Annotated in this window: 40 protein-coding genes and 2 pseudogenes; 15 read left to right on the top strand and 27 right to left on the bottom strand. The window is 67.3% G+C overall.

Annotation, left to right across the window (positions count from 1 at the left end):
• A pseudogene (locus HMPREF3115_RS12430) lies at positions 1-419 on the top strand (hypothetical protein); the annotation flags it as partial.
• Positions 420-480: 61 nt separating this feature from the next.
• Here HMPREF3115_RS12430 and ahpF read toward each other — a convergent pair.
• Entirely contained in the window at positions 481-2,079 is a 1,599-nt protein-coding gene (gene ahpF, locus HMPREF3115_RS12425) for an alkyl hydroperoxide reductase subunit F (RefSeq protein ID WP_070554584.1), read from the bottom strand.
• Between the two features lie 118 nt (positions 2,080-2,197).
• Complete coding sequence (ahpC, locus tag HMPREF3115_RS12420; protein ID WP_006399806.1) at positions 2,198-2,761, bottom strand: alkyl hydroperoxide reductase subunit C; 564 nt, start codon at positions 2,759-2,761, stop codon at positions 2,198-2,200.
• Positions 2,762-3,010: 249 nt separating this feature from the next.
• On the opposite strand from ahpC, the gene HMPREF3115_RS31910 reads away from it, so the two are divergent.
• Together HMPREF3115_RS31910 and HMPREF3115_RS33060 are read left to right on the top strand one after the other, a co-directional pair.
• On the top strand, positions 3,011-3,169 hold the full coding sequence (locus tag HMPREF3115_RS31910) for a hypothetical protein (protein ID WP_200053153.1): 159 nt from the start codon (positions 3,011-3,013) through the stop codon (positions 3,167-3,169).
• Positions 3,124-3,273: a GNAT family N-acetyltransferase gene (locus tag HMPREF3115_RS33060; protein ID WP_353738900.1), complete on the top strand. Its 150-nt coding sequence runs from the start codon at positions 3,124-3,126 to the stop codon at positions 3,271-3,273. Before HMPREF3115_RS31910 ends, HMPREF3115_RS33060 begins: the two co-directional genes overlap by 46 nt.
• On the opposite strand, the gene HMPREF3115_RS31905 is transcribed toward HMPREF3115_RS33060, so the two are convergent.
• The 4 genes from HMPREF3115_RS31905 to HMPREF3115_RS12405 all read right to left on the bottom strand — a co-directional run bounded on the left by HMPREF3115_RS31905 (position 3,208) and on the right by HMPREF3115_RS12405 (position 5,067).
• A complete protein-coding gene (locus HMPREF3115_RS31905) occupies positions 3,208-3,396 on the bottom strand; it encodes a hypothetical protein (protein ID WP_200053152.1) in 189 nt (62 codons plus the stop codon). The genes HMPREF3115_RS33060 and HMPREF3115_RS31905 overlap by 66 nt on opposite strands.
• Positions 3,397-3,491: 95 nt before the next feature.
• Positions 3,492-3,857 (bottom strand): type II toxin-antitoxin system VapC family toxin, encoded by a 366-nt coding sequence (locus HMPREF3115_RS12415; protein ID WP_053298683.1) that lies wholly within the window; start codon positions 3,855-3,857, stop codon positions 3,492-3,494.
• Complete coding sequence (locus tag HMPREF3115_RS12410; RefSeq protein ID WP_035956044.1) at positions 3,851-4,069, bottom strand: ribbon-helix-helix protein, CopG family; 219 nt, start codon at positions 4,067-4,069, stop codon at positions 3,851-3,853. The genes HMPREF3115_RS12415 and HMPREF3115_RS12410 overlap by 7 nt, the downstream gene beginning before the upstream one ends.
• A gap of 101 nt (positions 4,070-4,170) precedes the next feature.
• Positions 4,171-5,067 carry a LysR substrate-binding domain-containing protein gene (locus HMPREF3115_RS12405; RefSeq protein WP_070554582.1) on the bottom strand — a complete coding sequence of 299 codons (897 nt, stop codon included), beginning with the start codon at positions 5,065-5,067 and terminating at the stop codon, positions 4,171-4,173.
• Between the two features lie 175 nt (positions 5,068-5,242).
• Here HMPREF3115_RS12405 and HMPREF3115_RS12400 point away from each other — a divergent pair, with 175 nt between their 5' ends.
• The 3 genes from HMPREF3115_RS12400 (at position 5,243) to HMPREF3115_RS12390 (ending at position 8,332) form a co-directional block, all read left to right on the top strand.
• Positions 5,243-6,409, top strand: coding sequence for a branched-chain amino acid ABC transporter substrate-binding protein (locus HMPREF3115_RS12400; protein WP_006403832.1), 1,167 nt, complete (start codon positions 5,243-5,245; stop codon positions 6,407-6,409).
• 119 nt (positions 6,410-6,528) lie between these two features.
• Positions 6,529-7,068 carry an L-2-amino-thiazoline-4-carboxylic acid hydrolase gene (locus HMPREF3115_RS12395; protein WP_053298682.1) on the top strand — a complete coding sequence of 180 codons (540 nt, stop codon included), beginning with the start codon at positions 6,529-6,531 and terminating at the stop codon, positions 7,066-7,068.
• Positions 7,061-8,332, top strand: coding sequence for a Zn-dependent hydrolase (locus HMPREF3115_RS12390; protein WP_059936593.1), 1,272 nt, complete (start codon positions 7,061-7,063; stop codon positions 8,330-8,332). The genes HMPREF3115_RS12395 and HMPREF3115_RS12390 overlap by 8 nt, the downstream gene beginning before the upstream one ends.
• A 14-nt stretch (positions 8,333-8,346) precedes the next feature.
• Here HMPREF3115_RS12390 and HMPREF3115_RS12385 read toward each other — a convergent pair whose 3' ends face one another.
• From HMPREF3115_RS12385 to HMPREF3115_RS12345, 9 genes are all read right to left on the bottom strand, one after another.
• Positions 8,347-9,189: a cytochrome c gene (locus tag HMPREF3115_RS12385; protein ID WP_070554580.1), complete on the bottom strand. Its 843-nt coding sequence runs from the start codon at positions 9,187-9,189 to the stop codon at positions 8,347-8,349.
• Positions 9,190-9,670: 481 nt separating this feature from the next.
• Positions 9,671-10,969: a hypothetical protein gene (locus HMPREF3115_RS12380; RefSeq protein WP_070554579.1), complete on the bottom strand. Its 1,299-nt coding sequence runs from the start codon at positions 10,967-10,969 to the stop codon at positions 9,671-9,673.
• Positions 10,966-12,789, bottom strand: coding sequence for a glutamine--fructose-6-phosphate transaminase (isomerizing) (glmS, locus tag HMPREF3115_RS12375; protein WP_039218536.1), 1,824 nt, complete (start codon positions 12,787-12,789; stop codon positions 10,966-10,968). The genes HMPREF3115_RS12380 and glmS overlap by 4 nt, the downstream gene beginning before the upstream one ends.
• A gap of 90 nt (positions 12,790-12,879) precedes the next feature.
• Positions 12,880-13,401 carry a hypothetical protein gene (locus HMPREF3115_RS12370; RefSeq protein WP_035954594.1) on the bottom strand — a complete coding sequence of 174 codons (522 nt, stop codon included), beginning with the start codon at positions 13,399-13,401 and terminating at the stop codon, positions 12,880-12,882.
• Positions 13,379-14,650 (bottom strand): poly-beta-1,6-N-acetyl-D-glucosamine synthase, encoded by a 1,272-nt coding sequence (pgaC, locus tag HMPREF3115_RS12365; protein WP_006403824.1) that lies wholly within the window; start codon positions 14,648-14,650, stop codon positions 13,379-13,381. Before pgaC ends, HMPREF3115_RS12370 begins: the two co-directional genes overlap by 23 nt.
• Positions 14,647-16,734 carry a poly-beta-1,6-N-acetyl-D-glucosamine N-deacetylase PgaB gene (pgaB, locus tag HMPREF3115_RS12360; RefSeq protein WP_070554577.1) on the bottom strand — a complete coding sequence of 696 codons (2,088 nt, stop codon included), beginning with the start codon at positions 16,732-16,734 and terminating at the stop codon, positions 14,647-14,649. Before pgaB ends, pgaC begins: the two co-directional genes overlap by 4 nt.
• 15 nt (positions 16,735-16,749) lie before the next feature.
• The gene (gene pgaA / locus HMPREF3115_RS12355; protein ID WP_035487802.1) at positions 16,750-19,128 is read right to left on the bottom strand and encodes a poly-beta-1,6 N-acetyl-D-glucosamine export porin PgaA; all 2,379 of its coding nucleotides are present in this window, start codon (positions 19,126-19,128) and stop codon (positions 16,750-16,752) included.
• A gap of 104 nt (positions 19,129-19,232) precedes the next feature.
• Positions 19,233-19,886 carry a hypothetical protein gene (locus tag HMPREF3115_RS12350; RefSeq protein ID WP_081068798.1) on the bottom strand — a complete coding sequence of 218 codons (654 nt, stop codon included), beginning with the start codon at positions 19,884-19,886 and terminating at the stop codon, positions 19,233-19,235.
• Between the two features lie 158 nt (positions 19,887-20,044).
• On the bottom strand, positions 20,045-20,461 hold the full coding sequence (locus HMPREF3115_RS12345) for a ubiquitin family protein (RefSeq protein ID WP_059936604.1): 417 nt from the start codon (positions 20,459-20,461) through the stop codon (positions 20,045-20,047).
• A gap of 2,438 nt (positions 20,462-22,899) precedes the next feature.
• Here HMPREF3115_RS12345 and HMPREF3115_RS12335 point away from each other — a divergent pair.
• From HMPREF3115_RS12335 to HMPREF3115_RS12315, 5 genes are all read left to right on the top strand, one after another.
• Positions 22,900-25,674, top strand: a complete 2,775-nt coding sequence (locus HMPREF3115_RS12335; RefSeq protein WP_227747541.1) for a fimbria/pilus outer membrane usher protein — start codon at positions 22,900-22,902, stop codon at positions 25,672-25,674.
• A gap of 10 nt (positions 25,675-25,684) precedes the next feature.
• A complete protein-coding gene (locus HMPREF3115_RS12330; RefSeq protein WP_070554571.1) occupies positions 25,685-26,233 on the top strand; it encodes a DUF1120 domain-containing protein in 549 nt (182 codons plus the stop codon).
• A 46-nt stretch (positions 26,234-26,279) separates the two neighbouring features.
• On the top strand, positions 26,280-27,128 hold the full coding sequence (locus HMPREF3115_RS12325) for a fimbria/pilus chaperone family protein (protein ID WP_070554569.1): 849 nt from the start codon (positions 26,280-26,282) through the stop codon (positions 27,126-27,128).
• Positions 27,129-27,279: 151 nt separating this feature from the next.
• The gene (locus HMPREF3115_RS12320) at positions 27,280-28,182 is read left to right on the top strand and encodes a DUF1120 domain-containing protein (RefSeq protein ID WP_006403812.1); all 903 of its coding nucleotides are present in this window, start codon (positions 27,280-27,282) and stop codon (positions 28,180-28,182) included.
• A 462-nt stretch (positions 28,183-28,644) separates the two neighbouring features.
• Entirely contained in the window at positions 28,645-28,917 is a 273-nt protein-coding gene (locus HMPREF3115_RS12315) for a hypothetical protein (protein ID WP_006399824.1), read from the top strand.
• A gap of 67 nt (positions 28,918-28,984) precedes the next feature.
• Here the strand turns inward: HMPREF3115_RS12315 and pip are convergent, their stop codons facing one another.
• The 8 genes from pip to HMPREF3115_RS12275 form a co-directional block, all read right to left on the bottom strand.
• The gene (pip, locus tag HMPREF3115_RS12310; protein ID WP_006403811.1) at positions 28,985-29,917 is read right to left on the bottom strand and encodes a prolyl aminopeptidase; all 933 of its coding nucleotides are present in this window, start codon (positions 29,915-29,917) and stop codon (positions 28,985-28,987) included.
• A 197-nt stretch (positions 29,918-30,114) separates the two neighbouring features.
• Positions 30,115-31,179, bottom strand: a complete 1,065-nt coding sequence (locus tag HMPREF3115_RS12305) for a 2-aminoethylphosphonate aminotransferase (protein ID WP_070554567.1) — start codon at positions 31,177-31,179, stop codon at positions 30,115-30,117.
• Positions 31,179-32,363 (bottom strand): phosphonopyruvate decarboxylase, encoded by a 1,185-nt coding sequence (gene aepY, locus HMPREF3115_RS12300; RefSeq protein ID WP_070554565.1) that lies wholly within the window; start codon positions 32,361-32,363, stop codon positions 31,179-31,181. The genes HMPREF3115_RS12305 and aepY overlap by 1 nt, the downstream gene beginning before the upstream one ends.
• Positions 32,360-34,048, bottom strand: coding sequence for a phosphoenolpyruvate mutase (aepX, locus tag HMPREF3115_RS12295; protein WP_006403806.1), 1,689 nt, complete (start codon positions 34,046-34,048; stop codon positions 32,360-32,362). The genes aepY and aepX overlap by 4 nt, the downstream gene beginning before the upstream one ends.
• On the bottom strand, positions 34,045-34,812 hold the full coding sequence (locus tag HMPREF3115_RS12290) for a phosphocholine cytidylyltransferase family protein (RefSeq protein WP_006399829.1): 768 nt from the start codon (positions 34,810-34,812) through the stop codon (positions 34,045-34,047). Before HMPREF3115_RS12290 ends, aepX begins: the two co-directional genes overlap by 4 nt.
• A 43-nt stretch (positions 34,813-34,855) precedes the next feature.
• Positions 34,856-35,857, bottom strand: a complete 1,002-nt coding sequence (locus HMPREF3115_RS12285; RefSeq protein WP_070554563.1) for an HpnL family protein — start codon at positions 35,855-35,857, stop codon at positions 34,856-34,858.
• On the bottom strand, positions 35,854-36,663 hold the full coding sequence (locus HMPREF3115_RS12280; protein WP_035487792.1) for a HalD/BesD family halogenase: 810 nt from the start codon (positions 36,661-36,663) through the stop codon (positions 35,854-35,856). The genes HMPREF3115_RS12285 and HMPREF3115_RS12280 overlap by 4 nt, the downstream gene beginning before the upstream one ends.
• A complete protein-coding gene (locus HMPREF3115_RS12275; protein ID WP_070554561.1) occupies positions 36,660-37,340 on the bottom strand; it encodes a CDP-alcohol phosphatidyltransferase family protein in 681 nt (226 codons plus the stop codon). The genes HMPREF3115_RS12280 and HMPREF3115_RS12275 overlap by 4 nt, the downstream gene beginning before the upstream one ends.
• A gap of 390 nt (positions 37,341-37,730) precedes the next feature.
• On the opposite strand from HMPREF3115_RS12275, the gene HMPREF3115_RS12270 reads away from it, so the two are divergent.
• On the top strand, positions 37,731-39,245 hold the full coding sequence (locus HMPREF3115_RS12270; protein WP_059936629.1) for an acetyl-CoA hydrolase/transferase family protein: 1,515 nt from the start codon (positions 37,731-37,733) through the stop codon (positions 39,243-39,245).
• A 27-nt stretch (positions 39,246-39,272) separates the two neighbouring features.
• Here the strand turns inward: HMPREF3115_RS12270 and HMPREF3115_RS12265 are convergent.
• Positions 39,273-39,476 (bottom strand): annotated as a pseudogene (locus HMPREF3115_RS12265) (EmrB/QacA family drug resistance transporter); the annotation flags it as partial.
• A gap of 76 nt (positions 39,477-39,552) precedes the next feature.
• Positions 39,553-40,041, bottom strand: a complete 489-nt coding sequence (locus HMPREF3115_RS12260; RefSeq protein WP_070554559.1) for a DUF2938 domain-containing protein — start codon at positions 40,039-40,041, stop codon at positions 39,553-39,555.
• A 170-nt stretch (positions 40,042-40,211) separates the two neighbouring features.
• Between HMPREF3115_RS12260 and HMPREF3115_RS12255 the strand changes: the two genes are divergently transcribed.
• Complete coding sequence (locus HMPREF3115_RS12255) at positions 40,212-40,637, top strand: helix-turn-helix domain-containing protein (protein ID WP_006403797.1); 426 nt, start codon at positions 40,212-40,214, stop codon at positions 40,635-40,637.
• Positions 40,638-40,666: 29 nt separating this feature from the next.
• On the opposite strand, the gene HMPREF3115_RS12250 is transcribed toward HMPREF3115_RS12255, so the two are convergent.
• Together HMPREF3115_RS12250 and HMPREF3115_RS12245 are read right to left on the bottom strand one after the other, a co-directional pair.
• Entirely contained in the window at positions 40,667-41,545 is an 879-nt protein-coding gene (locus tag HMPREF3115_RS12250; protein WP_070554557.1) for a helix-hairpin-helix domain-containing protein, read from the bottom strand.
• A 148-nt stretch (positions 41,546-41,693) separates the two neighbouring features.
• Positions 41,694-43,259 (bottom strand): sigma-70 family RNA polymerase sigma factor, encoded by a 1,566-nt coding sequence (locus HMPREF3115_RS12245; protein WP_070554556.1) that lies wholly within the window; start codon positions 43,257-43,259, stop codon positions 41,694-41,696.
• 359 nt (positions 43,260-43,618) lie between these two features.
• Between HMPREF3115_RS12245 and HMPREF3115_RS12240 the strand changes: the two genes are divergently transcribed.
• A complete protein-coding gene (locus HMPREF3115_RS12240; RefSeq protein WP_175835614.1) occupies positions 43,619-44,047 on the top strand; it encodes a hypothetical protein in 429 nt (142 codons plus the stop codon).
• Between the two features lie 27 nt (positions 44,048-44,074).
• On the top strand, positions 44,075-44,570 hold a 496-nt coding region (locus tag HMPREF3115_RS12235; RefSeq protein ID WP_256276146.1), incomplete at its 3' end, for an SH3 domain-containing protein.

Genomic DNA, 44,570 nt, shown 5'->3' with positions numbered 1-44,570 from the left:
CGCCTGCGCCCGCTCCGCCCCGGCCGGCTGCGACGCCATCCGTGAAGGTCGTGACCGTCGACGCGCAGGATGCGCCCGCGCCCGCACCGGCGCATGCCGCGCCGCCGCAGCAGCACGCGCGACGCCAACGCGACGGCATCGAGCGCCATGCGGCCGTGAAGCCGGCAACGACGAAGGCGGAAATGAAAGCGGAAACGCCCGAAACGGCCGCGCTCGTCCGCGAATCGGCGAAGCTCGATCCATCGCTGCCGCCGCCGGCGATGCCGGTCGTCGCGACGACCGGCACGGCGCACACGAGCGCCGCGCGCCACGGTGCTTCGTCGGGCGCGAATCCGGTCGCCGCGGCGATGACCGAGCAACTGGTCCGCGAATCGACGAACCTGAGCGCGCCGCCGCGCGACAGCGCACCCGCGAAATAAAAAAGCGCCCCGCACGCTGACCAGCGCATGCGGGGCGAAGAGAGATGCGTTGTGTCGCGCGTCAGGCGGCGACCGCTTCGTCGGCTTGCGGCTGCGCGGCGACAGCAGGCGTCGCGTCCTGGCGGATCAGATGATCGAACGCGCCGAGCGACGCCTTGGCGCCTTCGCCGACCGCGATCACGATCTGCTTGAACGGCACCGTCGTCACGTCGCCGGCCGCGAACACGCCGGGCACCGACGTCGCGCCGCGCGCATCGACGACGATCTCGCCGTGCTTCGACAGCTCGACCGTGCCCTTCAGCCATTCCGTGTTCGGCACGAGTCCGATCTGCACGAACACGCCTTCGAGTTCGATCTTCTTCACGTCGCCCGAGCGACGGTCCGTATACACGAGCCCATTCAGCTTGCTGCCGTCGCCGGTGAGCTCGGTCGTTTGCGCTTCGGTGATGACGGTTACGTTCGGCAGGCTGCGCAGCTTGCGTTGCAGCACTTCGTCGGCGCGCAGCTGCGCGCCGTATTCGATCAGCGTGACTGCCTTCACGATGCCCGCGAGATCGATCGCGGCCTCGACGCCCGAGTTGCCGCCGCCGATCACCGCGACGCGCTTGCCCTTGAACAGCGGGCCGTCGCAGTGCGGGCAGTAAGCGACGCCGCGGTTGCGGTATTCGCGTTCGCCGGGCACGCCGATCTCGCGCCAGCGCGCGCCCGTCGCAAGCACGACCGTCCTGGCCTTCAGCACGGCGCCGTTCGCGAGGCGGATCTGATGCACGTCGCCGGGAATCAGCGCTTCGGCGCGCTGCACGTCCATGATGTCGACGTCGTACTGCTTCACGTGCTGTTCGAGCGCAGTCGCGAACTTCGGTCCTTCGGTTTCCTGCACCGACACGAAATTCTCGATCGCCATCGTGTCGAGTACCTGGCCGCCGAAACGTTCGGCGACCACGCCGGTCGCGATGCCCTTGCGCGCGGAGTAGATCGCGGCCGCGGCACCGGCCGGGCCGCCGCCGACGATCAGCGTGTCGAACACCGGCTTGTTCTCGAGCGACTTTGCCGCGCGTGCGCCGGCGCCCGTATCGAGTTTCGCGAGGATTTCCTTCACGCTGCTGCGGCCCTGGCCGAACGATTCGCCGTTCAGGAACATCGTCGGCACCGCCATGATCTGGCGTGCTTCGACTTCGTCCTGGAACAGCGCGCCGTCGATCGCGACGTGACGGATGCGCGGGTTGATCAGCGACATCACGTTCAGCGCCTGCACGACTTCCGGGCAGTTCTGGCACGACAGCGAGAAGTACGTCTCGAAGGCATAGTCGCCGTCGAGCGCGCGGATCTGTTCGATCACGTCGTCGTCGAGCTTGATCGGATGGCCGCCCGTCTGCAGCAGCGCGAGCACGAGCGACGTGAATTCATGGCCCATCGGAATGCCCGCGAAGCGGATCCGCGCGGGCTGGCCCGGTTCGCCGATCGAGAACGACGGCGTGCGCGCCTCGTCGTCGCGGCGTTCGATCACGGTGACGCGCGTCGTCAGCGATGCAATCTCGTCGAGCAGCGCACGCAGTTCCTGCGACTTCGCGCTGTCGTCGAGCGATGCGACGAGTTCGATCGGGCGCGTGATTTTTTCGAGGTACGCTTTGAGTTGGGTCTTGAGATTGGCGTCGAGCATGGCGTTTCGGATTCCGTAGCGAAGGTTCCGGCCGGGCACTGCATGCCGGAGAAGGGGATGCGGGCCGCGCGATGCGGCGGCCCGCCGTCGCGCGCCTCTCCGGCGCGCGGGGCGATCGTCAGATCTTGCCGATCAGGTCGAGCGACGGGGTCAGCGTTTCCGCACCCGGCGTCCACTTGGCCGGGCAGACTTCACCCGGATGCGCGGCGATGTATTGCGCGGCCTGCACCTTGCGCAGCAGTTCGCCTGCGTCGCGGCCGATGCCGTTGTCGTGGATCTCGCAGAGCTTGATCTCGCCTTCCGGGTTGATCACGAACGTGCCGCGCAGCGCCATCCCTTCTTCCTCGATCAGCACGTCGAAGTTGCGCGACAGCGTCAGCGTCGGATCGCCGATCATCGGGTACTTGATCTTGCCGATCGTGTCCGACGTGTCGTGCCATGCCTTGTGCGTGAAGTGCGTGTCGGTCGACACTGCGTAGATCTCGACGCCGAGCTTCTGGAATTCCGCGTAGCGGTCGGCGAGATCGCCGAGTTCGGTCGGACACACGAACGTGAAGTCGGCCGGGTAGAACACGACGACGGACCACTTGCCCTTGAAGTTCTCGTCGGACACGGGCACGAATTCGCCGTTGTGGTATGCGGTGGCCTTGAACGGTTTGATCTGCGTGTTGATGATCGGCATCTGGTGTTTCCCTTTGCGTCGGTGATGAATGGAGAGACGCCAGTATCCGGGTTCACCCGCAGTCTGTGAAATTGCTTGTTTTAATCCACGGCATCGGGAAATTCTATGTGGTGCGAGGCCTGCGTGATCATGCGTCTTGCGGCTGGAAGCGCTTGGTTAGCGGTGCGCTGGACGATCGCTCGCGAGGCCATACAATGGGCGGACACTGCATCGGCATTTCCGTTGTTTTCATCCCCTCGGAAGGACTTCATGAAAAAGCCGGTGATCGTTCTCGATGACGTATCGCGAGCATTTTCCGAGCTGGTGGGAGACGGGCTGGCCGCGTTCAATGCCGAACGAAAGGGCCGGCGAACCATCAGGATCTGGCCATTGCGATCGGGGAAGCCGACGATCGCGTTGGCGGTCTGATCGGCAGCACTGGGTGGGGTTGGTTGTTCGTCAAGTGGCTATGGGTCGCGGAGCATGTGCGCGGACAGGGCTATGCGTCCGACCTGCTGGCGCACGCCGAGTAGATTGCGATAAGCAGAGGGTGCATCGCTGCATGGATCGATACGTTCAATCCCGATGCGCGGCGGCTTTACGAACGGCTGGGCTTCGTCGTATTCGGCGAACTGGTCGATTTTCCAGCTGGACACACGCGCTGTTTCCTGCAGAAGCGGTTTGATGTGGGTGCCGATATCTGACAGCTTCGGCTGGCTTCGATCGTGTGGAGGCAAGCACTGCGCGCTGGCTAGATCTGGTAAGGCACCCGGATGCCGGGTTCCGTCGAGGGAAAGTCTTTCGTGTTGCGCGACACGAGCAGGAGTCCGTTCACCTGCGCTGATGCCCAGACGATCGCGTCGGGCAGACGAATGCGCCGTTCCTTGCGAATGGTCACGGCGCGGTCGGCAACCGTACTGTCGAGCGGGATCACGTCGAACGACGAGAGCCACGCGCGAATCGGGCCTTCGTCATCTGCGGTCGTACCGACCAGGACTTCCATCCACGTAATGGTGCTGATCGCACGGTGGTCGTAGCGGCCGAGCTCCAGGCGGGCCGACTCCACGCCGCTCAGATAGTCGATCAGGATGTTGGTGTCGAAGAGAGCTTTTACCATTCCGAGCGCAGTTTTTCCTGATAAGCGAGCCCGTCGACGGCGCGGTCTTTCCAGAGGCCGAAGACATCGTCGGCGAGCGGGCGCTTGTGTAGGGCGATGTAGGCGTCAATCGCATCGCGAATGATCGCGGCGCGAGGACGATGCTCAGTCTCGACGATGACGGCCAGCTCGTCGAGCTGGCCGTCCGACAGATCCACCAAGACTCGGCTCATTTCAGCCTCCAGATATATGATATGCATATCATATATACGCCAGTGCGGATGTGCAAGAGGCGGTTCCGCAGGTTGCCGACCAAAATGGCGCACTCGCACGCTTACACTCCCGCCATCTCCCTCAACCATTCCGCGAGCCGCCTCGCGCCGTCCGGCAAGTCCGCGTCCTCGCGCGTGCACAGGTAGTAGTCGCGGCCGTCCTCGAGCGCGTGATCGAACAGCTGCACGAGTTCTCCGCTCGCGAGTTCGCGCTCGACGAGCGGCGCGCGCAGCAGCGCGACGCCGAGATCCGCGCGTGCTGCGCTCAACGTGAGCTGCCCGTCCTCGAACATCGGGCCGACCGCGTGCGACACGTTGCGCACGCCCGCGCCTTGCAGCCAGTTCACCCACGCGCTGCGATCCTCGTCGTGCACGAGCGGCGCATGCACGAGATCGGCCGGCGTGGCAAACGGCCCGTGGCGCTTCAGGAACGACGGGCTGCACATCGGCACCATCGCGCCCGGCACCAGCCGTTCGCAGCGGTAGCCGGGCCAGTCGCCCGTGCCGAAGCGGATCGACAGATCCGACGCATCGCTGCGGTAGTTGCGGTGGTGCGCGTAGAGCACGGTGACGTCGACGTCCGTGTTCTCCGCAAGAAACGCGTGCAGCCGCGGAATGAACCAGCCGATGCCGAACAGCGGTATCAGGCTGATCGTGATCTGCCGCAGCGACGAACGGTCGCGCACGAAGCGCGTCGCGCTGCGCAGTACCGAGAACGCGGCGCTGATCGACCGGTAGTAGTCGCGTCCTTCGTCGGTCAGCGCGAGCAGCCGGCCGTCGCGTACGGTCAGCGGCGTCTGGATGAACGCTTCCAGCAGCTGCAGCTGATGGCTGACCGCGGACGGCGTGATGTCGAGTTCGGCGGCCGCCGCCGTGACCGAGCCGAGGCGCGCGAACGCCTCGAACGCGCGCACGGCACGCAACGGCGGATCGTCGTGTAACTGTTCGATATTTTTCATGTATCGAATTTTATAGAAAAATCAGGGTAAGCGACAACAATAAAAATGACCATGTTTTCATGGTGTTGGCGTATCGTGTGCGGAACGGCATAAGCATCCAACGATTGAGTATTTGGGATGTTCGTGTCGATTATTTAATATTTTTCATGTTTTGACAGACTCACGGTCCCCGCACATGAAAATCGCTCGTTTCACCGTTGGCTTCGCGTTGTCCGCGTTCGCGCTGGTCGCGTCCGTTACCGCCGGCGCGCAATCCGCGCCGCAGACGATCCTGATCGGTCTCGCCGCGCCGCTGACCGGCCCGTCCGCGCGCATCGGCAAGGATCTGCAGAACGGCGCGCAACTCGCGATCGACGATGCGAACGCGAAGCATCCGACGATCGGCGGCAAGCCCGTCGTGTACAAGCTCGTCGCAGCCGACGACCAGTCCGACCCGCGCACGGCCGTCGCGGTCGCGCAGCAGCTCGTCGACCAGCACGTGATCGGCGTCGTCGGGCACTGGAACACGGGCTGCAGCGTGCCGGCTTCGCGCGTCTATCGCGACGCGGGCATTCCGCAGATCGCGCCGGCGTCGACGGGCCATCAGTACACGCAGCAGGGCTACGCGACGGCCTTCCGCATCATGGGTCACGACGATGCGGGCGGCAACTTCACGGGCGCCTACGCGGTGAAGACGCTGAAGGCGAAGCGCATCGCCGTGATCGACGATCGCACGTCGTTCGGCGCGGGATTGGCCGACCAGTTCATCAAGGGCGTGCAGGCGAACGGCGGCACGATCGTCGATCGCCAGTACGTGAACGACAAGACAACCGACTTCAGCGGCGTGCTGACCGCGATCAAGGGCAAGCGCGCGGATCTGGTGTTCTTCGGCGGGCTCGATGCGCAGGCCGCGCCGATCGCGCGCCGGATGCGCCAGCTCGGCGTGAACGTGCCGCTGCTCGGCGCGGGCGGTTTCGTGAGCCAGACCTTCCTGTCGCTCGCAGGCAAGGACGGCGACGGCGTGACCGCGCTCGAACCGGGCCTGCCGCTCGAGCGGATGCCGGGCGGCAAGGCGTTCGACGCGCAGTACCAAGCGCGTTTCCGCGCGCCGATCGAACTGCATGCGCCGTTTGCGTACGACGCGGCCGCCACGCTGATCGCGGCCGCGCAGAAGGCAGGCTCGACGCAGCCGGCGAAGCTGGTCGCCGCCGTGCGCGAGATCGACCGGCCGGGCGTGACGGGCGAGATCGCGTTCGACAAGGAAGGCAACCTGAAGAATCCGGCTTTCACGATCTATCAGGTGCGCGGCGGGAAGTGGACAGTCGTCGATGTACTCGGCGGCGCGCGGACTGCGGCGAAGTAAAGGACGACAGCTTTGCAGGGGCTCGGAGAAGCGCTCAAGCGCCAACTCGGGCCAACAGCTTTGCATGGGGCCCGAGTAAGCGCTAAAGCGCTAACTCGGGCCGACACGGAGACGATTCCATGACCGAAACTACCAAAACCTCCACGACCACTCCGGAAGACACGCGCCTCGGCATCCTCGCGCGGCGCCGCATCGAAGCCGAAATCATCAAGCCGATCTACGAGATCATGAAGCGCGAATTCGGCACCGAGCGCGCGCAGGCCGTGATCGCGGAAGCGGTGCGCGGCGCGGCGGTCGACGCGGGCCGCACGTTCGCCGCGCAGGAGCCGCACGGTACGAGCGTGAAGTCGTTCATCGCGCTGCAGGTGCTGTGGGAGAAGGACGATGCGCTCGACGTCGAAGTGCGGCGCGCGGACGATGCGCACTACGACTACGACGTCCATCGCTGCAGCTATGCCGAGATGTATCACGCGATGGGGCTCGGCGAGATCGGGCATCTGCTCAGCTGCGCGCGCGACAGCCACTTCATCGAGGGCTACGATCCGCGCATCGCGCTGACGCGCACGAGCACGATCATGCAGGGCGGCAAGCGCTGCGATTTCCGCTACGCACTGCAACCGGCGCCGCAGGGCGGCGCACAGGAGGCCGGCGATGCGTGACGAAGCGCAAGCGGGCCTCCGCGCAGCGGGGCCGCGCGTCGACGGCGAGCGGCTCTGGGCGTCGCTCGAACGGATGGCGCAGATCGGCGCGACGCCGAAGGGCGGTGTCTGCCGGCTCGCACTGACCGATCTCGATCGCGAGTCGCGCGACCTGTTCGTGCAGTGGGCGCGCGACGCGGGCTGCACGGTGCGCGTCGACAAGATGGGCAACGTGTTCGCTCGGCGCGCGGGCCGCCGCGCCGACGCGGCCCCCGTGATGACGGGCTCGCACGCCGATTCGCAGCCGACCGGCGGCCGCTACGACGGCATCTACGGCGTGCTCGGCGGCCTGGAAGTCGTGCGCGCGCTGAACGACGCGGGCATCGAGACCGAACGGCCGATCGATGTCGTGATCTGGACCAACGAGGAGGGCTCGCGCTTCGCGCCGGCGATGGTGTCGGCCGGCGTGTTTGCGGGCGTCTATTCGCTCGAATACGGGCTGTCGCGCACCGACGCAGCGGGCAGAACGATCGGCGACGAACTGGAGCGCATCGGCTATGCGGGCGCCGAGCCGGTCGGCGGCTATCCCGTGCATGCCGCGTACGAGCTGCATATCGAGCAGGGCGCGATTCTCGAACGCGCGGGCAAGACGATCGGCGTCGTGACGGCCGGGCAGGGGCAGCGCTGGTACGAGGTGACGCTGACGGGCATCGATGCGCACGCCGGCACGACGCCGATGGAATTTCGCCGCGATGCGCTGGTCGGCGCTGCGCGGACGATCGCGTTCGTCGATGCGCTGGGCCGCCGCCACGCGCCGCACGCGCGCGCGACGGTCGGCATGATCGACGCTCGGCCGAACTCGCGCAACACGGTGCCGGGCGGCTGCTTCTTCACGGTCGAGTTTCGTCATCCGGACGACGCCGTGCTCGACGAACTCGACGCGGCGTTGCGTGCGGAGCTGACGCGTATGGCCGCCGAAACCGGGCTCGGCGCGCAGATCGAACAGATCTTCACGTATCCGCCTGTGCCGTTCGCGGCCGCCTGCATCGACGCGGTGCGCGACGCGGCCGAATCGCTCGGGCTGTCGCACATGGACATCGTCTCCGGTGCGGGCCACGATGCGTGCTATATCGCGCGCGTCGCGCCGACCGGGATGATTTTCGTGCCGTGCGTCGACGGTCTGAGCCACAACGAAGCCGAAGCGATCACGCCGGAGTGGGCGACCGCGGGTGCGGACGTGCTACTGCGCGCGGTGCTCAAAAGCGCGCAGGAAACCGGCGCGTAACGGCGTCGCTGCCGCTAGCGCGGCGCTTTGCGGCGCGCGACGTAGGCCAGATACGCGACGATCTCGTCGAGTTCGCGATCGCTCAGCTGCGCCGGCGGGAACGCCGGCATCGCGCGGCCCGGCCAGTCGCGCACCGACGCCGGGTTGCGGATATAGCGGCGCAGCGCGGCCGGCTGGAAATAGTCGACGGGGTTCATCGGCGCGTTCAGGTCGGGGCCCGCGTGGCTGCTGCCGGCGCCGTCGATCCGGTGGCACGCGAGGCATTGCGTGACGAACAGGCGCTGGCCCGCGCGCGCGGGGGCGTCCGCAGGAACGGACGGATCGACGGCGAGCGACGGCCAGCGTGCGAGCGGCGCCGATTCGACGGTAATGCGCACGATCTGATACGGCCACTGTTCGCCGCGCACCGACGACGCGTGCGGCCCGACCCACACGAGATAGAACGGCCCGGCGCTCACGGGCTTGCCGGGCAGCTTCGGCCACGGGCGCGACGGTTCCTCCACCGCCAGCCACGCGACCGCGCCGGCCGCCGCGCCGCGGCGCACGAGATCGAGCGGCAACTGCGCGGCGAAGCCGTCGGCGGCGCGCGTCTCGAGCACGCCATCGGCCGGCAGCGGCGCACCGCCGAACAGGTTCACGAACGGCACCGCGCGGAACGTCATCGGGCGGCCGTATGCGATGTCTTGCGGCACGTGGATGTCGATGGCGTCGGCGCGCGCGAGCAGCGCTTGCGGCGTCAGCATCTGCGGCGTGCCGTCGATGTCGAGTTCGAGCGCCGGCGCGGACTGCGCGAGCGCGCGCGGGCCGATCGCGTAGAGGATCAGCAGCAGAAGCGAAAACCACCGGCGCATGAGCATTCGTTCTCCGGGAAGCGGCGTTCCGGGCGGCGCGATGCGCGCGGCCGCGGGTGACGAAACGGGTCGGGCGACAGTCTATCCGCTTCGCGAGCTGCCCGCGATCCCGATTTCGATGGCCGCGATGTCGGCGCGTGCTCGGATGGAGGCCGGTGCGTCTGCAACGATCCACGCTGCATGCCCGATAGCACAATGTCGCCAGCCGCGCACCGGCAATGTCGGTAGACCGCGCGCGCCCATATCGGTCGATACCGGCCGCAGCGGTCGCGCGCCAGCGGATTCCCGACGATGCTCGACGCGCATCCGGACGTGCTCGGCCGGCATGCGCGCAGACGCACGCTCGACTAGCAGAGGGCGAAACGGGGGGCGGGCACTGCATCGTGCGATTCGGCGAGGCAGGCGCATGCAGGAGCTCGCCCGACCGTAGCGGCGGCGCGGCGGCGCGGCCCGCGCTACCGCGACGCGGGTCCGCGCACGCGCGCGCTCAATGCGTCGAGCATTGCGTATCGGCGGCCGACAGCGACGTATTCAGCACCGGTCCGAAGTCGGCTTCGCGCGTGCCCGACGAGGTCAGCGACACGAAATGCATCGCGTCGCCGTTCGAGCGGAACGCCGCGATGCCGGTCGAGCCCCACGGAATCGGCGAGCGCTGCGAGCCGGTCACGGCGATCGCGGCAGGCCCAAGCGTCAGCGTCAGCAATCGCCCGTCGCGCGTCGGCACGTAGGCGCGGGATCCGTCGACGCCGATCTGCGCTTCGCGCACCGATGCGGGCAGGCAGTCGAGCGTCGCGGTGCGCTGACCGTCCGGCGCGACGAGCATGGCGACGCCGCGACCGGCCGAGGTCGTCGTCACGACGATGAAGCGGTCGATCGCCGGCACGTAGGCGGCCGAGTACACGTAGTACTGGATCGCGTCGTTCAGCGTGCCGAGCTTGTCGAGCTGCGCGGATACCGGATCGAACATCGCCGCTTCGAGCGTCGCGTCGGTGCTGCCCGGAATGAATTTTTGCCAGAGCAGCAGCGCCTTGCCCGGCGAGCCCGCGATCATCGGCCACCATTCGCGGCGATGTGCGACGACGGGGACGTGGTTCAGCACGCGGCCGGTCGCGTCGTACGTCTTCACATAGACGCCGTTGCCGGTGCCGAGATTGTCCACGCCGCCGCCGTCGACCCAGCCTTCCGAATAGAACACGACGAAGCGGTCCGACGCGGTCGCGACGTGGCCGGAGTGGCCGCCCGCTTCGACGTCGTTCGGATAGGGCTTGATCGGCCGCAGGTCGCGCCGATAGATTCCGTAGCGCTGGTTCACGACCTGCGGCGTGTTCCAGCCGTCCTCGAAGGTGACGAAGATGTCGCCGCGTGCGTTCTGCGCGATCGACACGGGCTCCTGCGCTTCCGGCCGGCTGATGAACGTGCGCACGCGCGCGATGCGCGGCTGGCCCGGGCTCCACTGGCCGACGTACACGTCGTGCGGCCAGTTGCCGTCTTTCATCGCGCCGCGCGGCACGCGCCCCGAACTGCTGAAGAACACCCAGCGCTTGCCGTTGCCGGCATCGGCGACGCCGATGCCGTGCATGAAGCGGCGCGGGTCGCCGGTATCCTTCGCCGTGCCGTTCGGATCGACGGTGACGGTGTGCACGACCGGCGCGCCGGCGCGTGCGGCGGGCGGCGCCGCGCCGGCGCAGCATGCGCTGCAGACGATCGACGCGGCGATCCATGCCGCGGCGCGCCGGCCGGTGCCCGGCCGCGCGCCGGCGGAGGTGGCGACGCGCGGCGCCGTCATTCGACCGTCACCGATTTCGCGAGGTTGCGCGGCTTGTCGACGTCCGCGCCGCGCGCGCAGCCGACGTGATACGCGAGCAGCTGCAACGGGATCACGTTGACGATCGGCGACAGCGCATCGCCCGATTCGCGCACGCGGATCAGATGCGTGTCGCGGTCGGCCTCGAGTTCGAGCTGATCGCCGGCAAGCACGTACAGCCGCCCGCCGCGCGCGCGCACCTCGGCCATGTTCGACTTCAGCTTCTGGAACAGCTGGTCGTCGGGCGCGATCGTGACGACGGGCATCGCGCTCGTGACGAGCGCGAGCGGGCCGTGCTTGAGCTCGCCGGCCGGATAGCCTTCGGCGTGGATGTACGACACCTCCTTCAGCTTCAGCGCGCCTTCCATCGCGATCGGGAAATGAATGCCTCGCCCGAGGAACAGCGCGTTCTCGCTCTTCGCGAACTTCTCGGCCCAGCCCATGATCTGCGTCTCGAGCGCGAGCGCATGGCCGATGCGCGCGGGTAGCGCATGCAGCTGCTGCAGTCGTTCGGCCGCCTGTGCCGGGTCGAGCCGGCCGCGCATCTGGGCGAGCGTGAGCGTCAGCAGGTACAGCGCGACGAGCTGCGTCGTGAACGCCTTCGTCGACGCGACACCGAGCTCCGCGCCGGCGCGCGTCAAAAAGCGCAGCGGCGAGTTGCGCGCGATCGTGCTCGTCGCGACGTTGCAGATCGCCATCGACAGATCCTGGCCCGTCGTGCGCGCGCGTTCGAGCGCGCCGATCGTGTCGGCCGTCTCGCCGGACTGCGAAATGCCGACGACGAGCGTGCGCGGATCGGCAACCGCGTCGCGATAGCGGTATTCGCTCGCGATCTCGACCTGCGCGGGCACGCCGGCGATCGACTCGAGCCAGTATTTCGCGGTGAGCCCCGCGTAATAGCTGGTGCCGCAGCCGAGCAGCAGCACGCTTTTCACTTTGGACAGCAGCGCGCGCGTGTCCGCGTGCGCGTCGAAGAGGGCGGGCGAGATTTCCTCGATCCCTTCGAGCGTGTTCTCGATCGCCTTCGGCTGCTCGAAGATCTCCTTCTGCATGAAGTGCTGGTACGGGCCGAGCGCGGCATCGCTGTCGCGCGCGCGCACTTCGCACAGCGGACGGCGCGCTTCTTCGCCGAGTGCATCGACGACGTCGATGCGATCCGGCGTGATCAACGCGACGTCGCCGTCCTCGAGGTAGACGAAGCGGTCGGTCAGCTCGCCGAGCGCCGCGCAGTCCGATGCCAGATAGTTCTGCGTCGCACCGATGCCGATCACGAGCGGCGAGCCCGCGCGGGCGGCCACGAGCCGCTGCGGTTCGTGCGCGCTCAGCACGGCGATCGCATACGCGCCGTGCAGCCGCTTGACCGCGCGCCGCACCGCGTCGAACAGATCGCCGCGATAGAGGCTGTGCACGAGATGCGCGATCACCTCGGTATCGGTCTCGCCGCGGAACTCGTAGCCGCGCTGCCGCAGCTCCGCACGCAGCGTGTCGTGGTTTTCGATGATGCCGTTATGCACGACCGCGATCGTGTCGCGCGACACGATCGGATGCGCGTTTTTCTCCGACGGCGCGCCGTGCGTCGCCCAGCGCGTGTGGGCGATGCAGGTCTGCGCCTCGAGCCCGAGCGTCAGCACGCGATCCTGCAAGTCGGCGACGCGCCGCAACGTGCGCTCGCTGCGCAGGCGCCCGTCGCGCAGCACCGCGATCCCGCATGAGTCGTAGCCGCGATACTCGAGCCGGCTGAGGGCATTGACCAATTGCGGCACCTGATTGTTCAGGCCGCTTGCTCCGACGATTCCGCACATGTTTTCACCTCGTCCAGAAGATGGTTCCGGCTTGCCTGCGCGGCGCGTCGGGACGGCGTCCCGACAAGGTCGCACCGCGCGGAAGACGTGTCATGCATTGCTTCCAGGTTCGCCCGTCGCCCATTCGCGCGGCGGCGGCCCCGCGTGGGCGATCCATTCGATGCCGCAGATCGATCCGTTCGCGTCGTGCGACGCGACGAGAATGCGCGATGCGCGCGGCGTGCCGCCGCGTCGCCGGTTGCCGGTGAGCAGGGCGGCCGGCACCGAGTGCGCCGTGACGCTGGCCGAGCGTCGCAGGATCTTCGATACGCGCAAGCGGTACGCGAGCGGATGCACGACGCGCCCGGCGATCAGCCAGGTGATCAGCGAGCCGCCGATCAGCGCGATACAGGTCACGTAGAACACGAGCTGCTCGATCGGCATCTCCGCTTCGTTGAACGGCAGCAGATAGCGATACGTGTAGATGCAGATCGATGCCCATACGCCGCCGACCAGCGCAGGTCGGCCGAAGCGGAACCAGGCGACCAGCAGCGGGCCGACGACGCCGCCTCGTTCGGCGATCATTTCGCGCGGCGTGCGCAGGGAGAGGTCAATAATCGGTGCGTTGTTCATGTTGAATGCCTCGGTCGGGACTGACCCACACGGCTCGCTTGCCACGGCCTCGCAGCACGACCGCCGGCAGCGCGACGACGGTAGTGATCATGCTGATCAGCCAGAAAGCGACGGGGTACCAAACGGTGTCAAGGAAATACATCAGCAGCTTCTCGTCGTAGCGACGATCGATCATGCTGCCGATGATCAGCTGCAGGATGCAGGTGGCGACCAGCAGCATCCCGTGCCAATGCGGTACGACGGAAACATGCCAGCTCGGCGGCAGCGGATAGACGACATCCACGAGCGCGAGCAGCAGAATGAACGACATCGCATAGGCCCACGCGATGCCGATCAGATACTCGATGAACAGCGGCCACATCATCATCCGCGTCGGCTTCGCGAGCGCGCCGGCGTACTTGATCAGCACCTGGATGCCGCCCTTCGCCCAGCGCAGGCGCTGCCGGTACAGGCCCTTCACGGTTTCCGGCATCAGGATCCAGCTCAGCGCATGCGGCTCGTACACGACGCGCCAGTCGCTGCACTGCAGCTTCCAGCTGATGTCGATGTCCTCGGTCAGCATGTCGGTGCTCCAGAATCCGACGTCGGCGAGTGCGGTCTTGCGGAACATCGTGACCACGCCCGATACCGTGAAGATGCGGCCGTACACCTGCTGCGTGCGTTTGATCAGCCCGACGATCGACGAGAACTCGCCCACCTGCATGCGGCCGAGCAGCGACGTGCGCGTGCGGATGCGCGGATTGCCGGTCACCGCGCCGACGCCCGGATCGGTCAGGAAATGGTCGAGCATCCATTCGATCGCATCGTGGCCGAGCAGCGAGTCGCCGTCGATGCAGAGCAGATACTCGGCGTTCGACATCGTGGCCGCGGTCGTGAGCCCGACCGCCTTGCCCTCGTTGCGCGCGTGATGAATCACGAGCAGCCGCGGGATCTCCACCGCGAGCTGGTTCAGGATTTCGCCGGTGCGGTCCCTGCTGCCGTCGTTGACCGCGATGATGTCGTAGTTCGGGTAGTCCATCGCATTCAGATGCTCGATCACGCTGCGTGCATTCGCCTCCTCGTTGAAGCACGGCACGACGATCGACACCTTCGGAAAGCCGCTCGCGGCGATCTTGCGCTTCGACAGCACGCGACCCTCTTCGAGCAGGAAGTAGTGCACGACGCCGCCGATCATCCACAGGTACGACATGAAGAACGGATAGTAGAAAACGAAATCCTGCAGCTTCGTAATGAGGCCGTGCGTGGTCATGGTGTCTTGGTCCCGTTGCGGTGCATCTGCATCAGTGCATTGATCGAGGTCGGATCGAGACGCGATTTCAGCGACATCACGTCGCGCACCGTGTCGAGATTCGGCTGGTTGTTCAGAAAGTTGTCCGGGTAGTACCCGAAGTTCACCGCGCCTTCGCTGCGCAGTCTTCGCATCTGCGCGAGCAGCGTGTCGGCGCCGATGCTCTTGTTCGTGTGCCAGTCGTACGACTGCAGCTCGAACACGGTGCGCGACAGGCCGTTCGGTTTCGCGCGCACGGTGCGCACGAGCCGGTCGAGCCAGCCTTCGGGATCGTCCGCGCGTTCCATGTACGGCATCGCCATCAGCGCGACGTAGTCGTAGGTGGCGAGGAAGTCCGCATAGTTCTGCGCGTACCACGCTTCGGACTCGGGCTTCAGCACCGGCATCGCGAAGATGTTGCGCGCGGTCAGCACGTCGCCGGCGTTCTGGTGCGAGAGCACGATCTTTTCGAGCTGCAGCGTGAAGTCGATCAGATGACGCGTCTTGCGCCGCGTCCAGCGCGCCATCAGGTCGGGATTGCCGCGGATCTTCGCGACGTCGGCGGGCAGCCCCCATTGCGCGTACGCACGCAGCGCGTGGCGGCTCGCATCCTCGTAGTCGTCGAGCACCGCATCGTCGCTGAACAGGATGCCGCTGAACGACGCGTACTTGCTCAGATCCTCGTAGATCTCCTCGATCATCAGCCGTGCATCGGGGTCGAACGGACTGAGCCGGAACACGCGCGAGCCGTTGTCGCGGGCCGGCGCGCCATCGAGCGCGCGGACGGCTTCGAGCGCGCGATGCTTGTCCGCCGGCGGCCGGAACGCGAGCACCGGCATCCACGCATAGACCTGCACGTTCGAGCGCGTGTTGAGCTGCCACGCGGCGCGCGAGAACAGGTCCGAGCGCATCGGCAGATGGCGGTTCGGGAAGTACACGGCTTCGGCGACACCCGTGCCTTTCGGATCCGCGTACGCCTGCAGGTAGACCGATTTCGGCTGCATCCGGTAGATGCGCTCGACGAGCACGCCGAGGTTCTTTTCCTGCTGCGCGGGGTTCGGGTCGTACACCTGGTCGAGATCGACCTGCACGATACGCTCGACCGCGTCGACCGCGCCGCGGTTCGTCGCCGGCTCGCGCATCGACCGTTCGAAGCCGCCGATGTCGACGTCGTACATCATCAGGATCCGGCGCAGGCGATCGAGCGGCACGTCGGGCGTGTTCGGCCCCGCGTCGAGGCTGAACTGGATGCCCATCCCGAGCGATGTCGAGATGTCGCGCACCGGCTGGTTCTCCGCGCCGTACGGCCACACCATCGAGCGAATGGTGATGCCGGTGCGCTCGCGCACCTGGCGGATGCAGGTCTGCAGGTCGTTGCGCACGCGTGCGTGGAATTCCTCGTCGGTTTCGTACCGCTTCTCGTCGGGCAGATACAGGTGCGACGTGGTCGCCGGCAGTTCGTTGCCCTGCGGATTCGCGATCGCGCCGTGATGCAGATTGTGCGTGTGGCACGCGAGCTCGATCAGGTCCGACGAGCCGAGCTCGCGCACGTCGTCCCACGACATGAAGTAGTCGCGCGGCACCGACACCTTGTCGCTGATCTTGATCGGCACGTCGGGCGGCGCATCGATCCACGACGTGACGATGCCCATCACGGCCGGATAGCGGAAGCGCTCGAGCAGCGGCAGCACTTTCGTGTAGTGGCTGCGGTAGCCGTCGTCGAACGTGAGCAGCACGGCGCGCGGCGGCAGCGGCTTGCCGCCGTGGCGCGACGCCTCGATCTGCTTGACCGTGATCGGGTGGTAGTTGTTCGTCTCGAGCCACGAGAAGATCGCGGTCAGCGTGCCGGTGTCGACCGCGAACGGGTCGACCATCGTCGACGAAGAAAACGTCGACAGCAGATTGTCGCGGACATCGTGCAGGCAAATCACGCGAAATGTCTTGCCGTCGGCCGGGTCGGACGGCGGCAGCAGGTCGATCATCTTGGCCTTCGTCACGCCGGGAAACAACGAGCACGCGGCGAATGCCCCGAGGCATCCGCACATGAAGGTCCGTCTGGATTGCATGGAGAGCTCCTGTTACTAGAACGGCAGGTTGACCGACAGGAAGCCCGTTTCCGAGCGTTCCCGCTGGCCGTCGTACGCATGGCTGCTGACTTCGATGCCGTAGCTGAGCGTGATGTCGCGCTTGAACGTCCACGCGTGCTCGAGGCGTGCGCTCCACAGCGCGCTCGTGCCGAAGCCGCGCTGGTTGAACGCGCCGCCCGACGCGTACAGGCGCTGCTGCAGCGACATGTCGCCTTTCTTCCACAGCGTCATTTGGTGCATCGCGGTGACGGCCGCGGCGTAGTCGCGCCTCGGGCTGAAGTAGGGCGTGTCCTGCCGCGAGTTGCTGTCGGTGCCAAGGCCGAGCGACACGTTGACGAGCTGGTTCGCGGACGTGTAGACGCGCTGCGTGCCGGTGGCGGCGATTTCCTGGTGGAAGTTCGAGTCGCTGAAGCGGCTCACGCCGTAGGTCAGCTTCACTTCGCGCCGGTCGTTCTGCCGGTATGCGATCTCGACGTTGGCCGAGCGGCCCCAGATGTGCGCGACATACGCTTTCCACGGCAGCGAGTTGTCGTTGCTGTCGACCGCGCCGCTCAGCGTCCAGTAGTCGTCGACGTTGTAGGTCACCGTGCCGCGTCCGCCGGTGCGACCGTCGCCGCCGAACGAGCGCGTCGCTTCGGCCTGGATCGTCAGCGGCCCGTGCCGGTAGTCGCCGCCGACGCCCGTGCGCGTGCGGCTGATGCGGCCCGTATCGGTCTGCGCGAAGCCGTAGAACGTGTGCGAGAACACGCGCCAGTTGTCGCCGAACGGCTGCGAGTAGATGTAGCTGTCCGACGAGAAGCTGTTGTCGGCCAGCGCGCTGTTGCCGTGCTCGTAGCTGATGTCGGTCGTAAACACCGGGCTGCGGTACGCGTTGTAGTCGCGCTTGAACGAGCGCACCGCGGCGCTGTCCGGGAACGTGTTGTCGAGAATTTCGTCGGTCTCGCGCGCGGTCGCGTAGTCGTCCGCCGTCAGTGCGGCCCGGCCGAGCCCCGCCCGCATTTCGACGCTGTCCGGGTGATCGGTCAGCGTCGCCCTGTACATCGCCATCGCCTGACGCGGATGCGACTGCCCGGACACCGCGTCCGCATGCGCGGAGCGCACTTCGGCATTGAACGGCACCTCCTTTTCGAGCCGTTCGAGCTCGGCGATGCCTTCGTCGACGCGGCCCGTGTAGATCAGGTACTGCGCGCGCAGCCGGTAATAACGCAGGTAGTCCTCGTTTGCCGGATCCCACGGATGCACCTGACTCGCGGGCGGCAGGGCCGTGTCGATGTCGTTCAGTACGCGGCCCGCATCGGCGGCGCGCGCCTGATCGATATACGACCAGAACAGCCCCTCGCGCAGCTCGATCGGCCGCGTGCGCGAACCGTACTGGAAGCCGCGCGTCGCGCGGTCCGCGGCCGGCGCGCTCGCCTGTTTCAGCGCGCGCTCGTAGACGGCGCTCGCCTTGCCCGGTTCGCTGACGTAGAGATATGCGTCGCCGACCGCGGCCAGCGCGTCGATCGAGATCTCCGCGTCGGGCGGAATCGTCTCGAACGTCGCGATCGCCTTGTTCATGTCGCCGCGCGCGGCATAGGCGATCGTGCGGTCGCCGGCGAGCGCCGTGCGCACCGACGAATACTCGGGCGTGACCGGCATGCGCGAGTCGAGATCGTCCGCGGCCTTCAGTGCCTGGTCGATGCCGTCGAAGCGGTCGGTACTCGTCATCGAGCGCGCCTTGTCGCGGCCGCCGCGTACCTGCTGGCGGATCGACAGTTCCTCGAGTTGCGCGAGATCGACGGCCGAGAACGCGTCGGGCCGCGCCTTCGCTTCGTCGAGCGCCTTGACCGCGCCGCCGCTGACCGCGAGCCCGAACACGTCGTTGCGGACGGTCGCGGGGTCGGCGGTGCGCAGATTCGGCGCCTGGGCGTTCGGCGCCTGCGCCTCCGGCGGCTGTTGGGGCGGGGGCGTTACGTCCGGGCGCTCGATCGACGGCGCGCCGATCATCGGCGCCGCGCCGGCCGGCGTCGGACTCGGCGCAGTCGGCATTGCCGTGCCCGACATTTGCGCGATCGCCGTCGGTGCGGTGGGCGGCTGTGCGGTGGGCGGCTGTGCGGACGGTGGCGTCGCGTGGGGCGTCGTTGCGTCAGGCGCCGTTGTATCGGGCGCCGTCGCGTCGTGCGACGTTGCGCCGGCTGTCGGCACATCCGCCGGCATGGTTTCGGACGCGCCCTGCGTGCCGGCGGTGCCGCTGGCGCCGACGGCGTCCGCCTCGCTGTCCGCGGCAAAACAGGAGCCGGAGGCGACGAGCAGCAAGACGAGCGGCGCGTGCACGAGCATCCGCCGGTTGGGCGGAGCGACGGTGGTGCATTGTTGTTTCGGATTGTTGGCCACGGTGTGTCCTCACTTCGAGACGATCACGTCGATCGCATACCCGGCGACACGAGTCGCCGGTTGCCGTGCGGCCGGGATTAGGGCCCCGGCTGCGCTAGGTCGCCTTAAAGGCGATTGCGGATAGCTTGTCCGAGCAATGCGCGCGACTCGCTGTTCATCGGGTCGATCGCAAGCGCGCGGCTGGCGTTCTGCTCGACGCAATCCCACTGGTCGAGCTGCGCGCACCAGCGCGCCCGCGCGAGCGCGCGTGCGCCTTCCACCTCGTCGCGCGACACGGCCGCCGGCTCCATCTGTGCGGCGTCGCTGGCGTAGCGCTCGTGCTTCGGCGCGGCATACGAGCGTTTGTGCGTGCTCGCGAGCACCGATGCGCGCGGCCGATGCGCGTCGCGGCGACGCGTCGTCGAGTGACTCGACGTCGTTCCCGTACGCGGGGTCGCGGCGAGCGCCGCGGGTGTCGACGCGGCGTCGGCCGCCTGCGGCGGCGCGGCGGTCCGTGCGTTCGAGACGGCCGCTGGCACGGCGGCCGATATCGAGGCAGACGCAGACGCAGGCGCGCCCGGCGGCGCGTTTTGCGCGAGCTCGATCGCGGACGCCGAGTGCGCGCCGGACACTGCTGCGACGACGGCCTTGCCCGTCTTGTCGGCCGCGTTCCCGACCGCGCCGGAGATGTCGTGCGAGGCGCCTCCATGACCGACGCGCGCATCTCGCTCGATGTACGCGAAGCCGCCGAAGATCGCGGCAAACGCGACGATGCTCAATGCGGCGTTCTTTCCGGGTCCCCAGGTCGGCTTCTGCGGGGAGACGGCACGGTCGTCCGGTCGTTCTGCACGGGTCATTCACTGCTCCTCTGATCGATGTCGTTATTGGCGAGCGGCGTCGTCGCGCGCTTCGCCGGTGGGCCGGCACGGCGTGCCGTTCACCATCGCAGCTGCGCGGTCAGCGATCCCGTTTCGACGATCGCGAACTGCATCGAGCCCTCGTACGTCCCCTCGACGCGGTAGCTCGCTTCCGGAAGACTGAACAGGCAGCGCGGGCCCGTTGCGTTGAATTCGACGAGCACGCGGCCGTGCCGTCGGAGCCGAACCTGCACGTTCGACAGCGGCTGTCCCGTCTGCGCGGACACGAAGGTCACGCCGAGGTTGTACGGGCGGCCGTCGGGCGGCAGTGGCGCGCTGCTGTCGATCTGCGTGTCGCCGCACACGTACGAGATCACGTAGCGGCCCGTATCCGGCGCCGAGGCGGTCGCGCTCGTTTGCGCGTACGCGCCCGCGCACAGCGCCGACATGACCACCGCGATAAAAGGACCAGCGTGCTGGCGAAGCGAGGATGACATTGCGGCCTCCGTCCGGATTGGGGGTGCGTGATTATTCAGAACAAAAAAATGCCGGCGTAATTTCGCGACACGCTATTGATACACGAAGGGTTTTTAACAAACAACTGTGTGTCGCACTGATGGGACGGATTATCGGCCTGTATTAAATGCGAAATCAGATGAAACCGAATTTCTCGCTTAATTATGATTAAAGGCGATATTGCCGGTGCGCCTGGAATGCGCCGGTAGAGATTGATCGGCTCGCAAATTATGGTCCCGGAACGCGGGGATTTTGTGCCGGAAAATAACGGCAGACAAAAGCAAGATTTGCCTGCAAAGCCCGGCCCGGCGGGCTTATGCGGGGTAATGGATCAGATGATTCGAGGCCGTCGGTGCGGTACCTTACATGACGCTGTCGGATGGTTCGCAAATCAAAATTTCTATTTCGGTTGTAACAAGGTATTTCCATACGATAGATCGGACGGAATTAGCCTTCAAACAGGTATGATGAAGTAAAAAATGCAACGCGGATCGGAAAACGTTTTCGACTTAAAATGAGTTTCATTATCGGCAGCGATTGTTATCTGGCGTACAGACGAAAAGAAAAATGCTCGCCGGGTACATTGATTGCACTATTTCGCCGCACCCGTTTCGTATGCGGTTTTCAGTCGCGGCCGGGTATGTCGCGACGGGTCCGAGGACTTTCGTTCGTCGTTGAGTTGCGGCGGCTCGCGATCGTGGCGGCGCTTGGACCAGACCCCGCAATGCGCACGTGCGGGCGCGCCGGCATGGCGACGCTGCGCGGCGAACTTCCGGCGTTGCGTAGTGGTGTGCGACCGGTATCACGTTCGTCGATGGAGGCGGCCCGGTCGACTATGACGACCCGAGGGTTCGGAGACGCCGCGCGGGGGCGAAGCAGTGTGCACGATTCAGTGGCGCGTTCGATCTCAACACGGCGACGCGGCCCGTCATACATTGGCGACCGCGGCGAATCGGCCGCGTGTAGTGGGCGTTGCCTGTAACGCGCCCGACAAGCGGCACAACGCCGGGTGTGCGGCGGGCGGAGCGGCGGCGGCAGGCTTGTTCCGACGAATGGGCGGTGCCGGGCTCACGCATGCAAGGATTGTCGATTGACGCGCTCGAGTTCTTGCCGGACGCGAGCTGCAGACAGGGCCGGGCGGCTTGCCGTTGTCACGGGCGCCGACGACAGGCAGATAGGCTGCGCGGGACGTCCAATAGCAAGGTGCGCATCCCGCGGAGTCACTGCCGCGCATGTTCGTGATCCGACCGCATCGTTGCCGTGTCGGCGCCGATGGACAGCATCGTCGAATTGACGCCGCCATTGCGGACCCACGTCATACCGCCGATCTTGTCGAGCGAACCGGCGGTTGCAACGCGGGCGACCGGGAACCCGTTTCGATCGCGCCGCTACGACGAGCACGCGCTCGACCGTATGGTTGCGTATGCCGCGATCGAACGGCGGCCCGGCGACGGCGTCGCGCACCGCGTCGCATACGTTGAGTCGCGACGCGTGCTCAGCCGGGGCCGGGACGGCGCGCGTCCCGCGCATCGAATGCCGTCTACGTTGCGACGCGCATTCCGTCACGCGTTCGCGGCGCCGCTCGAGTCCAGCGCGCGATCAACCGGAAGCCGAACAGCATCGACGTGGAAGTGCTTCAGTTGCTCGAGCGTTCCTGCTTCCATCGTCGTGTACGCGGTGCGATGCCGACGTCGCCATCTATGAAAACGACCGTCTGACCGCTTTTCCTCGAAGTGCAAGATTGAATTAACACAATTAAACGCTGTTCTGCATACGCGCAAACGTTTCAATACGAATGAATTGCGCAATTTAGACAAATCGAATGCAAGTCGGATTGTCCTGAGGCACATAACTGCGCGTGGACGAATTCGAATTGCGTGAAAGCCTAAAGGCGATCGCTGCGAGTCTCGTAGCACTGCAACATAAGTTGACCGGCCGGCATCTGCATATTGCAGCGCGCGGTCGTTCGCTGCCGAAAGCCGACCCGTTCATTCGGCGCAGTCGCCGCGGCCGGCAGAGCCCGTACGCTCTGCAGCCCGCGCGCGGCCTCCGTCTCCGCGCGGGGCGGCTGCAGCGCTAGTCGCGCCGGCAAATCGCAATACTTTGTTATATCTATTTAATAGTTTGTTATATCCATTTAACAGTTTGTTATATCTATTTATTAATTAGCGATTCGTGGCGTGTCTCTATATCAAAAATTGACATTATAAATTTGCCAGATACTTGGCGATTTTGATGGAAATTCGACCTATTAGGACGAGTCTATATTTTCTAAACGGAAATTTCGAACTCGTATTATTTTTGCGATGAGGGTGACATGAAAGAATCGCCGCCGTAATTTGAATCGTTAGTGAATATTTTGAAGTCGACGCGCCGTGAATCGGCACCACCGCCTGTGAGGCACGCCACGTTGCGAAGCGTGTTTGCCCGCATCCTCTCTGCCGTCGGTATCAGGCTCCTGTTCGTCGTCGTCGGCTTGGCGCTCGTCTCGGCCGGCGTGGCTTGCAACGCGATGCCCGCGCCGGCCGGGATGGTGTCGGAGCCTGCCGCCACGCCAGCGGGACGCGTCGGGACCGTATCCGAGCCTGACGCCACACCGACGGAACCGGCCGACGCGCTTGCGGAGCCGACGACGACCGTACCCGCACGGCGTGTCGAATTCGACATCGAGACGCTGAAGGAGCGCGGTCTCGATCCGGCGCTCGCCCAGTACTTTGCGGAGAAGCCGCGCTTCGTCGGCGGCGTGCATCGTGTGTCGCTGTCCGTCAACGGTCAACCGCGCGGCACGGTCGACGTTCGCTTCGACGATCGCGGTAACGTCTGCTTCGACCGCACGTTGATCGGCCGCGCGCGCCTGCGCCTGCCGGACGAACTCACACCGCCGCGCCGGTGGAGCCTGCTCGCATTTCTGAGCGGACAGCAGCCGCTGCTTGCGGAGCCGGAGACGGTCGACACACGCGAATCGGGCACCGACGGATCGGCATCGCGCGGCAACGACGCGGCGGGTGCCGCAGCGAACGATGCGCGTCGCGTTGCCGAATCCGAACGCCGGCTGGCACAACCGTTCGCCGCGAACTGCTACGACTATCGGACGTTTCAGCCGCAGACCGAAGTCAGCGCCGATTCGGCGAAGGATATGGTCGAAATCGTCGTGCCGGCGGACGCGCTGACCCGGCCGCGTCCCGGCGATAACGCGTCGTCCGGCGGTGCCGGCGCGATGCTGAACTACAACGTCGTCGCCGGCGGCAGTCGCTCGAGCGGCAGCAGTACCGCGACGTTCCTGTCCGCGGATACCGAAGCCGGGTTCAATCTCGGCGACTGGGTCGTGCGCAGCGCGCAGACGTACTGGCGGCAGCAGGGCCAGGCCGAGTTTCAGATGCCGTACGCGTTTGCGCAGAAAACCGACGTCGAGACCGGCTATCTGGTGCAGGCGGGGCAGATCGGGATCCGCAACCCCGTGGTCAGCGGCATGCCGATCGAGGGCGTGCAGATCTTGCCCGACGACGCACTTGCGGCCAGCGACGGCGGCAGCACGATTCGCGGCGTCGCGACGCAGCAGTCGCGTGTCGAGGTCCGGCAGGCCGGCATTCTGATCTACACGACGCTGGTGCCGGCCGGGCCGTTTCTGCTGCGCAACGTGACGCTGATCGATCGCTCGTCGCTGATCGAAGTCACGCTGATCGACGACGCGAACAACAAGCGCAGCTTCACGGTGCCGCCTGCTTCGCTCGTCGCGCCGCGCGGCGCACCGCTCGGGCTGTCGCTCGCAATCGGACGCGTGTACCAGTATCGCGGGCCGCGCGACATGGCGCGACCGATCGTGGTTTCCGTCGCGAAGGGATGGAACGTCGGCCGGCGGTCGAGCGTGGTGGCCGGCGCGATTGTCTCGTCGCGCCATCAGGGTGTCGGCGTCAGCCATTCGATGCCGCTGTTCGGAAACAGCGTATCGATGGGAAACAACGCACAGCTCAGTCGTTCACCGACGCTCGGCGAGCGCGGCGCAAGCGTCGGACTCTCGTTGTCTGCGCAGCTGCCGGGCGACATATCGATGAACGTGCAGGCGAATCGACAGACGATCGGCTTTCGCTCGCTGTCCGACACGCTGTATGACGTGCCCGATACCGTTCGCCGTTCGGCGTACTGGGAGATCATGCGCCACTACCGGATCCGGGACGTGATGTCGGGCTCGGCGAGCTGGAACAGCAAGCAGCTCGGCGCGCTGTCGGCGTCGTTCAATCGCTTCTCGACGTACGCCGGCTTCTCCGGTCAGCACGTTGCCGCGTCCTGGAATCGTCAGTTCGGGCGAGCGAGCCTGTCGATCAACGTCGACCGTTCGCTCGGCCGCGGCACGACCGGCGACGATACAGCGATTTACGCGTCGCTGAGTTTTCCGCTTGGACCGGTTCACACGAGCACTTACGTGACGCGCAACGGCGGCATGCTGCGCGGCGGCGTGAACGCGAGCCAGACCGTCAACGACTTCGTCAGTTACAACATCGGCGTCGAGCGTGGGCAGCACAGCGGCAGCGAGCGCGGATTCGCGACGCTGAGCTTGTGGCCGCGCTACACGCAGGTGTCGATCAGCGGTTCGGCGCAGCGCGACAGCGGATCGCTGTCTGCACAGGTGCAGGGCGGCATCGTCGCGACGAAGGCGGGCGTCACGCTGTCGCCGTACAGCATCGGCGAAACGTTCGGCATCGTGTCGACCGGTGAACTGTCGGGCGTGAGCATCAGCACGCCCGCGGGCATCGTGTGGACCGATCCGCGCGGCAAGGCCGTGATCGGCAGCATTCCGGCGTATACCGAGGTCAGCACGGTAGTCCGTACCGAGACGTTGCCGCGCGACGTGGACGTGCGGAACGGCTATGCGGAGCTCAATGCGGGACGCGGATCGGTGAACTTCGTCGACATCGAGGTGCGCCGGACGAAAAGGATGCTGCTCAACGTGCATCTGCAAGACGGGAGCCCGCTGCCGGTCGGCGCATCGATTCGCGATGAGAAAGACCAGTACGTGACGACTGCCGTCGGCGACGGCGTCGTCTATCTCGACCAGAACCCGGCAGGGCCGCTCGTCGCGCGTTTGCCCGGCGGCGGTCGGTGCAACCTGCAGTTTCAGGTGCCCGACGCGCTGCGCGCGGACGCGACCGTCGCACAGATCGACGCGACCTGCGATGCCGATTCCCATCCCAACTAGGGAGTATTCGATGAACACGATTCGCACTTTGGCAATCGCGGCGTTCGTGCTGGGCGGTGTGACGCTTGCCCGCGCCGAACGCTGCGCGATCGCCGTCAACGATCCGAAGGTCGATTTCGGGCGCGTATTCGGCGACCGCGTCGGCGCACCGCGCGGTGCCGATCGCCGTCCGGTCGCGTCGGCGAGCCGGGCGCTCGCCGTGCAGTGCCGACAGGAAAGCGTCGCGGCAATCCGCTTCGACGGCGTCCCGTCCGTGGACGGCAGCATCCGGCTCGGGGACGTAGCCCGCTACACGGTCACCGTGACGCGCGTCGCGCTCGACGGGCGCGACGTGATGGCGGGCGTTGCGCGAGGCGGCGATGCGGCGGCAGTCACGCCGGCCCCGCTGATCCTGATGCCGGGCGACATGCTCGTGCCGTACGACGCCAATCGTCCGGCAGCGGGCCGACGTCTCGACGTCTTTATCCGGATCGACGCATTTCGAGCGGCCGAGACGACGCTGAGCGGCGAGGTGACGGTCACGTCCGAGCCGCGCTTCAGCGTCGTTTCCACGCCGTGAGCGCGTTTCGTTCAACTTCGCTCTTTTCAAACCATATGGAGGACTGATGTCTCATATCAATCGCATTCTGTCGGCACTGCTGCCGATCGCTCTGACTGCCGTCCCGGCAGCACCCGCGCATGCGGCCGGCATGGTGCCGGAAACGTCCGTCGTTCTGATCGACGAGGCCGTCGGCGAAACCGCAATGAAAGTCCGCAACACCGACGACAAATCGGCGCTGCTGTACACGATCATCGAGCACGTGCCTGACGATCAGGAGAAGCTGTTCACCGTGACGCCGCCGGTCGCACGCGTCGACCCCGGTCAGACGCAGCTGGTTCGTTTCATCCTGACAAACAGGACGCCGCTGAAGACCGAGCGGCTCGCGCGCGTCGTCTTCGACACGATCGGCGAACGTAAGGACCCGGACGCAAGCATCGTCGCGATTCGCGTTCGTCAGAACCTGCCGGTGATCATGCACCCGAAAGGGCTCGCGGGGAATCGCGAGCCGTGGAAGCTGCTGAAGTGGGAAGCCGTCGACGGCAAGTTGCGCGTCGTGAATCCGAGCCCGTACGTCGTGCGTCTCGGCGCGACCGTCGAGGTGCTGCCGACGAAGAAGCAGGCGTACCTTCCGAACACGTACATGCTGCCCGGTCAGGCGACCTACGTGATGATGCCGAAAGACGACAAACGCAAGGGCGCGCCGCGCACGCCGTCCGCAAAGGATACTGCCATCACGGCCGAAGCGAAGGCCGAAATCGAAGAGATGCTGAAGCTCTTCCCGGGCGCCACGTCGATTCGCTTCCAGCCGGCAACGAGCTACGGCTACATGGCCGACATCTACGAGGCGCGGATCGAAACGCCCGCAGGCAGCCATCAAACGAACGCCGCGCAAAGCGGTTCGGCATCGCGATGACAATCGGGCCGGTCGCGGACGTCGTCAGGCAATTTAGAACTTGTTCTATATAAATTTGGATCACTGATCAATAGAATCTGTCACATCCGATATTGATGCCATTCTTTATCGGATATTTTTGAGCAATCTGCTATACAACAGGAGAGCAGCAATGAATCGAATGAAACTGAATCCGGCGCTGGGCGCGATCGCAATCGGCGTCGCGATGCTGGCCGCAGCACCTCAGGCATTCGCGCAGTCGTCCGCGGTGCTGAAGGTCACGGGCACGATCGTTCCGCCGGCATGCACGCCGACGTTCGAGGGCGGCAGCACGATCGACTTCGGCCAGGTGTCGCCCCGCGCGGATTTCACCAAGGTCGGCGAGAAGAAGACGTCGCTGCGCATCGCCTGTACGTCGCCTTCGTTCATCGCGTTCAAGGTCACCGACAACCGGAACGGCACGCAGGTCAATCGCGGTTTGCTGACGAACTCGAAGGACACGGTGATGAGCTGGCTGGTGCCGAACCTCGCGGATCAGGGCGGCGGCATCATGGGCTGGAACGACCAGCTGTTCGGCCTGGGCAAGACGACGAAGGGCGCGAAGATCGGCGCGTACTCGATGCAGCTTGGTGCGGCGAAGGTCTCGGGTTCGACGAGCGGCGGCCTCGGCTCGCTCACGAACCTGGCGGTCACGACCGGCGTCTCGCTGAGCGACTGGATGCCGGCCGTCGGCGGCATTGCCGATTCGACGTACAAGTCGATCGCCGGCATGGTGCCGGGCTTCAACGCATCGCATGGGCTGTGGATCACGCGCAGCGGGATGCTCGGTAAGCTGGATAGCGACACCGGTCTGTACATCGCGAAGAACTTCAAGTATTCGGCGGTGAACGCATTCAACATCGGCAATGCACTGTCGATGGCGGTCGTCGGCGGCGGCGTCGCGCATGCGATCAACGGGACGAACTTCACGTTCCCGATCAAGGTGCGCGCGATGCTGAACTCGGCAAGCGAACTGGGTACCGGTACGGCCGAGAAGCTGGATGGTCAGGCGACGTTCGACCTCGTCTATATCTAATCTAGGCGCGGAATCGCTCGCCGGTCAGGCGAACCCGGGCACGACAACGGACGCGGTCGCGTCGCACATGTCGTCGTGCCGCTCAGGCGAGCGACCACGCCGATGTAGCGTGCGCCGCCGTGGTCGCGATCCTGCGATCACGGCGGCGCTGTCTTTTGAGCGGTCGCGCCGTTCGCGGGGGTCTTTCACGTCGGGATGGCTTGCGGCGCGGTCGCCGTGCCGCGAGAGCGCGGTATCGCAATCGACGCGCCGGCTTTGCAGGCCGCATTGCTTCCCGGTGCATGACGACGCTGGCCGCAAGCGGCGGGCGATGTTTAAGTCTTCGTTAATACTGCGCGCCTAGCATGACGGTGTCGGCGGCCGCGGTAGGTGGAGGTTCGGCGCCGATTGCACGCGCGGGTGCGTCGACGTGTTGGCGCCGCGCCCTCGCGCGTCGTCAGTCCATTGCAACGGCGGCCGATCATGATCAAGACTTTCGACTACCCGCTCGGCAACGACACGATTTCGCTTTGCGCAAGCTTCGGCGCCGGCCCGGCCTGGCGCCGCGTGCTCGTGAGCCGCGCCGATTCGATGGAGACGCTGGTGGTGCTCGACGCGCGCGGCCTGTCCGGGCTGCTGAAGGTCGCGACCGAGGCGCCGGAAGGGCTGCTGGACGACGCGATCCGCAAGGTCGGCGACGAGCGGCTCGTCGAACGCGCGATTCGCGGGAGAACGGTGGTGGAGGCGTCGTTGTGACGACGTCGTCTGCGCGCTTGCGCGGTGCGCGCGGCGCCGCATCGTGCCGCGCGCCTTCGTGCGTGAACTACATGGCGAAGCGGTCGGTCGCCGCGAGCAGCGCGCTCAGGATGCCCGGTTCGTTGTATGCATGCCCGGCGTCGGGCACGATTTCCAGCGTCGCGTCCGGCCACGCCTTCGACAGCTCCCACGCGGTGCGCGCCGGCGTCGCGATGTCGTAACGCCCCTGAACGATCACGCCCGGAATGCCCGCCAGGCGATGCGCGTCGCGCAGCAGCTGCCCTTCATCGACGAAGCCGCGATTCACGAAGTAATGATTCTCGATGCGCGCGAACGCGAGCGCGTAGTGGCCGTCCGCGAAATGCTCGGCGAGTGCCGGATCGGGCAGCAGCGTGATCGTGCGGCCTTCCCACACGCTCCACGCACGGGCGGCCTCGAGCCTGGCCGTTTCGTCGTCGCCCGTCAGCCGTCGATGGTAGGCGGCCATCAGATCGTCGCGCTCGGCCGGCGGAATCGGCGCGATGAATGCTTCCCACAGATCGGGAAACAGCCACGATGCACCTTCCTGGTAGTACCACAGCAGCTCGGCGCGTCGCATCGTGAAGATGCCGCGCACGATCAGTGCGCTGACGCGCGCCGGATGCGTTTCCGCATACGCGAGACCGAGCGCGCTGCCCCACGAGCCGCCGAACACGAGCCATTGATCGGCACCGACCATCTCGCGCAGGCGTTCGATGTCGGCGACCAGATGCCAGGTCGTGTTGTTGTCGAGGCTTGCGTGCGGCGTCGAGCGTCCGCAGCCGCGCTGGTCGAACAGCAGCACGTCGTAGCGCTGCGGGTCGAACAGACGGCGATGGTCGGCACTGCAGCCGGCGCCGGGGCCGCCGTGCAGGAACACGGCGGGCTTGCCGGCCGGATTGCCGCAGCGCTCCCAATAGATGCGGTGGCCATCGCCGGTGTCGAGATAGCCGTGGGCGTAGGGTTCGATCGGTGGATACATGGGCGGCTCCTCGTGAACGGGGTCGCAGGCATTATGCGTGAAACGGCCGCGGTGTGTTCGGCGTGCAAAAATCGGGAAGCCGCAGCGGGCTGAGCGGAGCGCTGTACCTCGTGCCGTTCGACGTGTTGCGCGCGACAGAGCTGCTGCGCCAACAAAAAAGGCCCTCACGGGCCTTTCGTCGAACGAAGTGACGCAGCTTACCGCGTCAGCTCGCTGAACCCGTCCAGCAGCCGCTCGACGTCGGCCGCTTCGATCGCGCCCATCGTCGAGATGCGGAACAGTTCCTTCGACAGCCCGCCTTGCCCCGCGTAAATCACGAAGCCGCGCGCCTTCAGCCCGTCGTGCAGCGCTTCGTACGTGACGCCTTGCGGCAGCCGGTACGCGCGCAGCACGACCGACGACGCGCCTTCCGGCAGCACGAGCGGCATCCCGCGTGCGGCGAGCCCGGCCTGCGCCTGATCGGCGAGCGCCTTGTAGCGCGCATGACGCGCGCGCCAACCGCCCGCTTCGTCGAATTCGCGCAGCGCCTCGACGAGCGCGTAGTACGCATGCACGGACGGCGTGAACGGCGTGTTGCGCTGATCCTGCAGCTTCGCGAGACGGCCGAGGTCGAGATAGTAGGTGCGGCTCGCGGCGTTCGCGAGCGCGCTGCGGCGCACGATCACGAACGCCGCGCCCGGCACGCCGTGCAGGCACTTGTTGGCAGTCGCGGCGACGGCATCGATGTCGCCGCCCGCAAAATCGATCGCTTCCGCGCCGAAGCTGCTGACGCCGTCGACGAGCAGCTTCACGCCGCGTGCACGACAGACGCCGGCGATCGCGCCGAGATCGTTCAGGCGGCCGGTCGTCGTCTCGTGATGGATCACCGCGACGTGCGAGTAGCCGCCTGCATCGAGCCGCGCGGCGATCTGCGCGAGATCGGGCGCCTGCATCCATTCGTGCTTGAGCACGTCGTGTGCGATCCGGTACTGCGTCGCGATCTGCGTGATGCGTTCACCGTACACGCCGTTCTCGATCACGAGCAGCTTGCCGTCCTTCGGCACGAGCGCGGCGATCATGCTTTCGACGGCGGCCGTGCCCGAACCGGTCATCAGCACGGCAGTCCATTCGGCCGGATCGAGTTCGTATGCGGCGACGAGACGCGCACGCGCCTCGTCCTGCAGATCGAAGAATTCGCTTTCGCGATGGCACAGGTCCGGTTGCAGCAGGCTGCGGCGCACGCGTTCGGTCAGCGTGACCGGGCCAGGGTTCAGCAGCAGCATCAGTGGGCTCCTTCAGGGGCTTCGGTCAGGGCGGCGGCGCCGATGTGGCGCATCAGGCGCGTCTTCACGTCGACCGGCGTGACGGTCGGCCGCGGCAGCCCGTCGGGCACGCCCGTGCGGATCGCGAGCCGCACGAACTGTGCGCCGTCGGTGCGCGGCGCAGCCAGCGCCGCATCGAGCACGTCGAGCGTGTCGCCTTCGACTGCACTCGCATATCCGCACGCGGCCGCGACGCCTGCGAACGACACATGCTGCGACACGGTTGCCTGGCCGCCGGTCGATTCGTGCGCGCCGTTGTCGAGCAGCACATGTGTGAGGTTCGACGGGCCGTACGTGCCGAGCGTCGCGAACGCACCCATGCGCATCAGCGCGGCGCCGTCGCCGTCGACGGCCACCACGCGCAGATCGGGCCGCGCCAGCGCGAGGCCGAGCGCGAGCGGCGTCACGCAGCCCATCGAGCCGACCATGTAGAGCTGGTTCGGCCGATCGTCGAGCGCGTACAGCTCGCGGCCGCAGAAACCGGTAGAGGCGAGCACGACGGTCGAGTCGACCGGCGTATGCGCGATCACGCGCTGCAGCGCGTCGTGACGCGTCGGCCATGCATCGGGCGACGCCGCACGCGACGACGACCGTGCGGCGACATGCGCGCGCGGCTGCGGGGCCGGATTCGCCTTCAGCTCATATGGCGCGACGCTGCCTTTCTGCATCACGAGTGCGTACGGGCGGCCCGTCGCGTCCATGTGCGCGATCGCGCGGTCGAGCGCCGGACCGACCTGTTCGGGGTCGGTCGGGAACGTCTCCCACGGGATCTCCATCGTGTCGAGCATCGCGGGCGTGATCGGCCCCATCAGCGCGTGCTGCGGCTCGTCGGCGACGCCCGGCTGGCCGCGCCAGGTGACGATCAGCAACTGCGGCAGGCGGAACGTCCACGTGAGCGACGTGAGCGGGCTGACGGCGTTGCCGAGCCCCGAGTTCTGCATCATCGCGATCCCGCGCTTGCCGCCGAGCGTCGCGCCGGCGATCAGCGCGACGGCGTCGCCTTCGTTCGCGGCCGACAGGTAGTGCAGCGTCGGGTCCTGCAGCACGTAGTTGATGAACGGCGTCAGGTACGAGCAGGGCACGCCCGCGTACCAGTCGAAGCCGCGTGCGCGTGCGGCCTCGACGAACTGGGCCGCTTCGATCATTGCGCGCCTCCGTTGCCGGCGCCCGGTTCGGACAGCGGCGTTTGTCCATGCGCGAAGTCGCCCGCGCGGCGGAAGTCTTCGAGATCGTTGACGCCGCGCCAGTGGCCGTGCACGTACTGCACCTCGATCTTCTCGCCGGCGTCGATCAGCGCGTTGAGCAGCGCGGGGATGTCGAGCGTGTCGAAATCGGCGCGTGCCTGCAGCGTCGCGAGCATCGCCTTCAGGCGCTCGACGCCGGCGCCGCGCACGTTCAGCAGCCCGATCCAGCGGCCGTGCGGCGTGCCGGCGGCGGCATCGCTCGACACGCGCTGGAGCAGCACCTTCTGGCCGAACAGCCCGCGGTCGTCGGCGGCCGAGCAGAACGCGAAGTCGCGCACGCTCTGGTTGGTCGGCTCGGTCAGCGACGAATCGACGACGACGCTGAACTCGGCCTCGCTTTCCGCGAGATCGCGCAGGATGTAGCTGCGGAACAGGAGGTCGCCGTACGAGATCACGGTGTCGCCGGTCAGGCGCTCGGCCGCGCAGGCGAGCGATGCGAGCTCGCCCGTTTCGGCGTGGCGTTCGTTGACGACGAGCTTGATGCCCGACGTGTCGATCGCATCGGCGCGATAGCCGCCGACCACCGTGATGTCGTTCACGCCGTGCTTCTTGAAGCCGTCGACGAGCCAGCGCAGCAGCGGCTTGCCGGCAACGGGCAGCATCACCTTCGGCTTGTCCTCGGTGACGGCTTCGAGCCCCTTGCCGCGGCTCGCGGCGAGCACGACCGCCGCGTTCGACGCGCGCGACGACGACGACAGGTAGATGCGCTCGGCGGCCGAGTATTCGTCGGCGTCCTGCAGACGGAAGATCTCGTTGACCGACGCGACGCGATCCTCGACGTTGATCAGCGTTTCGCTCTCGTGGATCTCGCGCGCGACGGCCTGCATCGCCGACGCCGACGCGCGGATCAGATGGTTCGCCCAGATCACGGTGCTGATGCCGGCCTGGCGGAACACGTCGGTCGGCGTGCTGTAGTACTTGGTCGGCACGATCACGAGCGGCGCCTTGCCGCTCCATTCGCGCGCGAACTGCAGGATTTCGTCGGGACGCGACAGCTTGCTGTGGATCAGGATCGCGTCGGCGCCGGCTTCCGCATAGGCGTTCGCGCGGCGCAGCGCCTCGTCCATGCCCCAGCCCGCGATCAGCGCTTCGACGCGCGCGACGATCGAGAAGTCGGGGTCGCTTTGCGAATCCTTGCCGGCCTTGATCTTGCCGCAGAATTCGTCGATCTCGGCGAGCGGCTGGCGCTCGCCGTCGATGAAGCTGTTCGTCTTCGGGAACTGCTTGTCCTCGATGCAGACGCCCGCGATGCCGCGCTGCTCGAGCTTCTTCACGAGGCGGCGCACGTTGTTGAAGTTGCCGTAGCCGGTGTCGCCGTCGAGCAGGATCGGCAGATCGCTCGCGTCGGCCATGAATTCGAGCACGTCGACGACCTGCGTCCAGCTCGCCTCGTTGTTGTCGCGTACGCCGAACTGCGCGGAGATCGCGAGGCCGGACGCCCAGATGCCCTTGAAGCCGGCTTCGCGCACGATGCGTGCGGACAGGCCGTTGTGGGCTTCCATCAGAAATTCGAGCTCGTCGCTGACGAGCATGCGGCGCAGGCGTGCGCTGCGCGATTCGGTGAAGTTGGGTTCGCGTGCATTCATCGTGCGGCTCCCGCAGTGGTGCGTTGAATCAGGGGGAGGACGTCCTGCGCGGCGCGCGCGACGTCGTTCGGGAAATCGATTTCGATCCAGGGCGCGCCCGTGACGTCGGCGACGTCGAACGTGTGGCCGCCTTCGAGCAGCAGGTCGCGCACGGCTTCTTCATGCGGCATGTTCGCGCGGCCGCTGTCGACGTAGCCCGCGACGATCGTCGCGAGGCGGCGCGCGGTGCCTTCGGTGAAGCGGAAGAAGCCGACCGACTCGCCGATCGTGTCGTAGTCGAGGTCGACCGCGAGCTGCTTGCGCAGCTCGACCGGCACGCCGTTCTTCAGGCACAGCTTGACGGGCTCGTCGCCGGCCTCGAAGTCGCGGTCGATCAGCAGGCGGTCGACCGGCTTGTCCGCATCGGCCACGAGCGCGTGGAGAATGCTGTCGTCGTAGAGCACGTCGGCGTCCATCAGCAGCACGTCGCCGCCGCGCGTCATCGCATCGGCGACGGTATGCACGGTCAGCACGCTGCCGAGATCGTAGCGCTCGTTCAGCACGATCTCGGCGCGACGGCCGAGACGCTGCAGTTCCTGCTCGACCTTCTCGGCCTGGAAGCCGAGCCCGAGCACGATTTCGTCGACGCCGACGGCATCGAGCAGGCGCAGATGACGCTCGAGCAGCGACACGTCGTCGAAGCGCAGCAGGCACTTCGGAAACTGCGCTTCGGGCGGTTGTTGCAGGCGCAAGCCGAGGCCTGCCGCAAGAATGATGGCTCGCATGGGTTCTCCAACCAAAATGCCGGCGGATCGGTGCGTGGACCGGTCAGTCGGCGAGCGGCTGCGGCGCACGGCGCCGCTGCCAGTTTCTTTCACTGAAATGCAGATAGAGCAGGCCGGGCAGGCCGAGCGCGAGTTCGCGCGCGCGTTTCGCGAGCGACAGCGCGAGCGCCGCGTCGGGCGGCAGACCGACGAGCGGCGCGAGGAGCAGGTAGCCGCCTTCCTGTGCGCCGAGCGAGCCGGGGATCGCGAAGGCCGCGCCGCGGATCGCCTGACCGACGCTTTCGAGCAGCAGTGCGTCGAGCCAGCCGACTGGGTGACCGAGGAAGTGCAGCGCGAGCCACACCTCGACGGTGCCGACGATCCAGCCGGCGAGGCTCAAGGCGAAGGTCTGCGCGACCTTCGCGCGATCGCGGTACAGCGCGCCGACCGCATCGTCGATCGCGTCGGCGCGCGTCGCGAGCGACGACCAGTCGCGCGGGCCGACCAGCTTCGACGCGAGCCGCAGCCCGTGTCCGAACAGCCCGCGCCGCTGCGCCGCATAGAACGCGACCGCGAGGCCGCCGAGCACGCCCGTCGCGATCAGCGCCGGCGTGCGCAGATAGGCAACCGAATCGTGCGTCGCATAGAGGCTGAACGCGGCGATGCCGATCAGCGCGAACGCCATCTGCGCGAGCGCCTGCATCGTCGTGCTGACCGTGATCGCGGCGGCCGAGTCGGCCATGCGCGTGCCGCGCTGCGCGAGATGGCGCACCATCAGCACCGGGCCGCCGATCTGGCCGGCCGGCAGCAGGCTGTTCACCGATTCGCCGACCCAGCGCGCGCGCAGCGCGTTGCCGAGATCGGCGCCCGGCTGGCCGCGGCGGAACATCACCGAAATCGCGCCCGCGTCGATCGCGAGCGGCACCACGTGGAATGCCGCGACGAGCGCGAGCCCCCAGCCGGCCGCGAGCAGCGTCGACGCGACCGCGCCGACGCCCTGCCACGCGAGCAGTGCGATGAACAGCGCCGTCCCGAGGGACAGCAGAATCAGGCCCGCGCGCGTCATGACCCCGTCGAGCGCCGCGGCGCCAGCTGCTTGAAGACCTGACGGAAGCCGAAATACGCGATCGCGTCCTTCATGTTCGAGATGAAGCGCTTCCACGGCCGCATGCCGGGGTTCGTCACGTATTCGAAGGTCAGCGACACGCGAATCTCGTCCTGGCCGAGCGGCGTGATGCGATGGCGCAGCTTGTCGCCGTCGAACAGCACGATGCCGCCGTCGGCGATCTGCACGGAGCCCGGTTCGTCGGGCACGTCCGGATTGCGCGTGTGCAGTTCGTAGTCGAGCCGGCACGACGATTCGTCGATCACGCCGATCAGCAGCGTATAGCGGCGGCCGTCGTAGTACGAGGTGTCGTAGTGCCAGCCGATGTGGTCGCCCGGCTTCGTGTAGTAGTAGAGCGCGTACGCGTGCGGGTCGTCGTCGGGCGACAGCATCAGCTTGTCGCCGGTGATCTGTTCGAGAAAGCCGATCAGCGCCTTCGAGCGGTACAGCTCGGCGATGTACGGCGCCTGCTCGTCGATCGTGTGCCGGCTCACGCTGCCGCCCTGCTTGTGGCCGGGCAGGTAATTGCGGTTCAGGCCGGCCTGCAGCGCGCGGGCGGCGTCGGCGAGTTTCGCGTGCGCCTCGGGCGGCAGGAACGTGTCGAGGTACAGGAACGAGCCCTGGCGCGTGTAGTCGCTGCGCAGGCGCTCGAGGTCGAGGCGGCCGACGCTGGCGGCCACGGTTCGATCGGGGTCGGAGACGGCCGCCCGCGCGGGCGCGGGACGTGCCGGAGCCAGCACGGAATCGTCGCGCGTGCTAGGAGTCATTTGGAAGCCTGGATTTCGGTTGAATTCTGCGGAGCGTTGCCGCGCCTGACGATGCGCCACCAGTCGATGACGACCCACGCGGCGAACAGCGGCGCGCCGATCGACGCCGCGAGCAGGAACGGCTCGACGCCGTCGGTCAGCGTGACGAGCGGCAGCAGATACAGCACGTCCTCGGTTTCGAAGCCGCCGACGAACGCCTGCCGCGTGCCGGCCTTGCCGGCGAACGATTCGATGCGCATCCGCAGATAGAAGATCAGCGCGACCGCCGCGCCTGCCGCCGCGCCGAGCAGCACAGGCGACGCGGCCATCCGGCCGCCTTGCGCGACGATCCCGACGCCCATGCTGACGAACAGCGCGATCGTCACGAGCGCGTCGGCGGCGAGGTCGTAAAAATGACCGATCTTGCTCGACTTGCCGCTGATGCGCGCGAGCTCGCCGTCGGTATGGTCGACGAAGTTCGACAGCACGATCAGGAACGCGCCCGCGTTGCTCCAGCCGAAACCGCCTTGCGCCAGGCACCAGGCGCCGGCGAGGCCGATCAGCAGACGGACGGTAGTGAGGTGATTCGGGGTGACCGGCGTGTCGACGAGCGGCCGGACAAGCGAGCGCGCGAGCCGCGCATCCCAGGTGCGCGGCAGGGGTGGCTCGGAGCGTGTTGCGGTTTTTCTGTGGTCCATCGGCGAAATATATACGGATTTGTAATTTGTTGCTTTTTATTCATTCAATGTCCCGACATGTGCGAGTGTTACCGTGTATTGCGCACAACGCGCGCCGCCGGCCGGACCCGCACGGCGCGCGTCCGAAACGTTGATCTGGATCAGACCCGAAAAATGTGCGCCGAGCACAATCGGTCTGCCGCGCGCCTGTCACAGATCGGCCGCCGGATATCCGGCAAATTCGGGAAGGTTGTTTTGCATCCGGTGGATATTTCAGGGCGACGCGGTCTGCGATACTCCGGCCGTGCCTGTGGTGCCGGCCGCCCAACGCGGCCCCAAGGGCTTCACGTCGCTCAGGAGACACCCCCCGCGACGTCAACGACAGACCGAAACGCGTCAGAAATCCCACCCATGACTTCATCACGCATCCTCGCTCCCGCGCTGCGTTCGCTCGTCCGCACTGCCGACCAGGCCGCCGCGCTGATCCGTCCCGGCATGACCGTCGCGATGAGCGGCTTCACCGGCTCGGGCTACCCGAAGGCCGTGCCGGCCGCGCTCGCCGCCCAAATCGAGGCCGCCCATGCGCGCGGCGAAGACTTCCGGATCAACGTGCTGACCGGCGCCTCGACCGCGCCCGAACTCGACGGCGCGCTCGCGCGCACGAACGGCATCTCGATGCGGCTGCCGTACCAGTCCGACCCGACGCTGCGCGACAAGATCAACGGCGGCGAAGTCGACTACCAGGACATCCACCTGAGCCACGTCGCGCAGAACGCATGGTTCGGGCTGTTCGGCGAGCTGGACGTCGCGATCGTCGAAGTCGCCGGCATTCGCGAGGACGGGCTGCTGATTCCGTCGGCGTCGGTCGGCAACAACAAGACGTGGCTCGAACAGGCGAAGCACGTGATTCTCGAGGTCAACGCACGTCAGCCGCTCGGCCTCGACGGGATGCACGACATCTATTACGGCACCGCGTTGCCGCCGAACCGCAAGCCGATTCCGCTGACGAAAAGCGACGACCGCATCGGCGAGCCGTATCTGCGCTGCCCGGCCGAGAAGATCGTCGCGATCGTCGAGACCGACGCGCCCGACCGCAGCAACGCGTTCTCCGCGCCGGACGACACGTCGAAGCAGATCGCCACGCGCCTGATCGACTTCCTGCGCCACGAAGTGAAGCGCGGGCGTCTGCCCGCGAATCTGCTGCCGCTGCAGTCCGGCGTCGGCAACATCACGAACGCGGTGCTCGCCGAACTGAGCTCGGCCGGCTTTTCCGATCTGACGGCATACACGGAAGTGATCCAGGACGGCATGCTCGACCTGCTCGCCGACGGCACGCTGCGTTTCGCATCGGCGACCGCGCTGTCGCTGAGCCCGCCCGCCGTGCAACGCTTCGCCGACCAGATCGCGATGTTCCGCGAGAAGATCCTGCTGCGGCCGCAGGAGATCAGCAACCATCCGGAGCTCGTGCGCCGGCTCGGCTGCATCGCGATGAACGGCATGATCGAGGCCGACATCTACGGCAACGTGAACTCGACGCACGTGATGGGCACGAAGATCCAGAACGGCATCGGCGGCTCGGGCGACTTCGCGCGCAACGGCTATCTGTCGTGCTTCATGTCGGCGAGCACCGCGAAGGGCGGCGCGATTTCGCGGATCGTGCCGATGGCAAGCCATGTCGACCATACCGAGCACGACGTCGCCGTGGTCGTCACCGAGCAGGGGCTCGCCGACCTGCGTGGGCTCTCGCCGAAGCAGCGCGCACGCAGGATCATCGCGACCTGCGCGCATCCGGATTACCGGCCGATGCTCGAGGACTACTTCGAGCGCGCGTCGCACGAGAGCTTCGGCAAGCACACGCCGCATCTGCTCGCCGAAGCGCTGTCGTGGCACGAGCGCTTCGTGCGTACCGGCACGATGAAGGCGTGATCACGCCGCTGCGGCGCGCACGCGGCGTCAGTCCATCGCCGCGTGCGCGACGTCGACGTCCGCGCCCTTGCGCGGCGGGCGGATTGGCAGCAGCAACGGAATCATCGGCAGCGTCGCGACGAACATCAGCTTGAAATCGTTGAGGTACGCGATCATCGCGGCCTGCTGGTTGATCGTGCGGTCGAGCAGCGCTATGTCGAGGTCATGGCCTGCACGAGCGCGATACGCTGGTCCGGCTGCTCGGCAGCGTGCGGCACAACCTGATCGACTCCGGCGGCGACCGAGTGCCGTCCCCGACTTCCGCCTGCTAGGCGGCGAGCGCGAGCGCCGCGAGATAGAGCCCGACACCATACGACAGATGCGCGACGAGGCTGCGCCGCCGTGCGACGGCCGGCTGCGGCGTGCGTGATGCCGCGATGCCGAACCCGAGCGCCGGCTGCATCACGAGAAACGGTGCGGCGACGCTGACGAGTCCGGCCGCGAGTGCGGGCGCGAGCGTCGGCGTGTCGACCCAGTGCGGTCCGGCGAGCGCGATCGGCAATCCCGCGAACGCGATGCCGGTCGCGTAATGCGCGGCCCAGCCGAGCGCGCGCTCGCCGCGCAGCGGCGCGGCGGCCGCGATCGACCCGTGCCGGAAGCGTCCGTGCGCCATATGGCCGAGCCAGCGGCCGACCAGCGCGAGATCGAGCGACGGCACGCCGAACACGTGCCGACACGACAGCGCCCACAGATCCATCACCAGCGTCGCACCGACACCGATTGCCGCGATGTGCAGCAGCAGGGCGGGCGCGCTCATCCTGCACCTCGTCCGGATCGAGCGAGGCGGGCGGCGCGGCATCGCGCACGCGTCGGCGCGCAGTCGCGGCGCGCGGCAGGCAGCGGGCAAGTGGGCTTCATCGGTGGTCGTGCTTGTCGTCGTGGATCGCGGCGGCTATCTTGCAACTTCAAGCTCACTTGAGGTCAAGCATGGGACGACTGGATATCGCCGAGGTCGCGCGGCGCACGGGGCTGCCTGCGTCGACGCTGCGTTTTTACGAGGAAAAGGGGCTGATCGAGCCGACTGGGCGCGCCGGGTTGCGGCGCCAGTACGACGAGTCGGTGCTCGAGCGGCTCGCGTTGATCGCGCTCGGCCGCGAGGCCGGTTTTTCGCTCGACGAGATCGTCGCGATGTTCGGCGCGGACGGCCGCCCTGCGATCGACCGCGCGAAGCTCGAGGAGAAGGCCGACGCGATCGATCGGACGATCCGTCGGCTCGCGGCCGTGCGCGACGCATTGCGCTACGCGGCGTCGTGTCCGGCGCCGAGCCATCTCGAGTGTCCGTCGTTCCGGCAGTTGATGCGCGTCGCCGCGCACCGGCATCCTGCGCATCGCGCGAAGACCGAGCGCGCTTAGTGCGGGTGGGGCGTGTGGGCGTGTGCGGGTCAGCGCGTGTAATACGCGCGGCACTCCATCTCGCGTCCGCGCACGATGCGTTTGCCGACGAGCGCACCGAGCGTTTCGGTGACGACGATGCGCTGATGTTCGCGCTGCAGCGCGTCGTAGAAGTAGAGCGCGACCCAGTTCATCGTGCGGCCCGACGCGCATGCGGGCGCGCCGGACGCACAGAGCGCGGTGAAGTGCCAGCCGCCTTTCGTCATGTGCATCACCGGCGAGCGTACGTCGCTGTCCAGGTGCGCGCGCGTCGATGCGAGTGCCGGCAGCGTGCCGGCTGCCGCCTGACGGCGATACAGACGGTCGACGTACAGCAGCAATTCGACGGGTGGCTCCGCGCCGAGGCCGGCATCGTCGAGGCAGCCCTGCCAGCGGCGGCGGCGCGTGAGCACGTCGTCGAGCGCCGCGCGGATGCCGGCCGCCCGACGCGGGCCGACGCCCGCGATCGTTTCGAGCCGGCCGCTGCGCGCGGCGCTTTCGAGTGCCTCGAGCGTATCGATATGCAATACGTCGTGAATCCGCAGCGCGAGCGAGCGGCCGATGCCGGGCACCGCTTCGAACGCGGACGCGCGTTCCGGATCGCCGCGCAGGCGTTCGAGCTGACGCCAGCGTCCGGTGACGAGCCACTCCGCGATCGCCTGCGCGACGCCCGCGCCGATTTCGGGTATCGCGGCCAGCGCCTCGACGCCGCCCGCGTCGAACAGCGTGCGTGCACCGCCATCGAGCGCATCGACCGCGTCGGCCGCCGCACGATACGCGGCGACGCGGTACGGATTGGCCCCCTGATCGGCGAGCCGCAGCGCCGCCTCGCGCAGGCAAGCCGCGATCTGCCGGTTTTCGTCGTGCGTCGGGTTGCTGCGCGTCGACATCGCGAGTGACCTCGGAAGGCACCAACGGAGGCGGGCGCGCGGCCGCGCGCCCGGTCCTTCGACGATTGTCGCGGTGCGTGTCGAACGGCGATTGACGTGCATCAATGGCAAACGTTGCACGTTGCCGGACGCGCGCCGCGTACGACGATTATGCGTCCAGAAACGCGTGCGCGCCTTCGGCTTCGGCGGCCGTGCGCAGCGCGGCGAGCGCGCGCTTCTCGATCTGGCGCACGCGCTCGCGAGACATCCCGGCATCCTTCGCGATCGCGTCGTAGGTGTCCGGCTCGGTGCCGCCGAGACCGAAGCGCCGGCGCAGCACGTCGGCCTCGGCCGGCGTGACCGAACGCAGCAGCGATCGCACGCATTCGCGCATGCGCGCGCCGGCCAGCTGTTCGAACGGGCTCGCGGATGTTTCGTCCTCGATCAGGTCGACGAGGCCGGTGTCGGCGTCCGGCAGCGGCGTGTCGAGCGAGACCGGCTCGGCCGGCAGCGCGAGAATCGCGCGCAGCTTGTCCTCCTCCAGGCCGGTTTCGGCCGCGAGTTCGGCCGGCGTCGGCTGACGGCCCGTGCGCTGACGGAAGCGCAGCGCTTGTCGCCGCACGCGCTGATGCTGATCGCCGACGTGGACGGGCACGCGGATCGTCCGCGCGCGGTCCGCGACCGCACGTGCGATCGCCTGCCGGATCCACCAGGTCGCATACGTCGAAAACTTGAATCCGCGCCGGTATTCGAACTTCTCGATCGCGCGCATCAGCCCGATGCAGCCGTCCTGCACGAGGTCGGACAGATCGACGCCGCGGTTCAGGTACTTGCGCGCGATCGACAGCACGAGCCGCAGATTTGCCTCGAGCATCGCGCGCGTCGCGTCGCGCACCTTCTGCTGCCCGTCGTTCAGCGCCGCGACCAGTGCGCGGCGCGCAACGGCGTCGAAGCACGCGGCGTCCGCGCCGGCGATCGCGCGCGCCGCGTCGTCGCGCGACGCGGCCGCAAGCGCGCGTACGACGCGGCTTGCGTCGTCGACGGCCGATGTGACCCAGGTCAGCGCGCCGAGCTCGGCCGCGAGACGATCGCGGGCGTCGCGATAGGCGCTCGATCGGCAGCCGTGCGCATGCAGCGCGCGCCGCACGTCGGCGAGGGCATCGCGTACCGCGTCGAAGCGGGCGGCTGCCGGTGCGTCGGCGCTGTCGTTCGCGTCGTCGGCGTCGCCGTCGCTGCGGTCGGGCGCGCTCGCCGCCGTCGTGCCGATGCGCGCCAGCAGCGCGTCGACCGCCGGCGGACAACCGGCGAGCGCATGCAGCATCTGGTGGCGCCCGGTTTCGAGCTCGCGCGCAAGCGCGATTTCGTCTTCGCGCGTGAGCAGCGGCACTGCGTGCATGCGACGCATGTACAGCGCGAGCGGATCGGTCGACGCGCTCGCGCCGCGCGCGAGATCGCCGAGCAGCGCGCGACCCTCTTCGAGTGCGTCGCGATCGACGTCGACCGCGGGCGCGGCCGCGAACGGCGGCGGCGCGGCCGGCTCGTCGAGCACGGTGATCCCGATGTCCGCGAGCGCGGCGCGCACGACATCGAGCGCATCGGGGCTGTCGCTTTCGGGCGGCAGCGCGTCGACGAGATCGGCGTGCGTCAGATAACCCTGCTCGCTGGCCAGCGCGAGCAGCTGGATGATCGGATCGAGGGGCGTGTCCGCCCGGGACGTGGGGCGTGGCGTAGTCATGTCGATGGCGGCGCGGGCCGCGTTCCTTGTGAGGCGGACCGAGGCCCGCCGGTTGGGGGCCGCCGGGTGTTCGCGAACGCCTGTTCGTTCACGCCGGCCGGCCCGACTGTATTCAACGTGAGGGCATTCGCCTGGACTTCAACGTCGGCCCGGCACACGCGCGAGCACGCGCCGTACCCGCGGCGCGCGCTACTGCCGGCGACGGGGCGCAATCCGCGTGCGGCCGCGCCACGCGGGGCGCGCCGCGCGGCGCCGTGAAACAAACAGTAACGGATCATACCCGCGGAAATCTGCAGGGGACGTAAGCTAGAGTCAGGCGCGCCGCCGATGCGGCGCACGAATGGATGCCGGAGTACCCGATGAGTCCCGTTTCCGCCGCAAGGCCGGGCGTCGTCGCGCTGGTCGCGCTGACGCTCGGCGGCTGCTACTACACCAGTCCCTACGGCTATGCGCCGTATTACACGCCGGTGCCGGCCGTGGTATCGCAGCGCGAAGTGCCGGTTGCGCCGGCGGCTTCCGCTGCTGCTGCGCCGGCGCCTGCGTCGTCGTCCGACGCCGCGGGCGCCGCCACGTACGACACCGCTGTCGTGCCGGCACCCGTGTACGTCGCGCCGGCCTACGTGCCGTACCCGTATTACTACCCTGCGTACTATCCGGCCTGGTACGGGCCGCCGGTCGCGATCGGCTTCGGGTTCTGGGGACACTGGGGCGGCGGCCACTGGCGCGGCGGCGGCGGTCACTGGGGCCGCCCGTGGGGCGGCGGACACGGGGGCGGCCATCGGCACTGACGCGCGGCCGCGCCGCGGGAGAGCAACATGAAAAAGACGATTGTCGGCAGCCTGTCCGCCATTGCGTTTGCGCTGGCTGCCGTACCGGGCGTCGCGCATGCGCAGGGCGATGCCTATACGAACGCGCCGGCCGAGCTGTTCGCCGGGCCGGCGCCCGACTATCCGGTCGTCGCGGAGCTGCCGCCCGGCACCGCGCTCGACGTGTTCGGCTGTCTGAGCGACTACACGTGGTGCGACGTCGCGCTGCCGGGCGTCCGCGGATGGATCGACGCGCAACTGCTCGACTATCCGTACCAGGGCAGCTACGTGCCGATGCTCGAGTACGGCGCGATGATCGGCGTGCCGATTACGGGCTTCGCGATCGGCGCGTACTGGGATCGCTATTACCGCAACCGGCCGTGGTATCACGACCGCGATCGCTGGATGCATCGTCCGGAACCGAGGGTCGGCCCGGGCGGCTTCCCGCCCGCGCGCGGGCGCCCCGAGCCAGGCGGGCCCGTGTTGCAGCCGCCGGCGCCCGGCG

It is taken from the genome of Burkholderia sp. HMSC10F09 (genome assembly GCF_001806955.1).
Taxonomy (GTDB): domain Bacteria; phylum Pseudomonadota; class Gammaproteobacteria; order Burkholderiales; family Burkholderiaceae; genus Burkholderia; species Burkholderia multivorans.
This window is presented reverse-complemented; position numbering and strand designations above follow the sequence as displayed.

What these genes read in the sequence shown, in the direction of transcription:
- aepY (WP_070554565.1), bottom strand. Translation starts at nt 32,363, where the DNA reads ATGATCGAAGCGGCCCAGTTCGTCGAGGCCGCACGCGCACGCGGCTTC.
- pip (WP_006403811.1), bottom strand. Translation starts at nt 29,917, where the DNA reads ATGTATCCACCGATCGAACCCTACGCCCACGGCTATCTCGACACCGGC.
- HMPREF3115_RS12270 (WP_059936629.1), top strand. Translation starts at nt 37,731, where the DNA reads ATGACTTCATCACGCATCCTCGCTCCCGCGCTGCGTTCGCTCGTCCGC.
- HMPREF3115_RS12280 (WP_035487792.1), bottom strand. Translation starts at nt 36,663, where the DNA reads ATGACTCCTAGCACGCGCGACGATTCCGTGCTGGCTCCGGCACGTCCC.
- HMPREF3115_RS12255 (WP_006403797.1), top strand. Translation starts at nt 40,212, where the DNA reads ATGGGACGACTGGATATCGCCGAGGTCGCGCGGCGCACGGGGCTGCCT.
- ahpC (WP_006399806.1), bottom strand. Translation starts at nt 2,761, where the DNA reads ATGCCGATCATCAACACGCAGATCAAACCGTTCAAGGCCACCGCATAC.
- HMPREF3115_RS31910 (WP_200053153.1), top strand. Translation starts at nt 3,011, where the DNA reads ATGAAAAAGCCGGTGATCGTTCTCGATGACGTATCGCGAGCATTTTCC.
- pgaB (WP_070554577.1), bottom strand. Translation starts at nt 16,734, where the DNA reads ATGCAATCCAGACGGACCTTCATGTGCGGATGCCTCGGGGCATTCGCC.
- HMPREF3115_RS12320 (WP_006403812.1), top strand. Translation starts at nt 27,280, where the DNA reads ATGAATCGAATGAAACTGAATCCGGCGCTGGGCGCGATCGCAATCGGC.
- pgaC (WP_006403824.1), bottom strand. Translation starts at nt 14,650, where the DNA reads ATGACCACGCACGGCCTCATTACGAAGCTGCAGGATTTCGTTTTCTAC.
- HMPREF3115_RS12250 (WP_070554557.1), bottom strand. Translation starts at nt 41,545, where the DNA reads ATGTCGACGCGCAGCAACCCGACGCACGACGAAAACCGGCAGATCGCG.
- HMPREF3115_RS12370 (WP_035954594.1), bottom strand. Translation starts at nt 13,401, where the DNA reads ATGAACAACGCACCGATTATTGACCTCTCCCTGCGCACGCCGCGCGAA.
- HMPREF3115_RS12380 (WP_070554579.1), bottom strand. Translation starts at nt 10,969, where the DNA reads ATGACGGCGCCGCGCGTCGCCACCTCCGCCGGCGCGCGGCCGGGCACC.
- HMPREF3115_RS12305 (WP_070554567.1), bottom strand. Translation starts at nt 31,179, where the DNA reads ATGCTGCTGCTGAACCCTGGCCCGGTCACGCTGACCGAACGCGTGCGC.
- HMPREF3115_RS12345 (WP_059936604.1), bottom strand. Translation starts at nt 20,461, where the DNA reads ATGTCATCCTCGCTTCGCCAGCACGCTGGTCCTTTTATCGCGGTGGTC.
- HMPREF3115_RS12275 (WP_070554561.1), bottom strand. Translation starts at nt 37,340, where the DNA reads ATGGACCACAGAAAAACCGCAACACGCTCCGAGCCACCCCTGCCGCGC.
- HMPREF3115_RS12405 (WP_070554582.1), bottom strand. Translation starts at nt 5,067, where the DNA reads ATGAAAAATATCGAACAGTTACACGACGATCCGCCGTTGCGTGCCGTG.
- HMPREF3115_RS12245 (WP_070554556.1), bottom strand. Translation starts at nt 43,259, where the DNA reads ATGACTACGCCACGCCCCACGTCCCGGGCGGACACGCCCCTCGATCCG.
- HMPREF3115_RS12400 (WP_006403832.1), top strand. Translation starts at nt 5,243, where the DNA reads ATGAAAATCGCTCGTTTCACCGTTGGCTTCGCGTTGTCCGCGTTCGCG.
- HMPREF3115_RS12390 (WP_059936593.1), top strand. Translation starts at nt 7,061, where the DNA reads ATGCGTGACGAAGCGCAAGCGGGCCTCCGCGCAGCGGGGCCGCGCGTC.
- aepX (WP_006403806.1), bottom strand. Translation starts at nt 34,048, where the DNA reads ATGAATGCACGCGAACCCAACTTCACCGAATCGCGCAGCGCACGCCTG.
- HMPREF3115_RS12290 (WP_006399829.1), bottom strand. Translation starts at nt 34,812, where the DNA reads ATGCGAGCCATCATTCTTGCGGCAGGCCTCGGCTTGCGCCTGCAACAA.
- HMPREF3115_RS12410 (WP_035956044.1), bottom strand. Translation starts at nt 4,069, where the DNA reads ATGAGCCGAGTCTTGGTGGATCTGTCGGACGGCCAGCTCGACGAGCTG.
- HMPREF3115_RS12415 (WP_053298683.1), bottom strand. Translation starts at nt 3,857, where the DNA reads ATGGTAAAAGCTCTCTTCGACACCAACATCCTGATCGACTATCTGAGC.
- HMPREF3115_RS12240 (WP_175835614.1), top strand. Translation starts at nt 43,619, where the DNA reads ATGAGTCCCGTTTCCGCCGCAAGGCCGGGCGTCGTCGCGCTGGTCGCG.
- HMPREF3115_RS12395 (WP_053298682.1), top strand. Translation starts at nt 6,529, where the DNA reads ATGACCGAAACTACCAAAACCTCCACGACCACTCCGGAAGACACGCGC.
- HMPREF3115_RS12285 (WP_070554563.1), bottom strand. Translation starts at nt 35,857, where the DNA reads ATGACGCGCGCGGGCCTGATTCTGCTGTCCCTCGGGACGGCGCTGTTC.
- HMPREF3115_RS12315 (WP_006399824.1), top strand. Translation starts at nt 28,645, where the DNA reads ATGATCAAGACTTTCGACTACCCGCTCGGCAACGACACGATTTCGCTT.
- glmS (WP_039218536.1), bottom strand. Translation starts at nt 12,789, where the DNA reads ATGTGCGGAATCGTCGGAGCAAGCGGCCTGAACAATCAGGTGCCGCAA.
- HMPREF3115_RS12260 (WP_070554559.1), bottom strand. Translation starts at nt 40,041, where the DNA reads ATGAGCGCGCCCGCCCTGCTGCTGCACATCGCGGCAATCGGTGTCGGT.
- HMPREF3115_RS12385 (WP_070554580.1), bottom strand. Translation starts at nt 9,189, where the DNA reads ATGCTCATGCGCCGGTGGTTTTCGCTTCTGCTGCTGATCCTCTACGCG.
- HMPREF3115_RS12325 (WP_070554569.1), top strand. Translation starts at nt 26,280, where the DNA reads ATGTCTCATATCAATCGCATTCTGTCGGCACTGCTGCCGATCGCTCTG.
- ahpF (WP_070554584.1), bottom strand. Translation starts at nt 2,079, where the DNA reads ATGCTCGACGCCAATCTCAAGACCCAACTCAAAGCGTACCTCGAAAAA.
- HMPREF3115_RS12330 (WP_070554571.1), top strand. Translation starts at nt 25,685, where the DNA reads ATGAACACGATTCGCACTTTGGCAATCGCGGCGTTCGTGCTGGGCGGT.